59 protein-coding genes and 1 pseudogene are annotated in these 54,561 nt (G+C 70.9%); 20 read left to right on the plus strand and 40 right to left on the minus strand.

Features of this window, described 5'->3' with window-relative positions; translation table 11 throughout:
* A pseudogene (locus ACWKZU_RS16480) lies at positions 1–300 on the plus strand (alcohol dehydrogenase); the annotation flags it as partial.
* 136 nt (positions 301–436) lie between these two features.
* Positions 437–1,243 (plus strand): siderophore-interacting protein, encoded by an 807-nt coding sequence (locus ACWKZU_RS16485; RefSeq protein ID WP_449283423.1) that lies wholly within the window; start codon positions 437–439, stop codon positions 1,241–1,243.
* Between the two features lie 546 nt (positions 1,244–1,789).
* Here the strand turns inward: ACWKZU_RS16485 and ACWKZU_RS16490 are convergent.
* From ACWKZU_RS16490 to ACWKZU_RS16505, 4 genes are all read right to left on the minus strand, one after another.
* Positions 1,790–2,476 (minus strand): response regulator, encoded by a 687-nt coding sequence (locus tag ACWKZU_RS16490; protein ID WP_449283424.1) that lies wholly within the window; start codon positions 2,474–2,476, stop codon positions 1,790–1,792.
* Positions 2,473–3,813, minus strand: coding sequence for a sensor histidine kinase (locus tag ACWKZU_RS16495; RefSeq protein ID WP_449283425.1), 1,341 nt, complete (start codon positions 3,811–3,813; stop codon positions 2,473–2,475). Before ACWKZU_RS16495 ends, ACWKZU_RS16490 begins: the two co-directional genes overlap by 4 nt.
* Before the next feature lie 250 nt (positions 3,814–4,063).
* The gene (locus ACWKZU_RS16500) at positions 4,064–4,864 is read right to left on the minus strand and encodes an ABC transporter permease (RefSeq protein ID WP_449283479.1); all 801 of its coding nucleotides are present in this window, start codon (positions 4,862–4,864) and stop codon (positions 4,064–4,066) included.
* 161 nt (positions 4,865–5,025) lie between these two features.
* Positions 5,026–5,898, minus strand: a complete 873-nt coding sequence (locus tag ACWKZU_RS16505) for an ABC transporter ATP-binding protein (RefSeq protein WP_449283426.1) — start codon at positions 5,896–5,898, stop codon at positions 5,026–5,028.
* A 237-nt stretch (positions 5,899–6,135) separates the two neighbouring features.
* On the opposite strand from ACWKZU_RS16505, the gene ACWKZU_RS16510 reads away from it, so the two are divergent.
* A complete protein-coding gene (locus ACWKZU_RS16510; protein WP_449283480.1) occupies positions 6,136–7,182 on the plus strand; it encodes a threonine aldolase family protein in 1,047 nt (348 codons plus the stop codon).
* Between the two features lie 12 nt (positions 7,183–7,194).
* On the opposite strand, the gene ACWKZU_RS16515 is transcribed toward ACWKZU_RS16510, so the two are convergent.
* The gene (locus tag ACWKZU_RS16515) at positions 7,195–7,845 is read right to left on the minus strand and encodes a TetR/AcrR family transcriptional regulator C-terminal domain-containing protein (RefSeq protein ID WP_449283427.1); all 651 of its coding nucleotides are present in this window, start codon (positions 7,843–7,845) and stop codon (positions 7,195–7,197) included.
* Between the two features lie 109 nt (positions 7,846–7,954).
* Here ACWKZU_RS16515 and ACWKZU_RS16520 point away from each other — a divergent pair, with 109 nt between their 5' ends.
* Positions 7,955–8,908 carry an NAD(P)-dependent alcohol dehydrogenase gene (locus ACWKZU_RS16520; RefSeq protein ID WP_449283428.1) on the plus strand — a complete coding sequence of 318 codons (954 nt, stop codon included), beginning with the start codon at positions 7,955–7,957 and terminating at the stop codon, positions 8,906–8,908.
* 188 nt (positions 8,909–9,096) lie between these two features.
* Here the strand turns inward: ACWKZU_RS16520 and ACWKZU_RS16525 are convergent, their stop codons facing one another.
* Genes ACWKZU_RS16525 through ACWKZU_RS16575 form a run of 11 tightly spaced genes read right to left on the minus strand, consistent with a single transcriptional unit; the run spans position 9,097 to position 18,380 of the window.
* Positions 9,097–9,813 carry an MBL fold metallo-hydrolase gene (locus tag ACWKZU_RS16525; protein WP_449283429.1) on the minus strand — a complete coding sequence of 239 codons (717 nt, stop codon included), beginning with the start codon at positions 9,811–9,813 and terminating at the stop codon, positions 9,097–9,099.
* Positions 9,814–9,863: 50 nt separating this feature from the next.
* On the minus strand, positions 9,864–10,877 hold the full coding sequence (dmpG, locus tag ACWKZU_RS16530) for a 4-hydroxy-2-oxovalerate aldolase (RefSeq protein ID WP_449283430.1): 1,014 nt from the start codon (positions 10,875–10,877) through the stop codon (positions 9,864–9,866).
* Complete coding sequence (locus ACWKZU_RS16535) at positions 10,874–11,836, minus strand: acetaldehyde dehydrogenase (acetylating) (protein ID WP_449283431.1); 963 nt, start codon at positions 11,834–11,836, stop codon at positions 10,874–10,876. The genes dmpG and ACWKZU_RS16535 overlap by 4 nt, the downstream gene beginning before the upstream one ends.
* Positions 11,833–12,255, minus strand: a complete 423-nt coding sequence (locus tag ACWKZU_RS16540) for a hypothetical protein (RefSeq protein ID WP_449283432.1) — start codon at positions 12,253–12,255, stop codon at positions 11,833–11,835. The genes ACWKZU_RS16535 and ACWKZU_RS16540 overlap by 4 nt, the downstream gene beginning before the upstream one ends.
* A complete protein-coding gene (locus ACWKZU_RS16545; RefSeq protein WP_449283433.1) occupies positions 12,252–13,103 on the minus strand; it encodes an SDR family NAD(P)-dependent oxidoreductase in 852 nt (283 codons plus the stop codon). Before ACWKZU_RS16545 ends, ACWKZU_RS16540 begins: the two co-directional genes overlap by 4 nt.
* A complete protein-coding gene (locus tag ACWKZU_RS16550) occupies positions 13,103–13,954 on the minus strand; it encodes an alpha/beta fold hydrolase (RefSeq protein ID WP_449283434.1) in 852 nt (283 codons plus the stop codon). Before ACWKZU_RS16550 ends, ACWKZU_RS16545 begins: the two co-directional genes overlap by 1 nt.
* 11 nt (positions 13,955–13,965) lie before the next feature.
* Positions 13,966–14,565: an aromatic-ring-hydroxylating dioxygenase subunit beta gene (locus ACWKZU_RS16555; RefSeq protein ID WP_449283435.1), complete on the minus strand. Its 600-nt coding sequence runs from the start codon at positions 14,563–14,565 to the stop codon at positions 13,966–13,968.
* 37 nt (positions 14,566–14,602) lie between these two features.
* On the minus strand, positions 14,603–15,826 hold the full coding sequence (locus tag ACWKZU_RS16560; RefSeq protein ID WP_449283436.1) for an NAD(P)/FAD-dependent oxidoreductase: 1,224 nt from the start codon (positions 15,824–15,826) through the stop codon (positions 14,603–14,605).
* 1 nt (position 15,827) lies between these two features.
* Complete coding sequence (locus ACWKZU_RS16565; protein WP_449283437.1) at positions 15,828–16,169, minus strand: non-heme iron oxygenase ferredoxin subunit; 342 nt, start codon at positions 16,167–16,169, stop codon at positions 15,828–15,830.
* Positions 16,166–17,536, minus strand: a complete 1,371-nt coding sequence (locus ACWKZU_RS16570; protein WP_449283438.1) for an aromatic ring-hydroxylating oxygenase subunit alpha — start codon at positions 17,534–17,536, stop codon at positions 16,166–16,168. The genes ACWKZU_RS16565 and ACWKZU_RS16570 overlap by 4 nt, the downstream gene beginning before the upstream one ends.
* Before the next feature lie 19 nt (positions 17,537–17,555).
* On the minus strand, positions 17,556–18,380 hold the full coding sequence (locus ACWKZU_RS16575; RefSeq protein ID WP_449283439.1) for a 2-keto-4-pentenoate hydratase: 825 nt from the start codon (positions 18,378–18,380) through the stop codon (positions 17,556–17,558).
* A gap of 154 nt (positions 18,381–18,534) precedes the next feature.
* On the opposite strand from ACWKZU_RS16575, the gene ACWKZU_RS16580 reads away from it, so the two are divergent.
* Positions 18,535–19,500: a zinc-binding dehydrogenase gene (locus ACWKZU_RS16580; protein WP_449283440.1), complete on the plus strand. Its 966-nt coding sequence runs from the start codon at positions 18,535–18,537 to the stop codon at positions 19,498–19,500.
* On the opposite strand, the gene ACWKZU_RS16585 is transcribed toward ACWKZU_RS16580, so the two are convergent.
* Positions 19,497–20,072, minus strand: a complete 576-nt coding sequence (locus ACWKZU_RS16585; RefSeq protein WP_449283441.1) for a helix-turn-helix domain-containing protein — start codon at positions 20,070–20,072, stop codon at positions 19,497–19,499. The genes ACWKZU_RS16580 and ACWKZU_RS16585 overlap by 4 nt on opposite strands.
* Positions 20,073–20,238: 166 nt before the next feature.
* On the opposite strand from ACWKZU_RS16585, the gene ACWKZU_RS16590 reads away from it, so the two are divergent.
* Positions 20,239–21,054: an IclR family transcriptional regulator gene (locus ACWKZU_RS16590; RefSeq protein WP_449283442.1), complete on the plus strand. Its 816-nt coding sequence runs from the start codon at positions 20,239–20,241 to the stop codon at positions 21,052–21,054.
* Positions 21,055–21,169: 115 nt separating this feature from the next.
* Here ACWKZU_RS16590 and ACWKZU_RS16595 read toward each other — a convergent pair whose 3' ends face one another.
* From ACWKZU_RS16595 to ACWKZU_RS16615, 5 genes are read right to left on the minus strand one after another with little or no spacing between them, the layout of a single operon-like run.
* Complete coding sequence (locus tag ACWKZU_RS16595) at positions 21,170–22,420, minus strand: ABC transporter substrate-binding protein (protein ID WP_449283481.1); 1,251 nt, start codon at positions 22,418–22,420, stop codon at positions 21,170–21,172.
* A gap of 53 nt (positions 22,421–22,473) precedes the next feature.
* Positions 22,474–23,562, minus strand: a complete 1,089-nt coding sequence (locus tag ACWKZU_RS16600) for a branched-chain amino acid ABC transporter permease (protein ID WP_449283443.1) — start codon at positions 23,560–23,562, stop codon at positions 22,474–22,476.
* Positions 23,555–24,439 (minus strand): branched-chain amino acid ABC transporter permease, encoded by an 885-nt coding sequence (locus tag ACWKZU_RS16605; protein ID WP_449283444.1) that lies wholly within the window; start codon positions 24,437–24,439, stop codon positions 23,555–23,557. Before ACWKZU_RS16605 ends, ACWKZU_RS16600 begins: the two co-directional genes overlap by 8 nt.
* The gene (locus tag ACWKZU_RS16610; RefSeq protein WP_449283445.1) at positions 24,436–25,260 is read right to left on the minus strand and encodes an ABC transporter ATP-binding protein; all 825 of its coding nucleotides are present in this window, start codon (positions 25,258–25,260) and stop codon (positions 24,436–24,438) included. The genes ACWKZU_RS16605 and ACWKZU_RS16610 overlap by 4 nt, the downstream gene beginning before the upstream one ends.
* Positions 25,257–26,042 (minus strand): ABC transporter ATP-binding protein, encoded by a 786-nt coding sequence (locus tag ACWKZU_RS16615; protein WP_449283446.1) that lies wholly within the window; start codon positions 26,040–26,042, stop codon positions 25,257–25,259. Before ACWKZU_RS16615 ends, ACWKZU_RS16610 begins: the two co-directional genes overlap by 4 nt.
* A 267-nt stretch (positions 26,043–26,309) precedes the next feature.
* Between ACWKZU_RS16615 and ACWKZU_RS16620 the strand changes: the two genes are divergently transcribed.
* Positions 26,310–27,923, plus strand: a complete 1,614-nt coding sequence (locus ACWKZU_RS16620; protein ID WP_449283447.1) for an acyl-CoA synthetase — start codon at positions 26,310–26,312, stop codon at positions 27,921–27,923.
* Between the two features lie 32 nt (positions 27,924–27,955).
* Complete coding sequence (locus tag ACWKZU_RS16625; protein WP_449283448.1) at positions 27,956–28,963, plus strand: VOC family protein; 1,008 nt, start codon at positions 27,956–27,958, stop codon at positions 28,961–28,963.
* A gap of 87 nt (positions 28,964–29,050) precedes the next feature.
* Here the strand turns inward: ACWKZU_RS16625 and ACWKZU_RS16630 are convergent, their stop codons facing one another.
* The 3 genes from ACWKZU_RS16630 to ACWKZU_RS16640 all read right to left on the minus strand — a co-directional run bounded on the left by ACWKZU_RS16630 (position 29,051) and on the right by ACWKZU_RS16640 (position 30,663).
* A complete protein-coding gene (locus ACWKZU_RS16630) occupies positions 29,051–29,524 on the minus strand; it encodes a PaaI family thioesterase (RefSeq protein ID WP_449283449.1) in 474 nt (157 codons plus the stop codon).
* Positions 29,521–29,940, minus strand: coding sequence for an ASCH domain-containing protein (locus tag ACWKZU_RS16635; RefSeq protein WP_449283482.1), 420 nt, complete (start codon positions 29,938–29,940; stop codon positions 29,521–29,523). The genes ACWKZU_RS16630 and ACWKZU_RS16635 overlap by 4 nt, the downstream gene beginning before the upstream one ends.
* 108 nt (positions 29,941–30,048) lie before the next feature.
* Positions 30,049–30,663 (minus strand): LysE/ArgO family amino acid transporter, encoded by a 615-nt coding sequence (locus tag ACWKZU_RS16640; protein WP_449283450.1) that lies wholly within the window; start codon positions 30,661–30,663, stop codon positions 30,049–30,051.
* A 106-nt stretch (positions 30,664–30,769) separates the two neighbouring features.
* On the opposite strand from ACWKZU_RS16640, the gene ACWKZU_RS16645 reads away from it, so the two are divergent.
* The 3 genes from ACWKZU_RS16645 to ACWKZU_RS16655 all read left to right on the plus strand — a co-directional run bounded on the left by ACWKZU_RS16645 (position 30,770) and on the right by ACWKZU_RS16655 (position 33,419).
* Positions 30,770–31,654, plus strand: a complete 885-nt coding sequence (locus ACWKZU_RS16645) for a LysR family transcriptional regulator ArgP (protein ID WP_449283451.1) — start codon at positions 30,770–30,772, stop codon at positions 31,652–31,654.
* A gap of 103 nt (positions 31,655–31,757) precedes the next feature.
* Entirely contained in the window at positions 31,758–32,741 is a 984-nt protein-coding gene (locus ACWKZU_RS16650) for an AEC family transporter (RefSeq protein WP_449283452.1), read from the plus strand.
* 102 nt (positions 32,742–32,843) lie between these two features.
* Complete coding sequence (locus ACWKZU_RS16655; protein ID WP_449283453.1) at positions 32,844–33,419, plus strand: nitroreductase family protein; 576 nt, start codon at positions 32,844–32,846, stop codon at positions 33,417–33,419.
* Positions 33,420–33,555: 136 nt separating this feature from the next.
* On the opposite strand, the gene ACWKZU_RS16660 is transcribed toward ACWKZU_RS16655, so the two are convergent.
* The 7 genes from ACWKZU_RS16660 to ACWKZU_RS16690 all read right to left on the minus strand — a co-directional run bounded on the left by ACWKZU_RS16660 (position 33,556) and on the right by ACWKZU_RS16690 (position 39,979).
* Complete coding sequence (locus ACWKZU_RS16660) at positions 33,556–34,305, minus strand: uroporphyrinogen-III synthase (protein WP_449283454.1); 750 nt, start codon at positions 34,303–34,305, stop codon at positions 33,556–33,558.
* 239 nt (positions 34,306–34,544) lie between these two features.
* A complete protein-coding gene (locus tag ACWKZU_RS16665) occupies positions 34,545–34,805 on the minus strand; it encodes a DUF3618 domain-containing protein (RefSeq protein ID WP_449283455.1) in 261 nt (86 codons plus the stop codon).
* Positions 34,802–35,260, minus strand: a complete 459-nt coding sequence (locus ACWKZU_RS16670; RefSeq protein ID WP_449283456.1) for a phage holin family protein — start codon at positions 35,258–35,260, stop codon at positions 34,802–34,804. The genes ACWKZU_RS16665 and ACWKZU_RS16670 overlap by 4 nt, the downstream gene beginning before the upstream one ends.
* On the minus strand, positions 35,257–35,646 hold the full coding sequence (locus ACWKZU_RS16675) for a YtxH domain-containing protein (protein WP_449283457.1): 390 nt from the start codon (positions 35,644–35,646) through the stop codon (positions 35,257–35,259). The genes ACWKZU_RS16670 and ACWKZU_RS16675 overlap by 4 nt, the downstream gene beginning before the upstream one ends.
* A 100-nt stretch (positions 35,647–35,746) precedes the next feature.
* Complete coding sequence (locus ACWKZU_RS16680; protein WP_449283458.1) at positions 35,747–37,135, minus strand: hypothetical protein; 1,389 nt, start codon at positions 37,133–37,135, stop codon at positions 35,747–35,749.
* Positions 37,128–38,492, minus strand: coding sequence for a CPBP family glutamic-type intramembrane protease (locus ACWKZU_RS16685; RefSeq protein ID WP_449283459.1), 1,365 nt, complete (start codon positions 38,490–38,492; stop codon positions 37,128–37,130). Before ACWKZU_RS16685 ends, ACWKZU_RS16680 begins: the two co-directional genes overlap by 8 nt.
* 101 nt (positions 38,493–38,593) lie before the next feature.
* Positions 38,594–39,979, minus strand: coding sequence for a glycine--tRNA ligase (locus ACWKZU_RS16690; RefSeq protein WP_449283460.1), 1,386 nt, complete (start codon positions 39,977–39,979; stop codon positions 38,594–38,596).
* Positions 39,980–40,158: 179 nt separating this feature from the next.
* Between ACWKZU_RS16690 and ACWKZU_RS16695 the strand changes: the two genes are divergently transcribed.
* Positions 40,159–40,926 (plus strand): NADPH-dependent oxidoreductase, encoded by a 768-nt coding sequence (locus tag ACWKZU_RS16695; protein WP_449283461.1) that lies wholly within the window; start codon positions 40,159–40,161, stop codon positions 40,924–40,926.
* An 80-nt stretch (positions 40,927–41,006) separates the two neighbouring features.
* Here the strand turns inward: ACWKZU_RS16695 and ACWKZU_RS16700 are convergent, their stop codons facing one another.
* The 6 genes from ACWKZU_RS16700 to ACWKZU_RS16725 all read right to left on the minus strand — a co-directional run bounded on the left by ACWKZU_RS16700 (position 41,007) and on the right by ACWKZU_RS16725 (position 47,509).
* Entirely contained in the window at positions 41,007–42,431 is a 1,425-nt protein-coding gene (locus ACWKZU_RS16700; protein ID WP_449283462.1) for a carbohydrate-binding domain-containing protein, read from the minus strand.
* Positions 42,428–43,228 (minus strand): polyphosphate polymerase domain-containing protein, encoded by an 801-nt coding sequence (locus ACWKZU_RS16705; protein ID WP_449283463.1) that lies wholly within the window; start codon positions 43,226–43,228, stop codon positions 42,428–42,430. The genes ACWKZU_RS16700 and ACWKZU_RS16705 overlap by 4 nt, the downstream gene beginning before the upstream one ends.
* 102 nt (positions 43,229–43,330) lie before the next feature.
* Entirely contained in the window at positions 43,331–44,143 is an 813-nt protein-coding gene (locus ACWKZU_RS16710; RefSeq protein WP_449283464.1) for a DUF4956 domain-containing protein, read from the minus strand.
* 99 nt (positions 44,144–44,242) lie between these two features.
* Entirely contained in the window at positions 44,243–45,379 is a 1,137-nt protein-coding gene (locus tag ACWKZU_RS16715; RefSeq protein WP_449283465.1) for a glycosyltransferase, read from the minus strand.
* A 3-nt stretch (positions 45,380–45,382) separates the two neighbouring features.
* Positions 45,383–46,321 carry a phosphodiester glycosidase family protein gene (locus ACWKZU_RS16720; RefSeq protein WP_449283466.1) on the minus strand — a complete coding sequence of 313 codons (939 nt, stop codon included), beginning with the start codon at positions 46,319–46,321 and terminating at the stop codon, positions 45,383–45,385.
* 252 nt (positions 46,322–46,573) lie between these two features.
* The gene (locus ACWKZU_RS16725) at positions 46,574–47,509 is read right to left on the minus strand and encodes a 2-hydroxyacid dehydrogenase (protein WP_449283467.1); all 936 of its coding nucleotides are present in this window, start codon (positions 47,507–47,509) and stop codon (positions 46,574–46,576) included.
* Positions 47,510–47,595: 86 nt separating this feature from the next.
* Here ACWKZU_RS16725 and ACWKZU_RS16730 point away from each other — a divergent pair, with 86 nt between their 5' ends.
* A complete protein-coding gene (locus ACWKZU_RS16730) occupies positions 47,596–47,796 on the plus strand; it encodes a hypothetical protein (RefSeq protein WP_449283468.1) in 201 nt (66 codons plus the stop codon).
* A 270-nt stretch (positions 47,797–48,066) separates the two neighbouring features.
* Positions 48,067–48,705 (plus strand): excalibur calcium-binding domain-containing protein, encoded by a 639-nt coding sequence (locus tag ACWKZU_RS16735; protein WP_449283469.1) that lies wholly within the window; start codon positions 48,067–48,069, stop codon positions 48,703–48,705.
* Between the two features lie 27 nt (positions 48,706–48,732).
* Here the strand turns inward: ACWKZU_RS16735 and ACWKZU_RS16740 are convergent, their stop codons facing one another.
* Positions 48,733–49,074 carry a DUF1801 domain-containing protein gene (locus ACWKZU_RS16740; protein ID WP_449283470.1) on the minus strand — a complete coding sequence of 114 codons (342 nt, stop codon included), beginning with the start codon at positions 49,072–49,074 and terminating at the stop codon, positions 48,733–48,735.
* 178 nt (positions 49,075–49,252) lie between these two features.
* On the minus strand, positions 49,253–49,495 hold the full coding sequence (locus ACWKZU_RS16745; RefSeq protein ID WP_449283471.1) for a hypothetical protein: 243 nt from the start codon (positions 49,493–49,495) through the stop codon (positions 49,253–49,255).
* Between the two features lie 422 nt (positions 49,496–49,917).
* Here ACWKZU_RS16745 and ACWKZU_RS16750 point away from each other — a divergent pair, with 422 nt between their 5' ends.
* The 6 genes from ACWKZU_RS16750 to ACWKZU_RS16775 all read left to right on the plus strand — a co-directional run bounded on the left by ACWKZU_RS16750 (position 49,918) and on the right by ACWKZU_RS16775 (position 54,189).
* A complete protein-coding gene (locus tag ACWKZU_RS16750; RefSeq protein WP_449283472.1) occupies positions 49,918–50,139 on the plus strand; it encodes a hypothetical protein in 222 nt (73 codons plus the stop codon).
* A gap of 88 nt (positions 50,140–50,227) precedes the next feature.
* Positions 50,228–50,425, plus strand: coding sequence for a hypothetical protein (locus tag ACWKZU_RS16755; RefSeq protein ID WP_449283473.1), 198 nt, complete (start codon positions 50,228–50,230; stop codon positions 50,423–50,425).
* A 455-nt stretch (positions 50,426–50,880) separates the two neighbouring features.
* Complete coding sequence (locus tag ACWKZU_RS16760) at positions 50,881–51,090, plus strand: hypothetical protein (RefSeq protein ID WP_449283474.1); 210 nt, start codon at positions 50,881–50,883, stop codon at positions 51,088–51,090.
* Between the two features lie 414 nt (positions 51,091–51,504).
* The gene (locus ACWKZU_RS16765) at positions 51,505–52,875 is read left to right on the plus strand and encodes a replication initiator (RefSeq protein ID WP_449283475.1); all 1,371 of its coding nucleotides are present in this window, start codon (positions 51,505–51,507) and stop codon (positions 52,873–52,875) included.
* 364 nt (positions 52,876–53,239) lie between these two features.
* Positions 53,240–53,584 carry a PadR family transcriptional regulator gene (locus tag ACWKZU_RS16770; RefSeq protein WP_449283476.1) on the plus strand — a complete coding sequence of 115 codons (345 nt, stop codon included), beginning with the start codon at positions 53,240–53,242 and terminating at the stop codon, positions 53,582–53,584.
* On the plus strand, positions 53,581–54,189 hold the full coding sequence (locus tag ACWKZU_RS16775) for a DUF2314 domain-containing protein (RefSeq protein WP_449283477.1): 609 nt from the start codon (positions 53,581–53,583) through the stop codon (positions 54,187–54,189). Before ACWKZU_RS16770 ends, ACWKZU_RS16775 begins: the two co-directional genes overlap by 4 nt.
* Positions 54,190–54,561 lie beyond the last annotated feature (372 nt).

Genomic DNA, 54,561 nt, shown 5'->3' on the forward strand with positions numbered 1-54,561 from the left:
ACGCGCGAGTTCCACGAGGATCTTCTCGCATCCGCGAACCCGCGCGTGATCACCGTGAGCTCGCCCCTCGCAGTGCGCCCCACTCCCGGCAGCGCGAATTATGCGGCGGTGAAGGCGGCGACGGAAGCGTGGACCCTCGCGCTCGACGCCTCGCTCCGAGCGGGCTCGGAGGAGGGCTGCGCGACCATCCTCGTCACGGATTCCCTCGCCGGACGCGAGGTCTCCTTCGCCCGCCTCGTGGGAGACGTGCTCGCCTCCCCGGCCGCTCGAGTGGCGGGGGCGCGCATCCTGCACGTGTGACGGCGCCGCCCGGCCCCCGCCCTCGCACGGCGACGAGCGATCGCGGCCTCGGCGGGAACCCCTTGCGAGCATTCATCAGATGAACTAGCTTGGGGGTGCTCCGCGGGTGGACGCGCGAGCGGTCGAGAGGAACCCGATGCCCAGCAGCAACATCGCCGTCACGCACACCGATGCCGGCTTCGTCACCGCCGAGGTCGCTCGCGCCGAGCGCATCTCTCCGAGCTTCGTGCGGGTCACGATCGCCGGGGAGGAGCTGGCCGGCTGGCGGCACCTCGGCTTCGACCAGTGGTTCCGCCTCGCGCTGCCGGTGGCGGGCGAGGCCACTCAGTTCGAGCGGCTCGCGAAGCGCTTCGACATGCGGGGATACCTGCGCTACCTCACGCTGCCCAAGGCCACGCGTCCGGCCATCCGCAACTACACCGTGCGCGAGTACCGACCCGAGACTGGGGAACTCGACATCGACTTCGTCGTGCACACCTCGGACGACCCCGCCCACTCCGGCATCGCCGGGCCCTGGGCCGAGTCGCTGCCGGTGGGCGAGCGCGTCGCGCTCATCGACCAGGGCTGCGGCTACCGCCCCGTCGAGGGTGCGAGGCGGGTGGTGCTCGCCGGGGACGAGAGCGCGCTGCCCGCGGTGCTCGGGATCCTGCGCGACCTCCCCCGAGACGCAGTCGGCGACGCGATCATCGAGGTGCCCGACGCGGCCGATCGCCAGCCCGACGCCGCCCCCGACGGCGTGCGCGTCGAGTGGGTGGTGCGCGCGGGCGACATCGGCGAGGCGGCGCTCGCAGCGCTGCGCGCCCTGCCGGAGTGGGACGAGCCCGTGTCGGCGTTCGTCGCAGGCGAGCAGAAGCTCGCGACCGGCGGTCGCAGGCACCTCGTCGCCGATCGCGACGTCGCGAAGTCCGCGATCGACTTCTGCGGCTACTGGCGAGCCGGCTGAGCGCCGCCCGAGCTCGCCGGCGGCTCGCCGCGCGCGAATTACACCGGTGTAATTTATCCACAGCATCGAGCGGGTCCTGTGGGGAAACGCGGGTTCGGGATCGCCGCAGCGTGCCTCAGCACCCGGCCCGGCGGCGGATTCACGCGGATCCCCCGGGCTCCACGGACGAATGACACCGATGTCATTCATCCACAGGTGTGCAGAGCGCCCGTGTGGAAACTGTGGTGGAGGATCGCCGCCCGCTCGGGACGGGCCCGCGGTGCGCGGCGGACTCACGCCGGTTCCGGGCCCTTCTCCCCGGAATTACACCCGTGTAATTTATCCACAGGGGCGACCCCGGGCTGTGCAGAAACGCCCTCCGGGGATCGCGGCGATCGCCCCCGCAGCCCCTTCGAACCGCGATTTCACGGCGATCCCGCGCACACGATCATCGAATTACACCGTTGTCATTCATCCACAGGTCCGTGGTCGGGCTGTGAACTCCATCGCGATGCTCCCCGGGGGGGTCCGCGCCGCCCGGGCGCCTCAGGCGTCTCCACCGCACGCTCAGATGAGCCCCAGCTCCATCGCACGGATCACCGCTCGGGTGCGGTCCGAGACGCCCAGCTTCTCGAAGACGTGCAGCAGGTGCGTCTTCACCGTCGAGTCTCCGATGAAGAGCCGGCCCGCGATCTCGGGATTGCTCAGCCCCTCGGCCACGAGGGCGAGGATCTCCCGCTCGCGCGGGGTCAGCTTCGGCGCGGGACCGGTCCCCGGCCCTTCGGCCCCGGCGTCGTCGCCCGCGCTGCCGGCCCCGCGCGCCGCCTGGGCCAGCGCCGCGGCGACCGACGGCGCGAGCACCATCTGCCCGGCTGCGACGGCCCGGATGCCGGCCGCCAGCTCCTCGGCCGGCGCCGCCTTCACCAGATACCCGCTCGCTCCCGCCTCGATCGCGGTCAGGATCTGGTCGTCGTCCTCGTAGGTGGTGAAGACGAGCACGCGCGGGGTCGCACCGGACCCGGACCCGGTCCCCGCGTCCGCCTGCACGATGCGCCGGGTCGCCTCGACCCCGCCGATGCCGGGCATGCGCAGATCCATGAGCACGACGTGCGGCCTCGCCTGCACCGCGAGCGCGACGGCGTCCTCACCCGATGCGGCCTCGGCGACCACCTCGAAGTCCGGCTCCGTGTCGAGCAGGCCCACGATCCCGGCGCGCACGATGGGGTGATCGTCGGCCACCAGTACTCGGATCACGGCTCCACCGCCCCTGCTCCCGGCCCCGCCGTATCCGGCTCGGCCCCGCCCTCCTCGCCCGCCCGCGAACCCGGCAGCCGCACCTCGAGGCGGGCACCGCCCTCGGGGCCCCTCCCGAAGCTCACCGCGCCACCCACCGTGCGCACCCGCTCGGCCAGCCCGCTCAACCCGAATCCCCCGATGCGCATGCGCTCCGGATCGGGTCCCGCGCCGTCGTCCTCGACGAGCAGCACGGCCCCGCCCTCGGCGGACGCCGTGAGCGTGAGCCGCACCCGAGAGGCGCGCGCGTGCTTGCGGGCGTTCGCCAGCCCTTCCTGCGCCGCGCGCAGCAGCACGACCTGGTGCTCCCGCTCCAGCGACACGACATCGAGCGCGCACTCCACGCGCAGCCCGGCATCCGCGCTCAGGCGGGCCGCGACCCGCTCGATCGCCGCCTCGAGTCCTCCGTCGCCGAGCGGCTGCGTGGTCGCGACGAGCGCCCGCGCCTCGCCGACGGCCTCGCGAGCGGCCGCCCCGACGCGGGCGAGGCGATCCCGCGCCCGCTCCGCGTCACCGCTGTCGAGCGCCCGCTCCGCCTGCTCGCTCAGCATGACGAGCCCCGCGAGCGTCTGCGTGAGCGTGTCGTGCAGCTCGCGCGACAGCCGCTCCCGCTCGCGTCCGGCGCCCGCCTGCTCGGAGAGCGCCGCCACCTCGGCCTGCGAGGCGCGCAGCTGCTCCGCGAGCGCGCGGTACCGCTCACCCTGCGCGAAGATGCGCGTGATCCACGTGCCCATCACCACGGCGAAGGTGAAGGAGAGCACCACGATCGCCGAGGCCTCGCCGAACCCGCTGAGCACGCCGTGGTGGGCGAGCGCCAGGAGGAACCCGCCCCCGACGGCGAGCGCCAGTACGGCGCTCCAGATCACGGCGTCGCGGTAGCGGGCGACGACCGTCCAGATCATCGGGTAGGCGAGCGCCTGCAGCGTGGCATAGCTCGGCACGATCGCCGTGGCCGCGCCGACGATCAGCACGAGCACCCCCAGGTACACGAGGTCGATCGCACGGGCGGGGTCATCGCACACCGCGCGCCGCAGCGCCGCCCGCCCCAGGCAGAGGTACCAGAGCACCAGCAGCACGAGCACCCCGAGCACTCTCGCCAGGCCGAGCGGCGACACCGGCGCATCGACGGCCTGGGCGTCGACCACGACGTCCGTGACGCCGATCACACCCATCACGGCGACGGTCGCGGCGACACCCAGGTCCCACCACAGCAGCGGGCGGCGCCGCGCCGCCGCGCCGCCGATGTGCGGCAGCGGCTGCGCGGCCGATCCCGCACTGCCCGAGGTTGCTGCGTTCATGCTCTCACCCTCTCACGGACCGCTGACACCCGTGGCTGCTCCGGCCCCGCGACGGCCGCACCGCCTCCGGTGCCGGGTCCGGTGCCGCAACGGGACGCGGCGGGAAGAGGGAGAAGGCGGCGCGTTCGCCCGATGCGCGCTGCGGCAGTGGCCGCACCAGCGTCGCGCGGCAAACGCTGACGCGTTCGCCCGATGCGCGCTGCGGCAGTGGCCGCACCAGCGTCGCGCGGCAAACGCTGACGCGTTTGCTCTATGCGCGACGCTGCCATCTGAACGTGAGGCGGCTCGCCACGAGGCCGACCACCAGCCAGACGCCGAGGTTCAGCGCCACGAGTCCCAGATCCCACGCGCCCGACTGCTCGAGCTCCGCGAAGTGCTCGGGCAGGAACACCGAGCGCATGCCCTGGGCCAGCCACTTCAGCGGGAACGCCGAGGCCACGTTCTGCAGCCACTCCGGCAGCATCGTGAACTGGAGATAGACACCCGAGATGAATTGCAGCAGCAGCACGACCGGCAGCACCACGGCGGTCGCGCTGCGCGACGAGCGCGGCACGGCGGCGAGGGCCACGCCCAGCAGCGTCATGGTGGCGATCCCGAGCACGAACAGCCAGGCGAAGCGCAGCCACAGCGCGGGATCGCTCGGCAGCTCCACCCGCAGCACGAGCGCCGCGAAGGCCAGCAGCAGGGCCGTCTGCACGAGCGAGGTGATGAGCACCATGCCCGCCTTGCCGAGGAAGTACGACACGGGAGACATCGGGGTGCCGCCGAGCCGGCGCAGCCAGCCCTCGCTGCGCTCCCGGGCGATGTCGACCGCCAGGTTCTGCACGCCGCCGAGCAGCAGGCCCGCCGCCACCATGCCGGGCAGGTAGTACCCCGCCATGGTGATGCCGCCGGTACCGTCGGGCTGCGCCCCGATCTCGCCCATCGAGTCGAAGGCGACGCCGAAGATGCCGAGCATGAGGATCGGGAACAGGAAGGTGAAGAACACCGTGTCCGGAGTGCGGTAGTACGCGCGCAGCTCGAGCAGCACCGTGCTCCAGCCCGCGCGCATGATGCCGGGGGCGCGGTGCGGGGCGCTGCTGCTGACGCCGGACGCATCGGGCCGAGCGGGCCTCGGGAGCGGGCCGGGCCGGGGATCGGCGACGACGCGCGCCGCGCCGACGGTTGCAGCCGTCGCGGCCGCTCGCGCCTCGGGGGTCTCGGGTGCCGTGCTCATGAGTCCGCTCCGATCAGTTCCAGGTAGATGTCCTCGAGCGAGGGTCGCCGCACCTCGAGCTCGGCGGGCTCGCCGCCCGGCAGCCCGGCCGCCCCCGCGTCCTCGCACAGGCGCGCCACCAGCCGGCCGGGGGACGCCGTGCGCTCCTCGCGCAGCTCCCGCGCGGCGTCGCGCCATCGCACCACGGGCACGCGGGCGTCGGCGCCGCCGAGCTCTCCGGGCGGCGCCTCCGCCACGATCCTGCCGTCCGACAGCACCCCGACGCGGTCGGCGAGGTGCGCCGCCTCGTCCAGATAGTGGGTGGTGAGCAGGATCGCGACGCCCTCCCCGGTCAGCCCCTCGAGCATGTCCCAGAACTGCCGCCTGGCCTCGGGATCGAAGCCGGTGGTCGGCTCGTCGAGGAACAGCAGCTCGGGTCGTCCCACGATGCCGAGCGCCACGTCGAGGCGGCGCTGCTGGCCGCCCGACGGCTTGGTCGCCCGCTGGCCGGCGTGCTCGGTGAGTCCGACCAGTTCGAGCACCTCGTCGGCTCCGCGGGGATTCGGGTAGAGCGAGCCGAAGTGCGCGAGCAGCTCGCGCGCCGTATACGGCCCGAGGTCTCCGGTGCTCTGGGCGACGATGCCGATGCGAGATCGCCACGCGCGGCGCGCGGCCAGCGGATCCTCGCCGAGCACGCTCACCGATCCGGCGCCGGGGCGCCGGATCCCCTCGAGGATCTCGATCGTGGTGCTCTTGCCCGCGCCGTTCGGCCCGAGCAGCGCGTAGGTCTCGCCCGGGGCGATGTCGAGGTCGATGCCGTCGAGGATCGTGCGATCGCCGTACCGTTTGCCGAGGCCGCGCACCCGCACGGCCGCTTCACTCCGATTCATGGTTCCAGCCTGCACCCGCGGCGCGCGGCGCGGCAGCGACCGATCGTGCGATTTCGGCATCCACCGGTCGGTGGATGCCGCGCCGCCGGGCACCGAGATCACTCCCCCCTTCGCGCGTCAGTAGCTGTCGGTAAAACCCCGGTTCTCCAGCAACTACTGGCGCGCGAAGAGAGGGGCCGGGGCCGAACCGGGGCGCGGGCCGCCGGCGCTACGGCGGCGTAGGCTGGGCGGGTGAGCATCGAGACACCGCACGACACCCCCCGCTCCTTCGCCTCGGACAACTACGCCGGCGCGCACCCCGAGGTGCTCGAGGCCGTCGCGGCCGCGAACGCCGGCCACACGCCGGCGTACGGCTCCGACCCCTGGACCGCCCGCTTCGGCGAGCTCGTGAGACGCCTCTTCGGCGAGCAGGCCGAGGCGTTCCCCGTCTTCAACGGCACCGGCGCCAACGTGCTCTCGCTGCAGGCATCGCTGCCCCGCTGGGGGGCGGTGGTGTGCGCGCAGACCGCGCACATCAACGTCGACGAGGGCGGGGCGCCCGAGCGGGTCGCCGCGCTCAAGCTGCTCGCCGTGCCCGCCGAGCACGGCAAGCTCACCCCCGAGCTCGTGGATCGCGAGGCCTGGGGCTGGGGCGATGAGCACCGCGCGCAGCCCCTCGCCGTCTCGATCTCGCAGAGCACCGAGCTGGGCACCTGCTACAGCCCGGCCGAGGTGCGGGCGCTCGCCGATCACGCCCACGAGCGCGGCATGGTGCTGCACATGGACGGCTCGCGCCTGGGCAACGCGGCGGCGCACCTCGGCTGCTCGCTCGCCGCGATCACGAGCGATGCCGGGGTCGACGTGCTCAGCCTGGGCGGCACCAAGAACGGCCTGCTCGGAGCCGAGGCGGTGGTGGTGCTGAACCCGGCCGCCGCGACGGGCCTCCCCTTCCTGCGCAAACTCGACATGCAGCTGGGGTCGAAGATGCGCTTCGTCTCGGCGCAGCTGCTCGCCCTCTACGAGGGGGATCTCTGGCTGCGCTCGGCGAGCCGCTCCAACGCCATGGCCGCGCGAGTGCGCGCCGGGCTCGAGGCGCTCGTCGCCGATGGCGCCGACATCGGGCTGCCCCACCCCACCCAGTCGAACGCGGTCTTCGCCGGGCTGCCGCCCGAGGCCAAGGCCCGGGCGCACGCGCGCTTCCACTTCTACGACTGGCCGGGCGACGACTCGCTCGTGCGCCTCATGTGCGCCTTCGATACGACGCCCGATGATGTCGACGCGCTGCTCGCCGCGATCGCGGGCTGAACGACCACGGCCTCAGGCCGAGGCGAGCCGGTGCTCGAGCTGGTCGAGGATCATGCCGAGCCCCACCTCGAACTCGTCGGCGAAGACGTAGTCCCGATCGGCGGTGAGCTCGCCGACGAGCGCGGCGAGGTGGGGGTACTCCGCGAGCAGGGGCCCCACTCCCTGGGCGAAGTCGCCGGCGTTCCCGGCGACCGCCGGGTCGAACGGCAGCGTCTGCTCGGTGAGCACGAAGCCGTAGACGTAGGCGTCGATCACGGAGAAGGCCTGGGCGGCGAGCAGCAGGGGGAAGCCGCCGCGGCGCAGGCAGCCGATGACCGCGTCGTGGTGCCGCAGCAGCGCCGGCCCCGGGGCGGTGCGCGACTCGATGAGCCCGAGCGCCCAGGGGTGGGCCGCCAGCACCTCTCGCGCCGAGCGCGCGCGGTGCTCCATGCCCGCGCGCCAGGGGTCCTCGTCGAGCGGGGGCCGGACCTGCGCGAACACCCAGTCGGCGAGGCCGTCGAGCAGCGCCTCCTTGCCGGCGACGTGGTGGTAGAGCGACATCGCCTCGACCGAGAGTTCGCGGCCCACGTTCCGCATGCTCACCGCGGTCAGCCCGCCGCCGTCGGCGACGCGCGCCGCGGCCGCGATGATCCGCTCCGGGCTCAGGGGTTCGCGAGTGACCACACCGCCTCCGTTCCGCATCGTTCGTGCAGCGGGATCGCGCGATCCCTTGCGAACTTACGGACGTAAGGGTATCGTACCCCGCACAGGCTTACATGCGTAAGGAGCAATCATGCAGGCAGCGCTCGCCGGGCGATACGGATCACCCGAGTCGGTCCGCATCGCGGAGATCCCCCGTCCCGAGCCCCGGGCGGAAGAGGTGCTGCTGCGCGTCGTCGCCACCCCGGTGACCGCCGGCGACGCGCGTATCCGGGCGGGACGGTTTCCGCGCGGCTTCGGCGCACCCGCCCGGCTGGGCATCGGCGTGCGGGGCCCGCGCCGCCCGGTGCTGGGCGTCGTCTGCTCGGGTGTCGTCGAGCGGATCGGGCGGCGCGTCGAGGGCCTCTCCCTCGGCGACGCGGTCGCCGGCATGACCGGCGCGCGCATGGGCGCGCACGCCGAGTACGCCGCGATCGCGGCGACCCGGCTCGTGCCGAAGCCGGCCGCGCTCTCGCACGCGGCTGCGGCCGGCGCGCTCTTCGGCGGCACCACCGCACTCCACTTCCTGCGGGATCGCGCCGCCGTGCAGCCCGGACAGCGGGTGCTCGTCAACGGCGCATCCGGCTCGGTGGGCAGCGCGGCCGTGCAGCTGGCCCGCTTCCTGGGCGCCGAGGTCACCGCCGTCACGAGCGGCCGCAACCGCGAGCTCGTGTCGAGGCTCGGCGCCGCGCGCGTCATCGACTACACGAGCCAGCCGATCGCGGAGCTGCGCGGCGACTACGACGTGGTCTTCGACGCCGTCGGCAACGTCACCCGCGCCGACGGGCCGCGGCTGCTCGCCCCGGGCGGCGCGCTCGTGCTCGCGGTGGCCGGACTCGGCGACACGTTGCGCGCGCGGGGACGCGTCCACGCGGGCGCGGCCCCCGAGCGCCCCGCCGACTTCACCCTGCTGCTCGACCTCGCGGCCCAGGGCCGGTTCGACCCGCTCGTGCGCACCCTCGACGGGCTGGAGGCGATCCCCGAGGCCCATCGCATCGCGGACAGCGGCCGCAAGGTCGGCAATCTCGTCGTACTGCTCGAGGGCTGAACGCGCCGAGGAACGGATGGCGTGCGGGGGTCGGCTCCGCTCAGCCGGCGGGCGGGGGTCTCGGAATGGATCCTGCGACTCGCAAGCTCGCGCAGGATGACGGCGGAGCAAGCTCGCGCAGGATGACGGCGGAGCAAGCTCGCGCAGGATGACGGCGGAGCAAACGGGCGCAGGATGATGGGAAGGGCTCAACCGGCGGGGAGGGCGAGGTGGCGCAGCTCCTGCTCGATCATGGCGGCGGCGGGCTTCCGCCGCTCCGGGCGGTCCGGGTGGCGGGCCAGCGCGATCGCCGCGGGGTCTCTGGAGCCACCGGCAGCGAGGTGCGCCCGCAGCGCGTCGAGCCGGGACCGCCGGTGCTCGAGCGCCGAGCGCGCGTGCGCCACGACGTCGGCGATCGTCGGCCCGTGACCGGGCATGCCCCGGCACCCCTCCGGGAAGCCCGGCACGGTGAGCGACCCGAGCCTCGCGAGCGACGCGAGGTAGGCGTCCAGCGCGCCGTCGAGGCTCGAGAGCGCGCTCGTCCGTCGCCCGCCGAGCAGCGTGTCGCCGGTGAAGAGGATCGGCCCGCGCGCCGCCTCGTCGTAGGCGAAGCAGACGGAGTCCGCGGTGTGGCCGGGGGTGCGCAGCACGCGCAGCGCGATCCCGCCGGCCGCGATCCGCTGCCCGTCGCGCACCGGATCGACGACGCGGGCGAAGCGCGCCGAGGCGGCGTGGACCGGGATGCGCTCCGAGAGCCGCCCGAGCGCCGCGCTGTGGTCGGCGTGCCGGTGCGTGAGCAGCACGGCCGCGATCGGCCCGTGACCGCCGATCGCGGCGAGGTGCCGCGGATCGGCGGGCCCGGGATCGACGACCACCGCACCGCGCGGGCCCGGGATGATCCAGGTGTTCGTCCCGTCGATCGTCATCGGGCCCGGGTTCGGAGCGCGGACGAGGATCGGCTCGGGCGCGGATCCCACTACGCCCGGGCGCCGGCGAGGTCGAGGGCGATGTCGACGATCATGTCCTCCTGCCCGCCGATGAGCCTGCGGCGGCCGACCTCGACGAGGATGTCGCGGGCGTCGAGCCCGTAGGTCTCCGCGGCCCGCTCGGCGTGCCGCAGGAAGCTCGAGTAGGCGCCCGCGAAGCCCACCGAGAGGGTCTCGCGGTCGACCTGCACCGGGCGATCCTGCAGCGGCCGCACGAGGTCGTCGGCGGCGTCCTGCAGCGCGAAGAGGTCGGCGTCGACGTCCCACCCCTGCAGCTGCGCGACGGCCACGAACGGCTCGATCGGGGTGTTCCCGGCGCCGGCGCCGTGCCCCGCGAGCGAGGCGTCGACCCGGTAGGCCCCCTCCTCGACGGCGACGATCGAGTTCGCCACCGCGAGCGACAGGTTCTGGTGCGCGTGGATGCCGATCTCGGTACCCGCGTCGAGCACGTCGCGGTAGGCGCGGATGCGTTCCCGCACGCCGTCCATCGTGAGCCGGCCGGCCGAATCGGTCACGTACACGCAGTGGGCGCCGTACGACTCCATGAGCTTCGCCTGCTGCGCCAACGACGCCGGGTCGTTCAGGTGCGCCATCATGAGGAAGCCGGAGACGTCCATGCCGAGCTCGCGGGCGGCGGCGATCTGCTGCGCCGAGACGTCGGCCTCGGTGCTGTGCGTCGCGACGCGCACCGAGCGCACGCCGAGATCGTAGGCCCGCTTCAGCGAGTCGATCGTGCCGATGCCGGGCAGCAGCAGGGTCGTGAGGCGGGCGCGCTCGACGACGCTCGCCGCGGCCTCGATCCACTCCCAGTCGGTGTGGGAGCCGGGGCCGTAGGTGAGCGAGGATCCGGCGAGCCCGTCGCCGTGCGTCACCTCGATCGCATCGACCCCGGCCGCGTCGAGGGCGCGGGCGATCTCGGCGACCTTCGCGGGGGTGATCCGGTGCCGGATCGCGTGCATGCCGTCGCGCAGGGTGACGTCCTGCAGAAAGACCCGGTGGCTCATGCGGCCGCCTCCTTCTTCTCGTGAGCGCTCTGCACGAGGCGCTCCGCCGCGCGAACGGCGGCGCTGGTCATGATGTCGAGGTTGCCGGCGTAGCCCGGCAGGTACATGGCGGCGCCCTCCACCTCGAGGAACACGGTGACGTGCGTGTAGCCCGCAGCCTGGCGGCGCTCGGCCGGCACGAGGTCGTCGACCTCGGCGTCGACGTCGCGGAACTGCAGCTGCTGCTTCAGCCGGTAGCCGGGCACGTAGCGGCGCACCTCCTCGACGCGGCGCTCGACGGCCTCCGCGATCGCGGCGCGCCCGGCGTCGTCCTGCCGGCTCACGAGCAGCTGCACGGTGTCGCGCATGATCATGGGCGGCTCGGCCGGATTCAGCACGATGATGGCCTTGCCGCGCGCGGCGCCGCCCACCCGCTCGAGCCCCTCGGCGGTGGTCTCGGTGAACTCGTCGATGTTGGCGCGCGTGCCGGGGCCGGCCGACTTCGAGGCGATCGAGGCGACGATCTCGGCGTAGTGCACGGGCACGACGTCGTTCGCGGCCGCGACGATCGGGATCGTGGCCTGGCCGCCGCAGGTGACCATGTTGATGTTGTCCGCCGCGAGGTGCTCGTCGAGGTTGACGGCGGGCACGACGTACGGGCCGATCGCGGCCGGCGTGAGGTCGACGAGCCGCTTGCCGTAGGGGGCGAGCTTCTCGGCGTTGCGGCGGTGGGCGCCGGCGCTCGTCGCGTCGAATACCACCCCGATCTCGTCGAACTGCGGGCTCGCGATGAGGCCCTCGACCCCGTCGGAGGTGGTCTCGAAGCCGAGCCGGGCGGCGCGGGCGAGGCCGTCGGAGTCGGGGTCGATGCCGACCATGACCCCCATCTCGAGCACCTCCGAGAGCCGGAGCACCTTGAACATGAGGTCGGAGCCGATGTTGCCCGAGCCGATGATGGCGATTGTCGTCTTGGCTGTCACGCCTGCTCCTTCAGGGGGATCTCTTCGAGGATGGCCGGTTGGTCGAGCACCCATTGGGGTTCCGTGACGAGCAGCGAGTAGCCGCCCGAGATCGTCTCGACGTCGATCACGTACCGGAAGCCCGCGTCCTCGGCCCAGCCGATCGCGTCGAGGTCGAGCTCCGGCACCGGGAGCACCACGCGGCGGCACCGGGGGTCGGCCCGCAGCAGCGCCGCCGTGTACTCGGCGACCGCGTCGGGTCTCGGAGCGCCGGTGTAGCCGAGCTCGAGGTCGTGGGTGCCGGACGGATACGCCTCGCGCAGCTCGCCGCTGCGGGCGCGTCGATGCCCGAGGCCCGAGCGCGCCCCGTCGACACCGGGCACCTCCTCGATGCCGACGAAGCCGCCTTCGAGCGGTCGTCTCGAGATGGTCGCGCTCATAGATCGTCACCTCCTGCTGCCGTGGCGAAACCGCGCACGCCGATGCCTCCGTCGGCGTTCACGATCGCGCCCGTGATCACCCCGGCGTTCCTGCGCGACGCGAGGAGCACATAGGGGCCGGTCGAATCCGCCGGGTCGACGCTGGCGTCGTGCAGCGGCAGCCACTGGTTCCCGGCGGTGCTCTCGCCGCGCGCCTCGCGCTTGGCGAAGCCGCCCTCGATCGAGCGGTCCTGCAGGCCCGCCGCCTCCGGGCCGCGCAGATCGGTGCGCAGGCCGCCGATCGCGACGCCGTTGACGCGCACCTTCGGCGCGAGCTCGTAGGCGAGCTGGGTCACGAGGCCGCGCGCGGCGTACTTGGCCGCGGTGTAGACGGGGCCGCCGCCGGCGGGGTAGAAGGAGGCGTTCGAGAGCGTCATGACGATGCAGCCGCGGGTCTGCACGAGTTCGGGCCAGGCGACCGAGCAGGCGAGCAGGTAGCCCTTGACGTTGATGTCGAAGAGCTCGTCGTAGATCGCCTCGATCTCCTCGGGCGTGGTCTTCGCGAGCGCGCGGTTGAAGTCCCAGATGCCGGCGTTCGGCACGAGCACGTCGAGCCGGCCGAAGCGCTCCACGGTCGCGGCGACCGCACCGCGCAGATCGTCGGCCGAGCGCACGTCGCCGGCGAGCGGCAGCACCCGATCCGCGTGCGCCCCCGCCGCCTCGACCGTGCCCTGCAGCCGGTCGAGCGATCGGCCGAGCACCGCGACGCCGGCCGCGCCCTCCTCCAGGAAGCGCAGTGCGACGGCCTGACCGATGCCGGATCCGCCACCCGTGATGAGGACGACGTCGCCATCGAGCCAGCCCGCCATTACTCGCCCCCGATGAAGTCGGAGACGAGCCGCTCGAACTCGGCCTTGCGCTCCACCTGCACCCAGTGGCCGCAGTCGCCGAAGACGTGCAGCTGCACGCGGCGGATGTGCTTCAGCATGAGCGATGCGCCGTCGAGCGTGATCGTGCGGTCGTCGCGCCCCCAGAGCAGCAGGGTGTCGGCGGTGATGCGGCCGAGATCCTTCCACAGCGGGTCCATGCCGCCCCGCGCCGCGAAGGCCGCGTTGTAGCGGTGGTAGAACTCGATGTGGCTCGGGTCGAGCGAGGCCTCGTAGCGCGCCTGCACCTCGGCGTCGTCGAACTGCCTCGGGTTCGCGACCATGACGCGGATGAAGTTCTTCATCTTCTTCACCGTCGGGCCCTCGCCGTTGTAGTAGCGGAACATCTCCTTCTGCCCCTCGGTGGGGAGGGGCGTGGAGACGGGCAGCCAGCCGCCGCCCGGCGCCATGAGCACGAGCTTCTGCACGCGCTCAGGCTGGGCGATCGCGAGGCCCAGGGCCGCGGCACCGCCGAGCGAGTTGCCGAGCAGGAAGTAGTCGTCGACCTGCAGCGCGTCGAGCGTCTGCGTGAGCGCGTCGACCGTGATCTCGGTGATCGAGCGCTCGGCGAGATCCTGCTCGGTGGGGCGGTAGCTGCCGCCGAAGCCGGGCTGATCGGGGAGGATCAGCCGGAAGCCCGCGAACGCCGGCAGGTTGGCGCGGTAGTTCGCGAGTGCGCTCGCGCCCGGCCCGCCGCCGTGGAGCAGCACGAGGGGCCGCCCCTCCCCCGCCTCGGTGACGCGGATCGGGCCCAGGGTGGTCTCGACGGTGCGGCTGGTGAGTTCGATTGCCATGATGGCCCTTTCTAGAAGAAGGTGCTGATGTTCTTCATGAGCAGCACGTTCTGCTCGAACAGCAGGGTGCGCTTCACGACCTCGAAGCCGTGCGGCCCCGAGCGCCGGATCACGTCGTTGCGGCCGCCGGCGTAGATGTCGACCTCGGTCTGCAGGCGGTTGCGGTAGACGATGAAGGCGCTGCGCACCTGCAGCAGTCCGTCCTCGCGCTCGCGCGCGGAGATGTTCGAGACGAGGTGCCGCGTGCGGCTGGGCGGGTCCTCGGCCCAGGCCATGCCGGAGTCGAAGCGCCGGATGCGCCACGCCAGGGAGTCCTTGGTCTCGTCGTAGAACGCGGCCTCGCCGGGCGCCGAGATCGACAGCGCCTGCTGCCGGCGCAGCCGGTTGCTGCGCGTGGGCGCCCAGTAGTGCAGCTCGTCGGCGAGCATCTCCAGCCAGTCGGCGAAGCGCCCGTCGTCGAGGAACTCGGCCTCGAGGAAGTAGAACTGGTTGAGCTCGAAGTGCGTCTGCGCGTCCGCGAGACGCATCCCGTCGATCTCGTCCTCGAGGATGCTCGTCGACGCCGAGGTGGCGCCGTTCAAGGTGTACGGGTTCAGGAAGTCCTCTGCCATGATCTCTTCTCTCGTATCGTGGAGGGTGCGGGCCCCGTCAGCGCCTCGCCTTGAGCAGCGAGCGGAGCGGGACGCCCGGGTCCGCGAGCTCGGCGGCGGCCACGGGGATGCGCTGGTCGATGATGCGGCGCGCGGCGCGCACCAGCTGGGTGTCGTCGATGGCCGCGGCGCCCTGGAGCAGCCCGTCCTCGACGAGGAAGACGGCCGGGTGCGCCCCGCCCTCGCGCACGACCAGATCGCCGTCACCCGTGAGCCGGCCCGTGGCCTCGAGGTGGCAGCCGTGGCGATCGGACCAGAACCAGGACGCGCCGCTCTCGGGGATCTCGAGCCCGAGCATGCCGTAGGCGGCGTGCCGGCCGCTCAGCTGGGCGGCCTCCCAGTGCTCCTCGCGGCGGTGCAGTTCGCCGTCTTCGCCGCGCGTGCGCGCGACGTCGCCCGCGGCGAAGACGCGCTCGGCACTGGTGCGGTGATCGGCGCCGACGATGATGCCGTTGTCGACCTCGAGCCCGGCCTCGCGGGCGAGGGCGTCGTTGGGCACGAGACCGACGCCCACGACGACGCGGTCGACGGGGATCGCGGGGCCGCCGTCGATGCGTACCTCGAGCGCGCCGTCGACCTCGGCGAACGAGCTCGTGAGGCCCGTCACGACGCGCACGCCGCGGGGTTCGTGCATCTCGTGGAGGCGGCGCGCGAGGAGCTCCCCCACCGCCGGCACGAGCGGGGTCTCGACCGGGTCGATGAGGGTGACCTCGGCGCCCGCCTCGCGCAGCGCCGAGGCGAGCTCGGCGCCGATGAGGCCGGCGCCGACCACCGCGACGCGGGTGCCGGCCCGCACGGAGTCGCGCAGCGCGATCGCGTCGGAGAAGGTGCGCAGCACGCTGACTCCGGGGAGGTCGGCTCCCGGGATGGGCAGCCTCCGGGCGCTGCCGCCGGTGGCGATGAGCACCGTGTCGGCGGCGAGCGCAGTGCCGTCGGCGAGGAGGACCTCGCCGGTCTGCGCGTTCAGCGACGCGACCGGCGAGCCGAAGCGGGTCTCGACGCCGTTCCCCGCGAGATCCGCGGCGCTCGCGAAGGCCAGGCGCTCCAGTGAGAAGTCCTCCTCGAAGAGGCTCTTGCTGAGCGGCGGCCGGTCGTAGCTGGCGGGTTCGGCGTCGACGATCGTGATGGGTCCCGCGTGCCCGAGGGCCCGCAGCTGCACGGCCGCGGTGAAGCCCGCGAGCCCCGCGCCGATGATGACGACTGCTCCTGCGTCGCGTGCCATGTCAATCAGCCAGCCTTTCGGGGTTCGGGATGACGCGGATCTCGTCGCCGTCGACGACGACCTCGTGGGTGTAGGCGTCGACGGTGGCGGGCATGGACTGCACCTTGCCGTCGCCGAGGCAGAACTTCGCCGCGTGCAGCGGGCACTCGACGCAGCCGTCCTCGACCCAGCCGTCGGCGAGGGAGGCCGTCTCGTGGGTGCAGGTGTCGTCGAGGGCGAAGTACTCCTCGCCGTCGTTGAACACGGCGACGCTGTCGACCGTGCCGAGCACCGACGCGTCGATCTGGATGCCCTCGCCGTCCTCGATGTCGCCCACCCGGGCGACGACGATCCCGTCGCTCACTGCCCGTCCTCCCGCTCGTGCCAGGCCGGGGTGTTCATGAGCTCCGCCCAGCGGCTGTAGAACTTGCGCCCGGCGGAGTCGCTGTAGAGCTCGCTCGTCTCGCCGGGGTAGACCCCGTCGTGGCGCTCGCTGCGGAGTCCCATCTGGTAGTTGAGCGGCACCGTGTTGGTGCGCCAGCCGTGCGAGATCGACTGCACCTCGCTCCAGTTCTCCCCGTCGTCCTGCTCGAAGATGCCGGAGGGGCCGAAGGTGCGCAGGTTGTAGAGGCGCTGCGCCTCGCGCACGTCCTCGGGCATGCCCTTGTCGAGCACGGTCCACGACCAGATCTCCATCTCGTCGACGCCCTTCGGGTGCCAGACGCGGATGCTGCCGTTGACCGGCAGGTACGAGAAGTTGGGGAAGACGGTGGCGTGCCCGGTGGTCATGGGTCCCTCGACCGCGGCCTTGCCGAGCCGCTCGCGCAGCTCGTCGTAGTCGTAGTACTCGTGCACGGGCTGCGCGTCGAAGCGGCTCTTGGGATGCGTCGGGAAGCCGGTGCCGTTGCCGTGCTCGTCGGAGTACTGGCGGCCCGGCGTGTTCGCGATGCTCTCCTTCGGCCCCTTGCCCGTGGGCGAGAGCACCATGAGCGCCGACGCGTGCGACATGTTCACGTGGTACCAGTCGGTGCCGAACTGCTCGGCCGCCAGCTTCCAGTTGCCCTTCAGCACCCACTTCGTGATGCCGCCGACCACGGTGGTGCCCTCGGGATCGCGCCCCAGGAACGCCTCCATGTAGTACCTCATGTCGCCGAGCTGATCGTCGAGGCTCGGCGCCTCGGGGTTCCAGGTGGCGAAGATGAGCCCCAGCACGGTGTCGAGCTGGGCGACCTCGACGAGGCCCCACTGCTCGCGGTCCCAGATGTCCTCCGGGTACCCCTGCTCGTTCGGCACGCTGATGAGCTTGCCCTCGAGGTCGAACGACCAGCCGTGGTAGGTGCAGGTGAAGGCGCGGGTCGTGCCGTAGTCGGCGCGCAGCACGCGCGCCCCACGGTGCCGGCAGGAGTTGAGGAAGGCCCGGATCCGCCCCTTCTTGTCCTTGGTCACGATGACGGGATCCTCGCCCATGTACGTGGTGAAGAAGTCGCCGGCCTTCTTCAGCTGCTCCACGTGGCCGAGGAACAGCCAGCTCGTCGCGAAGACGCGGGCGAGCTCCTGCTCGTAGAGCTTGCGGTCGGTGAAGATCGCGCGATCCACGAGCCCGCTCCTGGCGTCGACCAGACCGGAGACGTCGACGTTGCGGGAGAGCTCCGCCGGGCGGCAGATGTCGCCGCACTCGAAGCCGGGGTGGCGTTCGCCCACCTCGGTGCTCGGAAGCTGCGTGATTGCCATCGTTTCGTCCTTTCCCTTGCTACGCCTGGGCGGGAGATGCTGCGGTCGAGGTGAGCGACGCGGCCGGCAGGCCCTCCGCGTGCACCGTCCAGTGCGCGCCCGGGGTGAAGTCGACCGCGGCCGCGACGGCGCCCGCGAGTACGCGATCGCCCGCCCGGAAGCGGTCGCCCTGCGCACCGAGCGCGCCGGCGAGCCAGTGCAGCGAGACGAGCGGGTCGCCCAGCACCGCGGACCCCGGCCCGGAGCAGACCTCCTCGTCGTCGCGCAGGAGCGTGATCACGGAGTCGGGCAGCTCCGCGAGGAGCGCCGGCGTCGCGGGCACGAACTCGCCCCACACGACCCGGGCCATCGACGCGTTGTCGGCCACGGTGTCGAGGAGCGTGATCCGCCAGTCCGCGATGCGCGAGTCGATGATCTCCATCGCCACGGCCATGCCGCGCACGGCCGCCACCAGTTCGTCGTAGCTCGGGGAGGCCGGCAGGTCGCTGCCGATCTCGAACGCGAACTCCGCCTCGATCCGCGGCTGGATCAGGTGCGCGGGATCGAACTCGCCGCCGCCCGCGACCTCCATCGCGTCGGTGATCGCCCCGTAGTCGGGCGAGTCGACGCCGAGCTGCTGCTGGATCGCGAGCGAGGTCAGCCCGATCTTGCGACCGACCAGGCGCTCGCCCCGCGAGAGCCGCCGCCCGAGGTTGACGCGCTGGATCCCGTAGGCGCCCTCCAGCGTCAGGCCCGGGTACCGGCCGGTCAGCGGGTCGATGCCGAGCCGGGAGGACTCCGCCAGGCGGAGCGCCGCGGCCGCGGCCTCGATGTCGACCGTCTCCGACGTGACTGCAGTATTCATACCGGATATGGTGCGCCAGGAGCGGGGCCTCCGGGAGCCGTCGTGCCGAACCTTGGAACGGGGGCTCCTGTCAAGTCGGAGAGCCGGAAGAATGAGAGCGGCCGCTCGGGCCGCGGATGCGCCCGAGCCTGAACCGGAACCCGTGAGGAGTGCCATGCGCGCAGCCGTCGCCATCGACCAGAACCCCGACGCTCCGCTCGACTGCGTCGAGCTGAGGGAGTGGCCTACGCCGGAATCCCGGCCGGGCTGGGTCCGCGTCGAGCTGCGCGCCGCCTCGCTCAACCCGCACGATCTGTGGACGCTCCGCGGCATCGGGCACCCGGAGGAGCGCATCCCGATCGTGCTCGGCTGCGACGGGGCCGGGGTCACGGAGGACGGTCGCGAGGTCGTGATCCACCCGGTACTCGGCGACGCGAACCGCGGCGGCGGCGATCTGACGCTGGATCCGCAGCGCGCGCTCATGTCGGAGACGCTCGACGGCACGCTCGCCGAGTACGTGCTCGTGCCCGAGCAGATGCTCGTCGACAAGCCGGCGTCGCTGAGCTTCGCCGAGGCCGCCTGCCTCGGCGTGGCCTGGGGCACCGCCTACCGCATGCTGTTCACCCGCGCGGGTGTGCGGGCCGGATCGCGCGTGCTCGTGCAGGGCGGCAACGGCGGGGTGGCGAGCGCCGCGATCGCGCTCGCCTCGGCGGCCGGGGCGCGGGTCTACGCGACGGCGCGCACGGAGGAGAAGCGCGCCTTCGCGCTCGCGTGCGGCGCGGCGGAGGTCTTCGAGTCGGGCGCCCGGCTGCCGGAACGCGTCGACGCCGTCGTCGAGACCATCGGGCAGGCCACCTGGTCGCACTCGCTGAAGTCGCTGCGCCCCGGCGGAACCGTCGTGATCGCGGGCGCGACGAGCGGCGCGATGCCGCCCGCCGACCTCGCGCGGATCTTCTACCAGCAGCTGAGCGTCGTCGGCTCGACCGGCTGCACCCTCGCCGAGTTCGAGGCGCTGCTGCGCACCGTCGACGCGACCGGGGTGCGCCCCAGCATCGAGACGATCGGCTTCGACGAGATCCCCGACGGCTTCGCGCGCATGCTCGCGGGCGACGTCGCCGGCAAGATCGTCGTGGAGTTCTAGAAGGTCGTCACGGCACCGCGCATCGACTGCTGCGGAGTGGTCGTGACCACGAACACCAGCGCCGCCGAGGTGATCGACTGGAACAGGTGGGGCCCTTCACCGGGGAACCGCACGAAGTCTCCCTCATTCGCCTCGACCGTGCGACCCTCCGGCCCGAGTTCCACGCGCCCCTCGAGCACGTAGCAGTGCCGCAGCATGCCCTGGGTGCCCGAGCGCGAGCGCGCGGCGCCCCGGCCGGCCTCGAGGCGGATCACGGCGTTGTAGACGTAGCCGGAGCCGTAGACCTGATCGAGGTTGCGCACGGCGAGCGCGCCCTGCTCCTGCCAGTGCACGAGCTCTCCGGATTGGAAGAGCACCTCGTTGCCCATCTCCGAGATCAGCGCGCGGGTGCTCACCCCCAGCGCCTCGGCCAGCACCTCGAGCGTTTCCACCGTCGGGTTGGCGCGGCCGGCTTCGATGTCGACGATGGTCTGCTTCGATAGACCGGCCCGTTTGGCGAGCACACTCTGCGAGAAGCCTCGATCGTCCCGGAATCTTCGAGAATTCTTGGCGATGACGGTGGCCAGCACCATGTCGTCCTCCGCTCGTGGGGTGGTGTGGAGTAACAGGATAATCGACCGTCTCGACTTGGTGAACGTCGACGGATGAGTTGAACTGGAAACACTGCCGCAACACAACCAGGAAACACCCCGCAAGGCTCAATGGCGAGATTCGATTACGGAGTATCACGTGGAAATCATGGAACGCAGGACCGCCCCTTCCGTCTCCGCTGCGAAGCACGAGACGCCGGGCAAGGACCATCGCACCTCGGTCGACAAGTCCGTCGCGGTGCTCAAGGCCTTCGGCGACGAGGCCAACATCGGCGTGGGGGTGAGCGAGCTCAGCCGTCGCGCAGGTCTCAGCAAGTCGACCACCTTCCGGCTGCTGGCGATGCTGGAGCGCAACGGCATGGTCGAGCGCATCGGCACCGCCTACCGCTTCGGCCGCACGATCCAGATGCTCGGCGCCCAGAGCGGCGACTCGCGCAAGCACGATCAGGTACGGGATCTCCTGACCCCGTTCCTCGCGGATCTCTTCGTGGCCACGCACCTGACCGTGCAGCTGGCGGTCATCGAGGGCCGCCACGTCGTCTACCTCAACAAGCTCGAGGGTCATCAACGGCTCCGCAGCCCGAGCCGGATCGGCGGCCACATGCCGGCCTACTGCACCGCGGTGGGCAAGGTGTTCATGGCCCTGGATCCCGCCGCAGCGGAACAGGCCTTCGCCGCCGAACGACATCCCTGGACCGCCAACACGATCGTGGAGGAGCACGCCCTCCGGATCGAACTCGCACGTGTGCGCAAAGAGGGCATCGCCCACGATCGGGGCGAGTCGCTCGAGACGCTGAGCTGCGTCGCCGCCCCGGTGCTCAGCCGGCGCGGCACCCCCGTGGCGGCGCTCTCGATCTCGGGTCCGTCCGACACCTTCCGGGCGCACGAGCACGAGCACACCCTGCGCCAGGTCGCCTTCGCCGCTTCGCGCACGCTGTCGCGCATCGAGGAGCGCGCCGCCTAGAGCATGTCGACGGATCCGGCCCGGACCCCGATCCGCAGCCGGTCTCCCGAGACGCCGAGAAGGCGCCGCCCCGCTGCGGGGCGGCGCCTTCTCGATGCGGTTCGACCGGCCCGGATCACTCCGAGAACTGCGCGACGAGGGGATCCTCGAAGAAGTCCCGCTCGACGACGAGGCCGCCGGCGACCTCGGGATCGATCGCGAGCACCACGCTCTGCGTGGACGCCGAGCGCTCGGGATCGCCGAAGCTCTGCGTCGCGAAGATGCCCGTGGTGACCTCGGGCAGGCCGCGCAGCGCGTCGATGACCCCCTGGCGGGTGAGATCGCCCGCCTCGCAGGCGGCGTCGAGCGCCTCGCCGAAGACGTTCGCGGTGGCGTAGCCGTAGTTCACGAAGATGGTGGGGTCGCCGTCGGGGAACGCCGCATCGTACGCCTCGGAGATGGTCTGCGCCTCGACGGATCCCTCGGCCCCGTAGGGGAGGTAGGAGAGCACGACCCGCACCCGTTCGGCGAGCGCCTCGCCCGCCGCGGTCTCGAGTAGAGCCGGGCCGAACGACGGCCCCTGGGTGATCACCGGCACGGTCAGGCCGAGCGCGGAGGTGCCGGCGACGATGCCGGCGAGCTGCGGCGGCGTGCCGGAGACGATGATGGCGTCGACATCGGCGTCGACGAGCTGCTGCACCTGGGCGCTGTAGTCGGTGGCCGTCGGCTCGACCATGATGTCGACGACCTCGAGACCCTCCTGCTCGGCGTAGAACTCCGATCCCTTCAGCGCGTTCTCGCCGAAGTCGCCCGGCAGGTGCACGTGCCCGATGACACCGCCCTCGGCGATCGTGCCCTCCTCGGCGAGCACGCTCAGGCCGTTGATGATGTCGTAGGGGTAGATCGTGCCGGTGATGGGGATCGCCTCCTGGCCGAGGAAGTCGCTCGACCACGAGGCGACGAAGCTCGGGATGGCCTTCGCGTCGATCTCGTCCTTGAGCGCGTTCACCTGCGGAGAGCCGAGCAGCTGCGTGAAGCCGAGCACATCGGGCTCGAGCTCGCTGAACTGCGACACGGCGGTCTGCACGTCGTTGCCGTGGTCGCGCACCTCGACCTCGACCTGGAAACCGCAGATGCCGCCGTCGGCGTTGCGCTGGTCGAAGTAGAGCTGGTTCCCCTGCGCGAGGGTGCTGCCGAGCGCGGCGTACGGGCCGCTCTGGTCGGTCAGCGCGGCCACGGTGAGCGTGTCGCCGCTGACGCCGAAATCGGTCTGCACGTCGCTCGCCGGCGCGCCGCCGTTCGACCCCTCGGCGCTCTTCGCCGAGCAGCCGGCGAGGAGCGCGGTGGTGGCGAGCAGGCCGAGCCCCGCCGCCGCGGTCTTCTTCATTGCATTCACTGGTGTGCTTCCTTTCGTTGGGGGGAGGAGAGATCGGGGCGCGCTCAGGCGGAGCGAACGGTCCGGAGCCGCGACCAGAGGCGCTGGCCGAGCCGCGCGAGGCCGCCGGGCTCGAGGATGATGAGCACGACGACGAGGGCTCCGAAGACGATCGACGAGACCGTCGCCGCGTCATAGCCGCCGGAACCGCCCGCGGCGAGCAGTCCGGATCCGGCCGCATAGCTGGCGAGCAGCAGCGGCATCGCCGTGACGATGACCGCGCCCAGCACCGCGCCGCCGACCGATCCGAGCCCGCCGATGAGCACCATGGCGAGGAAGTTGATCGACAGCATCAGTCCGAAGTTCTGCGGGGTGACGTAGCCGTACGCCAGCCCGGTCAGCACCCCGGCGCCGCCCGCGAAGGCGGATGAGATGACGAACGCGGAGGCCCGGTAGTGCTGCACGTTGATGCCGAGCGCCGAGGCCGCCGCCGGGTTGTCCCGCACCATCGTGAACGCGCGTCCCGGCCTGCGGCGGATGATCCCGTTGGCGAGGAGGATCGCGACGCAGAGCGAGAACAGCGCGAGATACCACATGCGCTCCTGTCCCCCGAAGGGCACCCCGAGCACGGAGAAGGCCGGGTCTGATCCCGTCAGCTGGAACCCGAGCACCTCGAACGGGGCGACGCTGCGCCCGTTGACGCCGCCCGTGATGGCGGTGAGGTTCTTCAGCAGGTGCTGGCCGATGAACACGAGGCCGAGCGATGCGACGCCGAGATAGAGCCCCCGTACTCGAGCCGCGACCGGGCTGAAGAGCAGGCCGGCGAAGGCGGCCAGAGCGATCCCTCCCAGTGCGGCGAGCGCGGGCGGCCATCCCGCGCCGTCCTCCGGAGCGGCCAGAAAGGCGTATCCGTAGGCCCCGACCGCCGCGAAGAACGCGTGGGCGAGCGAGAGCTGCCCCGCGGTGCCGACGAGCAGCGTGAGCCCGATCGCCCCGACGGCCGCTGCCATCGACCACGAGCCGATCTTCAGCATCTGGGCGTCGAGGTAGAGCGGCAGCGCGGCGAGTACCAGGAGTGCCGACGCGACGAGCGCCGGTCGCAGGAGCCTCCGACGATCGAGGCGGGGTCGCGCAGGCGTGCGGATATCAGACACGGACGAGCTCCTTCGTTCCGAAGATGCCGCTCGGACGCACGAGCAGGAAGACGATCATGAGGATGTAGGGCGAGATGTCGCCGATGCCCTCGCCGAGGAAGTGGAGCGAGGAGGCGTAGCTCGTGACGACGGTCTGGGTGACGCCGACGATGAGCCCGCCGAGGATCGCTCCGCCGGAGGAGTCGAGCCCGCCGATGATGACCGCCGGAATCGCGTGGAAGGCGAGCAGGTGGCCGCTCGAGTCGAGCCCCGGGTTGGGGAACATCGCGAGGAAGATGCCCGCGATCGCGGCCATGCCGCCGCCGATCGCCCAGGCGCTGATCGACACGGCCCGCTGGCTGATCCCCATGAGCGCCGCGGTCTCCGGATCGGCGGAGGAGGCGCGCATGCGGATCCCGAACCTGGTCTTCTGGAAGACCAGGAAGAAGATGCCGATGAGCACGATTCCCACGAGCAGTGCGATGACGCGGGTGAGCGGGACCGTCGCGCCGAGCAGCGAGATGGTCCGGGATCCCCACGGGTCGCCCACCGTGATGAACCGGGTGCCGATGAGGCGGCTGGTTTCGGCGACGAGGATGATGTCGAGGCCGACGGTCAGGATCGTGAGCACCAGGTGGTCACCCCTCGGGGCGAGCGCGACGATGCGTTCGAGCACCGCGCCGAGCGCCGCAGCCGCGAGGACGCCCGCGGCTGCGGCGCCGAAGAATCCGATGGGGCCGGTGAGGAGCGAGGTCACGTAGACGCCCGCGATCAGCACGGTGCCCTGCGCCAGGTTGAACACCCGCGTGCCCTTGAAGATGGTGACGAAGCTGAGGGCGATGAGCCCGTAGATGGCCCCGAGCGAGAGCCCGAGGATGAGGACCTGGACGAGTTTCATGCGCGATGCTCCTTGTCGATGCCGATCCGGTTGAGGACCTCGGTGTCGATCTCGCTCTCGTCCTCGCCGAGATAGGCCGCGATCACGGCCGGATCCTGCTGCACGGACGCGGGGGCGTCATCGGCGATGACCCGGCCGAAATCGAGCACGGTGATGCGATCCGCCAACGACATGACGAGCGGCATGTCGTGCTCGACGATCAGCACGGTGGTGCCGAGCGAGTCGCGGATCGAACGCACGATGCCCGCGATCTCCCGCTTCTCGTGCGCGGGCATACCCGCCACGGGCTCGTCCAGCAGCAGCGCCTTCGGTTCCGATGCGAGCGCGCGGGCGAGCTCGATCTTCTTGCGCCCGCCGTAGGAGAGCGATCCGGCCGGCGCGTGCAGGTGGTCGCCGAGGCCCACGAACTCCGCGATCCGGATCACGCGCTCCCGATGCCGCTCCTCCTCCCGGCGCACCCGGGGCAGACCGAGCGCGGACCCCGCGAATCCCGCGCGCATGAGGCGATGGCGCCCCACCATGATGTTGTCGATCACCGGGGCGTGAGCCACGAGCGCGATGTTCTGGAAGGCCCGGCCGAGCCCGAGCTCGGCGATCTGGTAGGGGTGGCGCTGCGTGACCTCCCGGCCGTCCACGACCACCGAGCCGCTGTTCGGCCGGTACAGACCCGAGATCACGTTGAACGTCGACGACTTGCCCGCTCCGTTCGGCCCGATCACCGCGTGGATCGCACCCGGCTCCACGGCGAACGACACCCGGTCGAGCACTTGCACCCCGCCGAAGCGGAGGTTCACATCCCTGACTTCGATCGATACGCTCACGATTCCCACCTCTCGAGCACCGCGTGCCGCGCCACGACCGCGTTCTCCTCCTCATCCGCCGAGCCCCCGAGATACATGCGGCGGATCTCGTCCGACTCCCGCATCTCCGCGGCCGGACCGTGCATCGAGATCGCACCGCGCTCGATCACGATGCCCTGGTCGGCGATGCCGAGCGCCATCGCGGCGTTCTGCTCCACCAGCACCACCGTGGTGCCGTCCTCGTTGATCCGCTGCAGCGTGCGGCCGATGTAGTGCACGACCTTCGGCGCGATCCCGAGCGACGGCTCGTCGAGGAGGAGCACCTCGGGGCCGCTCATGAGTCCGCGGGCGATCGCGAGCATCTGCTGCTCGCCCCCGGACAGCAGTGACGCCGGCTGCGTGCGGCGGTGGCCCAGCACGCCGAACATGTCGTAGGCCCGCTCGATGCGCTGCTGGCGCAGCCTGCCGCTGCGCACGGTCGAGGCGCCGGCCAGCAGGTTCTCCTCGATGGTCAGCTCGGAGAAGACGTGACGGCCCTCGGGGACGAGGGCGAGACCCCGCTGCACGATGCGGTGCGGGCTCAGCCGGTCGATCCGCTCCTCGCCGAGGCGGATCCCGCCCGATACGATGCGCCCGCCGTGGTATCCGAGCGTGGCAGAGACCGCGCGCATCAGCGTCGTCTTCCCGGCGCCGTTGCCTCCGATGATGGCGCACACGGTCCCGGGCTCCACCGCGAAGCTCACGTCTTCGATGGCTTGGACGCCCGCGCCGTAGCGCACAGAGAGGCTGTCGAATGTCAGCACGCGGTCTCCTCGTTGAGTTCGTCGAATCGGCGGTCGGCGGGACCGCGGTGCCGAGCGGCGCGCGTATCCTCCGCTGTACTATCGCGAGCAGAGCCGGATTCGAACAAGCGGATGTGCCAACAGGCGAAACGCTCGGGTGCGGGATCCGCCCGCCGGGGCGAAACGATGCGAGACGTGCCATGTGCCGGAACGCGGCGATGACAGTCGCGGCGAATCACTGCATCCTCATGGGTGGACGACGAAGTCTCCGGAGAGGAGTGACGCAAGATGAGTGTGGACATCAGCCCGATCAGGCAGATCGCGCGGCACGCACGCGAGCACGGCGAGATGATCGCGATCGTCTACGAGGATCGCGAGGTGCCCTACGCGGAGTTCCACGAAGAGGTGGGGCGATTCGCGGATCGCCTGCGCGCCGACGGCGTCGGCCCGGGCGATCGTGTGGCCTACGCGGGCCACAACAGCCTCGGCTTCCTCGTCGCCTACTTCGCCACGGTGTGGGTGGGGGCCGCGTTCCTGCCCGTCAACTTCCGCCTCGCGGGGCCCGAGGTGCGCCTGGTGCTCCTCGACGCCCGGCCCGACGTGCTGGTGTCGGAGCCCGCGCAGGCCGCGACGATCGACGGATTCCTCGACGAACTCGCGGTGCGACGCGCCCTGCTCATCGACGACGATCCGAACATCGCCGAGGCGCCCGGGGTGTCGGCCGCCTGGACCTCGTTCAGCGCGTTCCGCTCGACGCGCGCCGAACTCCCGCCCCACGTGCCGCAGCACGACGAGGACCTCGCCGCACTGCTCTACACGTCGGGCACCACCGGTCGCCCCAAGGGCGTGATGCTCACGCACGGCAACCTGTGGTGGGGGCAGATGAACGTCGACTCCGTCATCGACACCCGGTTCGGCGATGTCTCGCTCGCGATCGCCCCGCTCTTCCACATCGGCGGCTTCAACGCCTTCACCCTGCGCACGGTCACGCGCGGCGGCACGCTCATCATCCGCCGCCAGTTCGATCCGGCGCAGGCGCTCGCCGATCTCGTGGAGTTCCGGGTGAACAGCATGTTCCTCGTGCCCGCGATGCTCGCCGCGATCCAGCGGCAGGAGGGATTCGACGAGGCCGATCTGAGCGAGCTGCGCTCCACCACCGTCGCCGGTTCACCCGTCCCGCCCGCGCTCATCGAGCTCTACGCGCAGAAGGGGGTGCTGCTGCAGCAGGCCTGGGGCCTCACCGAGACCGCGCCGTTCGCCACTCAGCTCGAATCCGCCATGACCACCCGGAAGCTGGGCTCCTGCGGCGTCCCGATGCCGTACGGCAGCGTCAAGATCGTCGATCCCGACTCGCTCCGGGATGTGACCGAGCCGGGGAGGACCGGCGAGATGTGGGTGCAGGGCCCGAACGTGTCCGTCGGCTACTGGAACAATCCGGAGGCCACGGCCGCCGCGTTCACACCCGACGGCTGGTTCCGCACCGGCGACATCGGGTACGTCGACGAGGACGGCTACTTCTTCATCGTCGACCGCCTGAAGGACATGATCATCTCCGGCGGCGAGAACATCTATCCCGCCGAGATCGAGAACGCGCTCAATGCCCACCCCTCCATCACCGACGTGGCCGTCGTGGGGGTACCGCACGAGAAGTGGGGCGAGACCGTGTGCGTGGTCGCCTCCTTCGCCCCGTCCGCCCTCCACCTGGAGGAGATCCGGGAGTACCTCGCGACGCGCATCGCTCGATACAAGCTGCCCTCCCGGCTCGTCGCCGTCGACTCCGTTCCGCGCAACGCGGCGGGCAAGCTCGACAAACTGCTGATCCGGAAGCAGATCGCCGACCTCGACGAGGGCGAGCGCGCACCCGCCGAGCCTCCGTACACCGAGGCCGTCCGACTCCCCTGACCCATCCGCAGCTACGAAAGGACCCCCCTCACATGTCACGTCTGCTCGACAACTACGACCCCGGCCCCCAGGTCGCCCAGTGCGGCGCCATCAACGTCGGCACCCGGGATCTCGAGAAGTCGCTGCACTTCTTCAGCGACCTGCTGGGCATGGAGGTCGTGGCGCGCGTGGGCGACACCGCCTACCTGCGCGGCTACATGGAGCTCACCCACCACTCCCTCGTGCTCACTCAGCAGGACGAGAACATCGTCAACTCGTACAGCTTCCGCATGCGACGCCCCCAGGACGTCGAGATCATGCACGAGGAGCTGCAGCGGCAGGAGATCGAGGCCGTCGAGGTCGCCGCCGGCACCGAGCTCGGCCGCGGCACCGCCGTCCGCTTCCTCGTGCCCGGCAGCGAGCACCCCTTCGAGCTCTACTACGACATCGAGAAGCCGCTCGCGCCCGAGGAGCTGCGCTCCAAGCTGCCGAGCAACAGCTCCAAGCGCCGCGGCCTGGGCGTGCGCCGCGTCGACCACTTCAACGTGCAGACCTCGCGCGAGACCATCAACCAGGCCGAGCAGTGGGTGCGCGACAACCTCGGCTTCAACCGCCGCGAGTACCAGCTGCACCGCGACGACGAGACCGTGCTCGCCTCGTGGATGTCGGTGACCCCGCAGGTGCACGACCTCGCGATGGTCGCGAACACCGAGGGCAAGAAGGCCCAGCTGCACCACATGGCCTTCAACCTCGAGAACATGTCCGACGTGCTCACCGCCGCCGACATCCTCGCCGACTACGACGTGCACTTCGATCTCGGCCCGGGCAAGCACGGCATCGGCCAGGCCATGTACCTCTACGTGATGGATCCCGGGTCGGGGCACCGCGTCGAGATCTACGCGGGCGGCTACCTCATCTTCGATCCCGACTGGGTGCCGATCAAGTGGGAGCGCGAGAAGTTCAAGGACGGCCTCACCTGGTACGGCGACCCGTTCGTCGTCGAGGGCGCGATGCGCAGCCTCGCGACGACGCCGTCGGCCGGGCTCGACATCGGCCGCTGACACCCTTGCGCGCGACGATCGGCCCCCGGAGCACTCCTCCGGGGGCCGATCCGTTCCGTGCAGCGCCGCGAGGGCGGCGGATCGCGCTCAGCGGGTCTCGGGGGCCTGATAGGCGCTCGCCTGCTCGATCACCGCGAGCGTGCAGCGGGAGACGCACACGAGCTTGCCCGCCTCGTCGGCGATCCTGATCTCCCAGACGTGCGCGCGACGCCCGACGTGCAGCGGAGACGCCGCCCCGTAGACCCAGGTGCCCCACCGGCCCGGGCGCAGATGGTTGGCGTTGATCTCCTGCCCGACCACGTGGAAGCGCTCGCGATCGATCGCGAGATATCCGGCCCAGGAGGCGAGCGTCTCGGCGAACGCCATCGAGGCGCCGCCGTGCAGGACCCCGGCGGGCTGCGCGGTGCGGCGGTCGACCGGCATGCGACCGCGCAACTCGGTATCCGTGATCTCGAGGAACTCCATGCCGAGATGCTCGTTGAGGGTCTCCCGCGACCGATCGGCGAGCTCCTCGACGGTGATGCGGCCCACCCACGGGCTCTGCTGCGGTTTCGCGTTCACTGATGATCCTCCCGGACGTGACGGAAGAAGCGCACGACCACGGGCGCCTCCTCGGTGATGCGCCACCCGTCGTCCGACAGGTGGGCGCGGATCTCGGGGAGCCGGGAGCCCCAGTAGCGCAGGTGGGCCGCGCGCCACTCCTCGACGCCGGCCAGCCACTCCCCCTCCGCCGCGGACACGTCGGCCCCGACCTCGCCGAACGGCAGCACGCGCACGCGCACGATCTCGATGATCCCCGCGGTGCGCTGCCGCGAGTCGAGCAGACGCATCCGGGTGCCCGCAGGCTCCGCGGGCGTGCCGGCCATCTCGTCCATCACGGCGAGCCGGCTCGTCGCCGTCTTGGCGCCGCGCAGCACGGCGTCGTTGAGCCGGTCCCGCAGCGTCCCCGGGGGAACGAGCTCGAATGCGGGCAGCATCTCCACGGGGCACTCCTTCGACGGGGGCGGACGGCCGGCAGCACCCGCGATCCTTCCAGCTTCCCGCGCGCGGCCGCCCCCTCCGTGCCGCCCCTCGGCACGGAGGGGCTACACCCCCACGCCGCCGAAGGCGAGGCGCGCCGCGATCACCAGCATGACGACCGCCACGATCCAGTCGAGCACCTGCCAGGAGCGGGGCGTCGCGAAGAAGCGCGTCAGCGCCCGGGCCCCGTAGCCGAGCAGGAAGAACCAGGCGATGCTCGCGAGCGCGCCTCCGAGCACGAACCACCAGCGGGCCGGGTCGCCCTGCGCATTGCCTATCGAGCCCATGAGCACCATCGTGTCGAGGTAGACGTGCGGGTTGAGATAGGTGATGGCGAGGCAGGCGAGGATCGTGCGCTTCAGCGAGCCCTCCGAGCCCTCGCCGGCGACGAGCACCTCGGGTTTCATCGCCCGCCGCGCCGCCGACCACGCGTACCAGAGCAGGAAGGCGACGCCGCCCCAGCGCACGATCTCGAGCACGATCGGCGCCCGCTGCACCACGAAGCCGATGCCGGCCACGCCGAGCACCTCGAGCAGCGCGTCGGTGAGCCCGCAGATCAGCACCACCGGCAGCACGTGCTCGCGGCGGATCCCCTGGCGCAGCACGAACGCGTTCTGCGCGCCGATGGCGACGATGAGGGAGAGGCCGCTGCCGGCTCCGATGAGAAGGGGAATGATCACGCAGTCGACGTTACGGTCTGCGCCGCCCGCATCTCTACTTCAGCTTGCCTATAGATTCTGAAGTAACATAAGATTTACTTCATTTCATCGCGAGGAGGGGACGCGCATGGATCTGCCGGTCGAGCACCTGGCCACCTTCGCCACGATCGTGGAGGAGGGCAGCTTCGAGGGCGCCGCGCGGCGGCTCCACGTCACGCCGTCGGCCGTGAGCCAGCGGGTGCGCGCCATGGAGCAGCGCGTCGGGGCGGTGCTGCTGCGCCGCAGCCGGCCCGTCGAGGTGACCGATGCCGGCGCGGCGGTGCTGCGCGCGGCGCGGCAGGTGGAGCGGATCGCCGGCGACGTCGCGGCCGAGCTCGGCCAGGGTCCGGCGGGCGGATCGCTGATCCCGATCGTGGTCAACGCCGACTCGCTGGCCACCTGGTTCGTGCCGGCCCTCGCCCGCGCGGCGCGCGAGACCGGGGCGCGATTCGAGGTGATCCGGGCCGACGAGACGCTGTCGACGGATCATCTGCGCCGCGGGGAGGCGATGGCGGCGGTCACCGCGACCCGCGAGCCGGTGCCCGGCTGCACCGCCACCCGCCTGGGCGTCGACCGCTACCGCGCGGTGGCGAGCCCGGCCTTCGCGGAGCGCCACTTCGCCGGCGGTCTGAGCGCGGAGACGCTGCGCGGGGCCCCGATGATCGAGTTCGACCGGCAGGACATCTTCCAGCAGCGCTTCCTGCGCCGCGTCAGCCGCGCCGACGTCGCCCCGCCGCGCCACTACGTGCCGTCGTCGTCCGAGTTCGCGCTCGCGGTCGAGCTCGGCATGGGGTGGGGCATGCTGCCGGCGCTGCAGTGCGCCGACGCCATCGCCGACGGGCGGCTGGTCGAGCTCTCGGCGGGGTCCGTCATCGAACTGCCGCTCTACTGGCAGCGCTGGAACCTGCGCTCCCCCGTACTCGACGCGCTCTCGGCCGTCGTGGTCGAGGAGGCGGGCGCGGCGCTCGGGTGATTCGACGGCGGCCGGCGGGGCGGGGCGCGACCGCGGCCGTAGCGGCCGGCACGGTCGGCCGACCCGAAGACGGCGCGGCAGCGGCCGGCACGGCGCTACGCTGGTGGGGGCGACCCCGAGGAGGATCCATGACGCACGCCGCAGCGCCCGGCACCACCGGGTCCCGCTGATGCTCGGCGTGCTGCAGGGCTTCGCGCTGATCCTCGGCATCATCGGGGCGGGCTACCTGGCCGCGCTCTTCCGCGTGGCCGAGGGCGAGCAGCGCCGCGTGCTCAACAACGTCGCCTTCTACGTCGCCACGCCGGCGCTGCTGTTCTCGGTGCTGCGGCAGAGCGACCCGGGCGTGATCCTCTCCCCCGTCATCCTGGTGACGAGCGCGGCCGCGATCATCGTGGCGACCGTGTTCGTGGTCGCTTCGCGCCTGTGGTTCGCGCGCGATCTGGCCGGCACGACCCTGGGCGCCACCTGCTCGGGCTACGTCAACTCGAACAATCTCGGGCTGCCCGTCGCGGTCTACATCCTCGGCGACGCGGCCTACGTGGCCCCGCTGCTCCTCGTGCAGCTCGTCATCTTCGCTCCGGTGATCCTGGCGATCCTGGAGTCCACCCGCGGCAACCAGCGGGGCGCGGTCGTCGCGCTCGGCCGCGCGGCCTCGAACCCGATCATCATCGCGTCGGTGCTCGGCCTGATCGTCGCGCTCATCGGGCTGCCGATGCCGCAGCTGCTGATGGGGCCGATCGACATGCTCGGGGCGGCGGCGATCCCGATGGTGCTGCTGAGCTTCGGGATGTCGCTGCGCGGCCAGCGGGCGCTGCAGCCGGGAACGGGGCGCGCGGCGGTGTTCGCGGCCACCGCGCTCAAGGTACTGGTCATGCCGCTCGTGGCCTGGGGGCTCGCCACCGCGTTCGGCTTCGGCCCGCACGAGACCTTCGTCGCCACCACCATCGCGGCCCTGCCGACCGCGCAGAACGTCTACAACTACGCGGCCACGTACCGCCGCTCCGAGACCATGGTGCGCGACACGGTGTTCGTCACGACCTTCGCGTCGCTGCCGGTCATCGCGGTGATCGCCTGGCTGCTCGGGTGAGTCCGGCCGCGGAACCGCTCGAAGCCCTCTCACAGGAATAGCCCGGGCGCGGCGCGCGTTGGAAGTCTGCGGAACACCCCAGCAGACGACCCGAGGAGTACCGTGACCCCGCGCACCGCACAGACCAGCGCCCCCGTTCTCGACACGCTCGCCGAGCGTTGGAGCCCGCGCTCCTTCGACTCCGAGCACACCTTCCCGGAGGGTGCCCTGCGCGGGGTGCTGGAGGCGGCGCGATGGGCGCCGAGCGCCAACAACTCGCAGCCCTGGCGCTTCATCGTCGCCCGTCGCGGCGGCGAGAGCTTCGCCCGCATCGAGGATGCGCTGATGGGCTTCAACCAGCAGTGGGCGGGCCGGGCCGCGGCGCTCATCGTCAACGTCGCCGAGGTCGAGGACGCCGAGGGCAATCCCCGCCCCTGGGCCGAGTACGACCTGGGGCAGGCCGTCGCCCACCTCAGCGTGCAGGCGCATGCCGAGGGCTTCTTCACCCATCAGATGGGCGGCTTCGACCGCGAGGCGATCCAGGCCGCCTTCGGCCTGGACGAGCGGCTGCGCCCCGTCTCGATCACCGCGATCGGCGCGCTGGGCGACCTCGCGCAGCTCCCCGAGCCGCTGCGCGAGCGCGAGGCCGCTCCCCGCACCCGGATGGCGCTCGAGGACCTCGTGCTCGTGCGCGACTGATCCGCGCGTCCGCGCACCCGGCCTGAGCTCGACGGGAGATGCACCGGATCTCGACCCTCAGGGCATCTGCTGTCGAGCGGGGGCCGGCACCGGAGCGCGGCTCGGGGCCGGCGCCCGGACCGGATCCGGGATCGGCTCAGTCGAGCATGTCGCTCTGATCGATGACCGATTCGACGGTCTCGACGAGCGCGCGCTTCGAGGCGTACAGCGGGTGCGTGGGATCGTCCGCCTCGGATGGCAGGCCGAGTGCCGCGGCGGCCTCGAGCGTGTTGACCCCGGCGCAGGCGACGATGGTGTTCTCCGAGAGCTCCGGGAACTGCTCGGCGACCTGTTCGGCGATCTTGGCCGACGCCACCAGCAGGGCGTTGATGCGGCCCGACTCGATGTCCTCGCGGATGTGCACCGAGACCGGTACGCCGACGGTGCGGAAGGCGAGCACCTGGGTCACGTCGTGACCGCGGCTCATGAGCCCCTGGGTGAGCACGGGGATCGCGACGTCGGAGCGCAGTGTGAGCACCCGCAGCTTCTCGTCGGTGTCGATCTCGGACCACTCCTCGAGCAGCGCGTGCGTGCTGTTCTCGCGGATGGGCGTGCGGGTGATGTGATAGCCGGCGTCCCGGAACGCCACCGCGGTGGCCTCTCCGACGATCGCCACCTTGGTCTCGGGCGGGATCACGGCGTTGTGATGGGCGAGGACATCGGCGACGGTGGAGCTGGTCGCCGTCATCCAGTCGAAGCGGCCCGCTTCGAGCTCTTTCAGCGCCTCGACGAGCTTGTCCTCCTCGCTCGTGTGCGCGAAGTCCACAAGTGGAGCGATGACCGTGTGGGCCCCCTGCTCACGCAGCGCCTTCGAGACCAGGTCTCCCCAGGTTCCTCCCCGGGGCACCAGGACACGCAGGCCACTGAGCGGTTTCGCCTCAGTCGACATACACCCCACTCACTCGACACCAACACAAAAGGCCATACGATCAGTCATTCGTGGACCCACGGTATGGCCGCTCACGGTTTTCCGCTGGTCCCTATTCTGACCCTGCGGCACGCCGAAGGCAAAACGAGCGCTTTCGGGCACGTGAACGCAACCGAAATGTGACCTACGGATCCGGTCGCGAAACCGTCGGCGAACCGTCAGCGCAGCCGCTTCGCGATGGCGTTCGCCGCGCCCCACACCACGAGGCCGGCGACGGCCGCCGCGCCGACGACCCCGGCCGCGAAGCCGAGGGGGTTGCGGCGCTTCTGCTCGGCGATGCGGAGCTTCGCGTCGGCGACGGCGTCGTCGACGCGCTGCGCGTAGTTGAGCCGGTCCTTCAGCTGCGACAGCGTCTCGTACAGTTCGGCGCGGGCCACGGCGGCGTCCGCGACGCCCTGCTGCTTCTCGTGAGCGGTCATCGCCAGTTCCCCTCCTCGCCGACCCGCGGCATCTGCGTTCCCCGCGGCTCCGAGGGCTCGGCGTTCACGCGCACCTCGCCCATCGCCGCGATGTCCCCGCCCACCCGGTCGAGCGTCTCCTCCGGCACGGGATTGCCGCGCTTGATCAGGGCGATCCCCGCGAGGATCGCCGCGGCCGCGAGCAGCAGCAGCCCCGCGGCGACGACCAGCGCGGCGAGCCACCACGGCCACACCAGCGCGAGCGCGGCGATGGCCGCGATCACGAGCGCTTCGAGCATGAAGAAGAGGAAGAAGAGGGCGATGACGATCGCGCCGGCGCCGATGCCGGCCTTCTTGGCCTTCGAGACGATCTCGCGCTTCGCGTTCTCGTACTCGATCTTCGCGAGCGCGACGATCTGCTGCGGAAGGCGCGACAGCAGTTCGAACGTGCCGGCCTGGTCCTTCCTGCGGCTCATGCGGCACCGTCCCCGCTCCGCGAGGAGCCGTTCTCGGAGGCTCCGTCAACGGGTTCGACGCCCGCGGTCTTCGGGGTGTCGGCGGTGCCGGCGGGTCGCGTCCCGGCCGGCCGGGCCCCGGCCGCCGTCGGCCGCGAGGCGCCGTCGCCCGAATCGTTCAGGAAGGCGTTGACCGCCCCCTTGCCCGCCCGCACCATCACGGCCTTGACCTCGTCGACGCGGCTCTGCGCGACATCGCGCACCAGACCGACGCCCTTCTGGACGGGTTCGGTGCTCCACACCTTCTGGGCTCCGCGCTTGATCTGCTCGTAGCGCTCGCGACCCGCCCGGGTGCCCAGCACGTACCCGACCGCCGCGCCGAGAACGAATGCGATCTTGCCCTTCATCATTGCCTCCCGCCGATGGCGTCTCGTGGTCTTCCGCTAGCCTACTCCGCCGGACTCCGGGATTGCATACCCCGACGGTTATATAGGGGACCCGTTGCGATTATTCGGAAATTCCGGTAAGCCTGCGTCGCAGCAGCACCGCGGCCCGCCGCGCATCGGCGACCGCCGGCGCGAGCTCGCCCCCGTGCAGCGCGGCGCCCAGGGGCAACAGCCCGGGCTCCTCGGCACGGGCGAGCTCCAGCCGTTCCGCCACCGCGTCGCGCTGCTCGATCGACGCGTACGGAGCCACCGCCACCCTCGCGACCGGCCCGCCCTCCAGGCGCAGGCCGGCGGCCTCGATCGCCTCGCGCACGCGATTCCGGGCTTCTTCCCCGCCCGCGCGACCGCTCGTGAGCACCGGTCCGGCGGCACGAGAGACCGGCGTCCCGCCGGATCCCCCGATGCGCACCGACCAGGCCTCGCCGTCGGCGAGCGTCACGGTCCGCACGGCGGGGAGCCCGGCGTGGTCGACCGGCAGGCCAGGATCCGCGATTCTCGCAATGCCCTCGATCCGCCACCGCTGCGGGACCAGCTCAGCCGGCGCACCGGCGGACTCCGACACGAGCGCGGCCGCGTGCGCGCCCTCGACGCCCACGACCAGCGCGCGGGCGGCGATCTGCTCGCCGCCCTCGTCGATCACCCATCCCTCGGACCTCCGGTCGTCGTCGCGGTCGTCGGTCACCCGGCCGTCGCCCTCCGCGCCTCCTCGACGCACCGCGGTCGCCGGCTCCTCGCCGAAGGTCGCGCCGTAGAGCGAGAGCCGGGCCAGCAGCGCATCCCGCAGCGCCGGCCACCCGCCGCGCGGAGCGATCCGGGTTTCACGTGCAACATCCCGTTCGGAGGAGGCGAGTGCTGCGCCCGAGAGTGATCCGGCCACGGTGAGCGCCTCGTTGAGGCCGGGGGCGGCGATCGCCACGTCCACCTCGTCGGCCGGGACGCCGTAGCGCTCTCGCACCAGCGGCTCGACGAGTCGCTCCAGCACGGCCCCGCCGAGGCGGGAGCGCACGAGCGCGCCCAGCGCGTGCGTCTTGCCGATGGTGAGCACGGGCCGGATCCGGTCGAGATAGGCGCGCATCGCGGCGCCGCCGCCCAGCAGCGCGAGCGCGCTCGAGGAGAGGGGCACGGCGGGGATGCCGAGCACGGCGGGCGTCGGCTGGGGCGCCCAGTCGCCCTTCGCGCCCCGCAGCAGCACCGGCGCGGGCGGCACGGCCACCGGCATCGCGGCCTCGGTGGGCCGCTCGCCCTCGCTCAGCGGTGCCGCGACGTGGTCGAGCAGGCCGCGCAGCGCCCCCTCGGGGTCGCGCACGCCCCGGTCGTCGAGGCCGCCCCAGGTATCGTCGTGTTCCTCTCGATCCGGGATGCCCACGCGCACCGCGAGCCCCACCTCCGCGAGTTCGAGCGCCGCCGCGAGCTCGGGCAACCCGTCCCCGAGCACGTAGACGTCAGCCATGCCGCGGCCCCTCCTCGCCGGAGCCCGGTGCGGCGGGAGGCGCGCCCTCGCCGCCCGGCGATCCCGCGCTCGGCGACCCGGCGCCCGGCGCACCGCCGTTCGTTGCACCGCCGTTCGTTGCACCGCCGTTCGTTGCACCGCCGTTCGACGGCTCGGCATCCCGCTCGCCGCCCGGCTCGGCGCTCGGCGCACCATCGCTCGACGGCTCGACGGCGACCGGAGCCGCGAAGGCCTGGCCGCCCGGGAACTGCGCCGCGCCGGGCGCCTCGCCGGGCGCCGCGGCGGGAATCACGGGCGCGGGCACCTGGATGAGGTCGATGCGCTCCCGGCCGTGACCGCCGCGCGCGAAGACGCGCAGCGTGAGCCACACGAACAGCGCCAGCCCCGCGACCTCGCCGACGACGCTGCCGAGCCCGCCTCCGTCGGCGGTCTGCGCGGTCTCCCCGAAGACCCCCGACGTCATGATGGTGAAGACGATGAGGTTGTTGACGATGTGGATCGCGATCGCCGCCTCGAGGCCGCCCGTGCGCCAGGTCAGCCACCCGGCGACGGCGCCCAGCAGGCCGACGGCGATGAGCCCCCAGACGTTGTAGATGTGCAGGAAGGCGAAGCCCACGGACGGGATGAGGATCGCGAACCACGGGTTCTTGAGCCACGAGCCGATCACCTGCATCAGCAGGCCGCGGAACACGACCTCCTCGGCCGTCGCCTGCAGGGGCACGAGCAGCACGACGAGCAGCAGCGAGAGCAGCGCCGCGTTCACGTCGAAGCCGCTGCCGGCCTGGGGCGGCGGCTCGGTCAGCGATGCCGGATCCAGCGCGATCTCCACCGCGATCCCGACCACGTTCATGACGACGACGGCCAGCACCGCGACGCCGCAGAGCCGCCCGAGCAGCCCCCAGCGGATCCGCGTCGCCACCGACCAGATCCGCCCCACGGGCCGCATGCCCATGGCCAGCATCGCGAGAATCACCGACGGGATCATGATGATGATCGACAGCAGGCTGAGCAGCACCGACACCGGCCGCTGCGTGTCGAGGATCTCGGCGGCGCCCGTCGTGACGTCCATCGCGTAGTCGGGGTCGGCGAACATGAGCACGGGCACGAACGCCAGGCTCAGCATCACGGTGAAGACGCCGAAGAACACCCCCGAGAGCAGCAGCAGGAGCAGCGGCTTCCACCACCGGTAGGCGGCCACGCCGCGGAGCAGGCGGTGGTACTCGAGCGGCTCCGTCTCGATCGTCTGCAGGGGCTGCGGGGCCTGCGCCCAGGCCCACTGCTGAGGCGCGGCGGGCGGGGCGGGGGCTGCAGACGGCGGCACCGCCTGATGGGGCTGCTCGGGTCCGGCGCTGGTCATCTCGGTCCTTCCGCGTGGTTCGCGTGCATACGGCAGGGGCAGGATCCCCGTACGAAGATCCTGCCCCAAGCCTCTGACAATTCAGTGGTGAAGAACGACCCCTACGCGCCGCGGAGACGCGAGGCGAGGTAGGCGTGCAGCTCGGCCCGCGGCACGCGCTCCTGCTGCATGGTGTCGCGCTCGCGCACGGTCACCGCGTCGTCGTCGAGCGAGTCGAAGTCGATCGTGACGCAGAACGGGGTGCCGATCTCGTCCTGGCGGCGGTAGCGGCGGCCGATCGCGCCGGAGTCGTCGAAGTCGACGTTCCAGTCCTCGCGCAGCTCCTGCGCGATCTCGCGGGCCAGCGGCGAGAGCCGCTCGTTGCGGCTCAGCGGCAGCACTGCGGCCTTGACCGGGGCGAGGCGCGGATCGAGCGCGAGCAGCGTGCGCGTGTCGGTGCCGCCCTTCGCGTTCGACACCTCCTCCTCGCGATAGGCGTCGACGAGGAAGGCCATCAACGAGCGGGTGAGGCCGGCCGCGGGCTCGATCACGTACGGGGTGTAGCGCTCGTTCTTCGCCTGGTCGAAGAAGCTGAGGTCCTTGCCCGAGTGCGTCGAGTGCGTCGACAGGTCGAAGTCGGTGCGGTTGGCGATGCCCTCGAGCTCGCCCCACTCGCCGCCGGTGAAGCCGAAGCGGTACTCGATGTCGGCCGTGCGCTTGGAGTAGTGCGACAGCTTCTCCTGCGGGTGCTCGTAGAAGCGCAGGTTCTCGGGATCGATGCCGAGGCCGACGTACCACGCCATGCGCTCGTTCATCCAGTACTCCTGCCACTCCTCGTCGGTGCCGGGCTCGACGAAGAACTCCATCTCCATCTGCTCGAACTCGCGGGTGCGGAAGATGAAGTTGCCGGGGGTGATCTCGTTGCGGAAGCTCTTGCCGATCTGGCCGATGCCGAACGGGGGCTTCACGCGCGCCGACTGCAGCACGTTCGCGAAGTTCACGAAGATGCCCTGCGCGGTCTCGGGGCGCAGGTAGTGCATGCCGGCCTCGTCGTCGACGGGGCCGAGGAAGGTCTTGAGCAGGCCCGAGAAGGCGCGCGGCTCGGTCCACTGGCCGCGGGTGCCGCAGTTGGTGCACACGATCTCGGCGAGGCCGTCCTTCGGTGCGCGGCCCTTCTTCTCCTCGAACTCCTCGATGAGATGGTCCTCGCGGTAGCGCTTGTGGCACTGCAGGCACTCGACGAGCGGGTCGCTGAAGACCTCGACGTGGCCCGAGGCCTCCCACACCTGCTTCGGCAGGATCACACTCGAGTCGATGCCGACGACGTCATCGCGCTTCTGCACCATCGACTTCCACCACTGGCGCTTGATGTTCTCCTTCAGCGCGGTGCCGAGGGGGCCGTAGTCCCACGCGGAGCGCGATCCGCCGTAGATCTCACCCGCCTGGTAGACGAAGCCGCGATGGCGGGCGAGGGCGATGACCTTGTCGAGGCGGGACTGCTCAGCCATGTTCTGTTTCACTCCAAGGGGCAAGCGGGGATCTTGGGAAGGGGCGCGGCGAGGGATCGCAGGCGCAGTTCCCTCCATCCTATCCTCGCGGCCCCGGCGCTCCGTCGCCGCTCCGAATCGATCCCGAGCGGCGATAGGCTCGATGCGGTGCCGGAGCCGGCAGCAGAGAGGCGGGAACGATGACGGATCGCACGACCTCCGAGGTGATCGAGCAGCAGCTGCGCCACCGCTCGGTGCGCAGGTTCCTCGCCGCACCGGTCTCGGACGCGCAGCTCGAGGCGATCATCGGAGCGGCGCAGCGCGCCTCCACCTCGTCGAACCTCCAGGCCTGGTCGGTGGTCGCCGTGCGCGACGCGGAGCGCAAGCGGCGCATCTCGGAGGCGATCGGCGGCCACGCCTACGTCGAGACGGCCCCCGTCTTCCTGGTCTGGGTCGCCGACTTCGCCCGCAACGCCGAGCTGATCCGCTCCCACGGCGTCGATCCCGAGACCCTCGGCCTCATCGAGAACACGCTGCTCGGCGGCATCGACGTCGGCATCGCCGCCCAGAACGCACTGCTCGCGGCGGAGTCGCTCGGGCTCGGCGGGCTCTTCGTGGGCGGCATCCGCAACGATCCCGAGGCGGTGAGCGCCGAGCTCGGCCTCCCGAAGCACGCGTTCCCCGTCGTCGGCATGGCGATCGGCGTTCCCGACCCCGCCGAGGCCGCCGGGCTGAAGCCCCGCCTGCCGCTGAGCGGCGTGCTGCACCGCGAGACCTACGACGCCGAGAAGTGGCGCGCCGCCACGGCCGAGTACGAGCAGAGCTACCGCGACTACTTCGAGACCCAGGGTGCGCCCGGGCGCAGCTGGGCGCGCACCGTGACCGGCCGCCTCGGCCCCGTCGCGGGGCTGCACGGCCGGCACCGGATGCGCGACTCGCTGCGCGCCCAGGGCTTCGACTCGGAGTAGCGCCCAGGCGCCGGCGCGGCACGGGGCCGCGATCCTCGCCGCCCGCCCGGGAGGCGCCCCCGCGTCGAGACCCGCCCGCGCTAGGCGCTAGGCGCCTGACCGCCGCCCGGCATCTGGCCCTCCGGCATCTCGCCGCCGGGTGCCCCGCCGGGGCCGCCGGATCCGCCGGGCATTCCACCGAGACCCTGCGCCGCCGTCGCGGGATCGTACTCCGAGCCGTTCGCCGTGATGGTGCCGCCCGTCACCGTGATCTCGCCGTTCGCGTCGAGGGGGCCGTCGCCGCCGTTGTCGGCGCTCGTGATCGTGATATCGCCTCCGGAGACGGTGATCGTGCCGTTGGAGTCGAGGCCGTCGAATCCGGCGTTCACGGTGATCGTGCCGCCGGAGACCTCCAGCCGCTCGCCGCTGTCGGCCTCCCGGTTCTGCGAGCCGTCGTTCAGCCCAGAGGCGTTGATGCCGTCGTCCGACGCGGTCAGGTCGACGGTCCCGGCGAAGATCGCGATGTTCGCGGCCTCGACGGCCTCGTACGACTCGGTCACGGCGACCTCGCCGCCGCCGATCGAGACGACGTCCTCGGCCTTCACCCCGTCGTCCGCGACGGCGGCGGTGATCGATCCGCCGGTGATCACTGTGTCGGTCTGCGCCTGCAGTCCGTCGTCGCCGGCGGTGATATCGATCGTGCCGCCGCTCACCAGGATGTAGCCCTGCGTCTCGTCGTCCTCCTGATCGCTCTTCATGCCGTCCCCGCCCGTCGCGGTCAGCGCGAGCGAACCGCCCTCGACCACGAGCGCGTCCTTGCCGCGCAGCGCGTCGTCGGCGGCGGTCACGGAGATGTCGCCCGAGAGGATCACGAGGTCGTCCGTGCTCGTGATGCCGTCGTTCCCGTTGCCCTGCACCGCGAGGGATCCGGATCCGCTGATCGTGAGGTCGGCGTCGGCGTGGATCGCCGCGTTCGCCTCGGCGTCGTCCGCGTAGGAGGACGCGTCGGACACGCTGTTCTCGGTGCCCTCCGCGAGGTGGATCGCCACGTCGTCGGCGCTCTGCACGTCGATGGCGGCGCCCTCCGAGTGCGCGATGTCGGCGCCGTCGAGGATCAGCACGACGAGCGCGTCGTCCGGCGCCGCGACGACCACCTGCCCCTCGAGCGAGCCGCTCAGCCGGTAGACGCCCGCCTCCGTGATCGTGACGGTGGATCCGTCGATGCTCACGCCCGATGATCCGGATCCGGACGAGCCGTCCGATCCCGAGACCGTCGCCGAGGATCCCGAGAGCGCGATGTCGACGGCGTCGGCCTCGGACCACTCGTCGGTGTTGACGGTGGTGTAGTCGGCGTTGGCCGCGAGCACCTCGTCGGGGCTGAGGTCTCCCGTGAAGGCGGTGCTGACCGCGGAGAGCTGCGCCGAGTCGGTCGCGGCGGCGCCTCCGGAGGTCGTCGCGACCGCGGTGCAGCCGGCGAGCAGCGCTCCGGCGAGGGCGAGCGAGGTGATGAGGATCGGGCGTTTCATGATGACTCCTTCGGGGTGTGCGCGGAGAGCGCGAACGGGTCGCGCAGGGTGCGCGCCCACTTGTTGCTGGGCAGTTCGGGGTGCAGCGCGGCGGTGCCGGTGCCGAACTTGCTGATGCCGCTGGGGCGATGACCCGCGCGCCAGAGCGCACGGTCGAGGCGGCTCGGGGGCCCCGGCGACTTCGACTCGATGATCACGTGGCCCGGCAGCGCGATCGCCCGGCCTCCGTCGACGCCTCCGTCGCTCCAGCGCAGCTGGGTGTCGACGGTCGCTCGGCTGCCGTCCGGCAGCAGCAGCGTGGCCCGGCGGTAGCGGCTCACGAGCGACGGGTGCAGCTGGTCGACGAGCGCGGGATCGTGCCCGTGCCCCTCGAGCAGCCCGCGCAGGTAGGCGCGGCCCTCGGCCGTGAGCCGTGCGCGGTCGGCGGGGTCGTAGTCCATGCGGTCCTTGACGGTGCTGCCGCGCCCGCTCTTGGTCTTCAGCTCGAGGTAGGCCGCACCCGTGTCGAGGTAGCTGCGGGTGCGCAGCTTGAACCGGCGGCGGCGGCGCTGCGCGGTGAGGCGGTAGCTCAGGTGGTCGGCGGTGTCGAAGTAGACCGAGTCGTAGGCGAACTCGCGCCGTCCCGCGATCTCGAGCACGCGCACGTCGGGGTCGGTGCGGGAGAGGATCGCGTCCGCCGCGTCGCGCGGCACGAGGTACTTGCGGTCGACCCGGGTGAGCAGGGCGGCCTCGGACACGATCTCGTCGAGCGAGACCGGGGCGAAGCGCTCCAGGGGAATCGGGGGTGCGGTCTGCATGGTGAGCCTCTCAGGACAGGGGGTTCGGGGGCCGGCGTCGGGATGCTGCGCGCGGATGCCGGAGTTCTGCCGGTACCGCGACGATCTGCGCGCAGGAGGCCGTCAACGGGCCGCTGCGGAGGACGCCGTGCGGGCGGGGGCGGGGTGGACGGTTCCGGGGATGCGGGCGGGCGAGGGGGATGCGGGGCCCGGCCCGGACGCCTGAGCCGGCGCGGACTCGCGCACCGAGGAGTCTCTGCGCTCCGATCCGTCGAGGGCTCCCCGCGGGGCCGGGTGCGGCCGCGGGCCGGTCTCGCCCGTCGCACGCCGGGGGCCCGCGATGCGGGCGCGGTGCTCGGCGCGGGCGTCGCCCGCCCGCGTCCAGGCCGGGTCGACCCGGTACCGCACGTCGACGAGGGTGGAGTCGTTCACCAGGTCGAGCTGCTGCACCGTGACCGCGGTGACCGTCGCGCCGAGCCGCTGCGAGAGCTCGGCGCGCAGCTCCGACTCGTCGGCGATGGCCCGGTCGAGGCGCACCACCTGATGGCGGCTGCGCGCGAGCAGCGCCGGGTGATCCGCGGCCCACATCACGACCAGGATCAGTGCGATCAGCAGCGACGGGATGAGCACCGAGGATGTCGCGAGGCCGCCGATGAGGCCCATGGCGAGCGCGGAGAAGTAGTAGGCGACCTCGCGCTGCGAGATCTCGGAGGAGCGCAGGCGGATGATCGAGAGCACGCCGAAGAGGCCCAGGCCGAGGCCCGCAGCGATCTCGGCCCCGCCGAGCACCGAGGTCACGGCGAGCACGCCGATGTTCACCCCGAGGAAGGCGACCACGAGATCCCGTCGCCGATGGCGCGGGTAGTAGAGGCCGAGGGCGAGGACCAGGGCGCCGACGAGGTCGACGGCGATGAGGATGAGGCTGTTGATGGTCACGAGGGGCTCCTGAGGTCGGGGAGTCGGATCGGGATCGGCTGTGCGATCCGCATGACACCCATTCGATCGCGAAAAGTTATGCGAAAGTTATGATTCGGCTCAACGGGAGGTAGGGGATTCGAGAACCGTCGAGGGAGGCGGCACGCGGTCGGCGACCCGGGAGGAGCCGTCGACGGCGCCGGATCCGGCGCCGGTCGCCGCGAACACGCTCGTCCGCTGCACGCGGTAGGCGGTGCAGAAGAGCACGAGCTCGGTGACGGCCTTGGCGCACCAGAGCGGCACGCCGATCCCCGTGAGATAGGACATCCAGACGATGTTCGACGCGAGCAGGATCCCCGCCAGCACCGCGTACGAGACGGCCTGCCGCAGCAGCCCCTCGCGCCCGCGCTGCATGAACACGACCCGCCGGTTCACCCAGAAGTTGACGCTCGCGCTGAGCAGCCGGGCTGCGACGATCGACGGCACGAGCGCCCCCGTGACGGCCTCGAACAGGAACAGCGCGATCGTGTCGACGGCGAAACCCAGCAGGGAGGACGCGGCGAACGCGACCACCGGCAGGAGCACGCGCACGGAGTCGAGCACGGGCCGGAAGTGACTCGACTCGTTCCCCGCGAGGTAGACCGTCTCGATGCGCCGCTCGCGGGCCGAGAACCCCGCGCGCCGCAGGCCCAGCAGCACCCGCTGCTCGTATTCGAAGCGCTCCCCCGGCACATCGAGCGCCCAGGGGAGCATGGCGGCGGGGATCCCGCGCAGCCCCGTCTGGGTGTCGGAGAGCCGCCAGCCGGCCGCGATCCGGAACAGGCTCCGCGAGACCGCGTTGCCGAGGCGGCTGCGCAGCGGCACCTCGCCGTCGAAGCCGCGGCAGCCGAGCACCATCGCGCGGCCGTCGCTCTCGCCGCCGCGGCGCACGTCCCCGGCAACCGCGAGGATGTCGCTCACGGTGTGCTGCCCGTCGGCGTCGGCGGTGACCACCCCCTCGCCGGGATAGGAGTCCAGGACCCTCCGGAGACCCGTCTTGAGCGCCGCGCCCTTGCCGAGGTTCCGCTCGTGCCGCAAGACCTCGGCACCCGCGGCGACGCTCCGCGCGAAGACGCGGGCATGGGCCGGACCGGATCCGTCGTCGACCACCAGCACCCGCAGTCCGCCCGAGGCGCGCGCGACGGTGTCCGACAGCAGCGACTCCACCAGCCGCGGCAGGTGCTCGCCGGGTTCGTAGGCGGGGATCAGCACGATCACGGCTCAGCCCGCCACGTAGAGGATGTCGCTGGTGCCCCGCTCGCCGCCGTTCGAGGGCCGGTTGAGCACCTCGCCGGCGAACACCATGGTCGAGGATCCGCCGCCGTCGAGGTTGTAGGCCGTCTCGGCGCCGAGGCCGCGCATGATCTCCGCGAGTTCGGTCAGAGTGACCCCGCGGCTGTACCCCTCGCTGCGCCCGTCGACGACCACGAACACCAGGTGGTCGTCGTCGATCACGCCGACGGCCGTGCGCGGCTGCTCGCCCTGGATCGAGTGATTGCCGAAGTTCGTGTCGACCTCCACGTCATCGATGCCGGCGACGACCTCGCCGCCCTCGAGCAGGGCGGGGCCGAAGCTCAGGGTGTTCCACACCCCGGCGGCGAGCAGCTCGTCCGCGTCGGTGCTCGTCTCGTCGTAGACCTGCACCGAGCCGTCGGCGTAGAAGGCCAGGCCGGTGCGGGCCGGCTCATCGCGGTACACCACGCCGTTGCGGATCACGATGCCCGTGTCCCGGAACCCGTAGTAGTCGCCGTTGATCGCGAACACCGCGCCGTTGTCGGCCGCGATGTCGCTCGTCTTCTCGATGATGTTCTCGCCGAACTGGTTGTTGGCGAAGGCCGAGCGCAGCTCGGTCGCGTCGCCGAGCACCACATCGGCCACGTAGTAGGTGACCGTGTCGTCGCCGCTGCCGGTGGTCACCCGGTCGACCTCGATCGAGGTGTCGCCGTCCGAGTAGGAGGTCTCGGTGAGGGTTGCGGCGCCGGCCGTTTCAGAGCCCGCGGCGGACTCCTCGTCGCCCGCGGCCCCGTTCGCCGCCTCGTAGCTCGCGACATCGGCGATCTCGACCTTGGGGATCAGGAAGCGGTCGGCCGCCCAGGCTGCGCTCCCCCCGGCGGCCAGCACGACGGCGAGCGCGGCGGCGAGCAGCGCACGGCGGCGCACGCGTCGTCGCCTCCGCGCTCGGGCGGGCGGGCGCTCCGGCGGGCCGCCGGGGACCGCGGGGCCTTCCGCGGCGCCTCCGGCGGCGCTCGCGGGACCCTCTGCGGCGCCTTCCGCGGCGCGCGGGATCGGGGCGGGCGGGGTGTGCTGGGGTGAGTGCTGCGCGTCCATGCTCCATGGATACGCAGCCGCGCTATGCGCCGGTTATGACGAGCCTGTGCCGCTGGTGGACGTCAGGGCCCATGGGGGCGCCGTTCAGCCCCCGAGCACCAGGTTCTCGGGAGCCTCGCCCGCTCGCAGGTGCGCGATCTGCCGGCGGATCAGCGCGACCATGCGCGGCAGCATCGCACTCGAGTCGCCGCCGACGTGCGGCGAGATCAGGGTGTTGGGGCAGTCCCAGAGCGGGTGATCCTCGGGCAGCGGCTCGGGATCCGTGACGTCGAGCGCGGCGCGCAGACGACCCGCCTGCAGCTCGGCGATCAGGGCGTCGGTGTCGACGACCGGGCCGCGGGCCACGTTCACCAGCAGCGCGCCGTCGGGCATCGCCGCCAGCGCCCCCGCGTCGATGAGCCCCTTCGTCTCGTCGGTGAGCGGCACGGCGAGGATCACGATCTCAGCCTCGGCCAGGCACGCGTGCAGATCCTCGAAGCCGCGCACCGCCACCGGGTCGCCCGCCTGGTTCCGCTCCTCGCGGGCCGAGCGCGCCAGGCGCGTGATCCGGGTCTCGAAACCCGCCAGCCGGGCCTCGATCGCCTGGGACACCCCGCCGTATCCCACCAGCAGCACCCGCCGATCGGCGAGACTGGGGAAGGACCGCAGGTGCCAGCGATGCGCCTCGCCGTCGCGCACGAACTCGGGGATGCCGCGCTGCGCCGCGAGCGCGAGGGCGAGGGCGAGCTCGGCCGTCGAGGCCTCGTGCACGGTCGCCGCGTTCGCGAGCGGCATGCCCTGGGGCAGGTGCTTCGTCACGCCGTTGTACCCGATCGACTGCCACTGTACGAGCGTCACCTCGAGGCCGGCCAGCGCGGCGAGCAGCCGGTTGCCTCCCCAATAGGGCGGCACGACGATGTCGAAGCGGTCGCGCGGCGCAGCCGTGTCGAGATCCCACGTGACGAACTCGACCCCCTCGACCTCCCCGAGCGCTTCGCGCAGGCCTGGATCGGTGGGCAGGGAGACGACGAGGTCATTCATGCCCCCGAGTGTATCGGGGTGCCCGGATGAGCCGCGGCAGTGCGCCGGGTGGGCATCTTCGCCGGGTCGGGTGTAGCGTTTTCATCATGGATACCTCGAGCTTTCAGCGACTCCCCCAGAGCATTCAGCAGCTCGTGCTCGACGGACTCGACAACGAAGTGCAGTCCGGACTCGAGCGACTCGACGAGACGAAGAAGTCGGGATCGCTCAATCCCGAGCAGACCGCTTCGATCGAGGGCGACATCCGCCGCGCCGCAGAACTGCGCAACCGCTTCTCGCCGGCGTAGGCCCCGATCCGTGCGCGGGGCGATCCGCGCCTCTGCGACTCGATCGGAACGTGGAGGCCCCTCCCCGCAAGCGCCACGGCGATCACCGGTGGGACCACGAGCCCCTCGCCACACCCCTTCCGGCCGCACGAGAGTCGGCCTGATCCGACTTCATGGATTCGTCGAACCGTGGATGCAACGGCATTTCTCACGGTCATGCCGCATAACTACTTGATCACAGAAGATCTCTGAAGCCCCTGGATCCTCACCGATCCTGCCAAGATCACTCATATGGTGAACGCTCCAGCCGGCTGGTACTCGAATCCTGACGATGAATCGGAGATCCGGTATTGGGACGGCTCGCAGTGGACCGATCGGATCGGCCCCAAACCCCATGCACAGATGCATGAGTCGAGTCCGGTTGCGGTGAAGCAGAAGCGCCGGGTGCCGCTCTGGGTCGCGATCACTGCGGGCGTTGTGGGGCTGCTGCTCGGCAGTTCGGGGTCGATCGCCAGCAGTGACAAGCAGCGGATCGGAGAACTCGAGGATCAACTCGCTACCGCGCAGACCGAGTCGGAGAAGGCCTTGCAGGCCCTCGAGCAGACCGAAGACGACTTCAGCGAAGAACGAGCCGCCCTGATTCTGGAAGCCGCGGAAGCTACGGAAGAGGTCGAGAAGGCGCAGAAGACCGTCGAAGAGGCCGAGCAGGCGGCCGAAGAAGCGAACCAACGAGCACTCGCCGCAGAAGCCGCCGCTGAAGAACCTCCGCTCTCGCTCGTGGACACGCCCACTGAGACTTCCGGGACAGCCTCCGCGTACTACAAGAACTGCAGCGAGGCGCGCGCCGCCGGTGCCGCCCCGCTCTACTCGGGACAGCCCGGATATGGCTCGCATCTCGATCGTGACGGCGACGGGGTCGCCTGCGAGTAGGCCTCTTCTCGTCTCCGAGCAGAGCCCCTACGAGCGGTTGGCGGCCACCGCTTTGCGCACCAGCGCGATGAAGGCCTCCTCGTCGAGCGCGTCGGCCTCGTGCAGATCGATCGCGCGCCGCGTGCCCGCCGTGAGGCTCGCGTTGAAGAGCCCCGCGGGATCCGGCAGGGACGCCCCCTGCGCGAACGTGAGTTTGACCTTGTCGCGATAGGTCTCGAGCGTGCAGACGAGCCCGTCGAGGGAGAACGTGGGCACCCCATCGGGATTCGAGGGCTTGCGCCACTTCCGCTCCTCGACGATCTCGGGCGCTGCCCGCGAGATCAGAGCGCGCACCTGTTCGGCCCGTCGGGCCCGCCAATCATCCGCCATACCGGGATGCTACTCCGCTTCCCGGCTCTCGTCACCGGATCCCGGCTGGATCCCGGCACGGGGATCCCGGTGTCTGACCCTCACCGGATCCCAGCGCGGACATACCGGGCCGGAGTCTCGGGGCCGGATCCCGACCCCGGATCCCGGCGCCTGCCGCTGAGACCGGCGCCGAGGCCCCTCAGGCCTCCTCGTCCGGGATGGGCGTCTTCTCACCCGTCTCCGGGTGCCGGATCAGACCGGGATCCGACATCCCGTACCGGGGGTTCTGCTGCTTGCCGTCGTGCCCGAGGTCCTCGGTCGAGCCGTCGAGCACGGGATGGTCCAGCGTCTCCCCCTCGGACGGCGAGGACACCGTGCCCTCGCCGTTGCTCGCCTCGGTCTCGGTCGCCTCGTGCGGCTCGTTCTTCTCGTGATGGGACATGACAGCCTCCTGCTCGGTTCGGTGCTCTCACGCTACGCGAGTGCGGAGCGGGGCTGGAGGCCGTTGACGAAGCGGACCGGGGCCGGTAATGAGCGGCGGGAGCGATTCAGTCGGCCGCGCGGCCGCGCGCCCCAGCCGCATGGGGGATCCGTGAAACCGGTGCGCGGGGAGCCCGGCGGTGATTGCAGGTTGCCCACAGACCTGCGCGCAAGGGTGGACGTTCGCCCCGTCCGGGCGCACACTAGACGGATGGAAATCGAGAGCGCTTCCTCCAGCGAACTCCCGATATGCCCGAGTTGCAGGATCATGCTCATGTGGCCCGTCCGCGACGGGTGGAAATGCGAGGGGTGCGGTCTGGTGCGACCCGACTCCGACGAGTGAGTGTCGGTGGTCTCGTGTGTACTGGGTACCGAGGAGGAACCATGGCGATTCGTGAGATCGGCGGCTTGGACGCCGGCGCGTCGCGCTACGACGCTGCGCACACGACCGCGGTGCTCGCCGAACTCGAGGCGCAGTTCTCGGCGGGTGAGATCGGGCGGCACGCCTATCTCGAGAAGAAGCGCGGCCTCGTCCGGCTGTTCCTGAAGGCGACCACTCAACCGCGGCGGCGACGGCGCGGCGCCGAGAACTACGACGGCGACTGAGTCATTGCCGGGGATCACCCCACCGGGGTTGACCGGCCGCCTCGCTTCGTGAAAGCCTGTTCATCCACTCGATCGGGGGAGGTACTCAATGGGTTTCCTGGAAGATGCGAAAGAAACCGCGGAAGCGGCTGCGAAGAAGGTCGGCCGCGCCGTCGAGGACGGCGTCGACCGCGCCAAGGACAAGGTCGACGAGCTGAAGGCCGAGGCCGAGGTGAAGAAGGCGGAAGCCGAGCGCGACGCGACGAAGGCCCGAAACGAGGCCAAGGAAGAACTCCGCGACAACTAGACGACGAGACGGCCCCGTCGCGGCGATCCGCCACGACTGGGCGACGAGAGCCCCCGTGTCCCCGCTCGCTCGAGCGGGGACACGGGGGCTCTCCGCCTGCACGGCCTCTAGCACGGAGGCTCGGCCGTCGCCCAGTCGTATCCGAAGGCGTCACCGAGAACGGCATCGACCGCCCACCCGGGGGTCGACTTCGTCCCGCCCATCGCACACGCGTGCACTGTCATGGTGTCCTCCTTCCGAACCGATTCCGTTCAGGAACCGCGGCGTCCCGCTGCGCCGCGATTCTCTCCGCGTCAGGAAAAACACCTGATCGGGATCGCGTATTCCCGAGACACGACGCCGCTGCGGCGCGCGATCGCGGCGGAGGATACTGCGCGATCTCCCGCACCGCCACCCCGTGTCCGCGCCGCCTCCGACCATGCATCCTGATGGTCCACCGCATCAGAGAGGCACGCATGTCGACGAACCTGCAGAACCCGGACCCCGAGGACCTCGGAGCCTCCGGCAACGACCCGCTGATCGATCCCGCACCCTCGCCCGAGCAGCCTCGCATCGACGAGCACGATGGCGACGAGGCTCTCGACCACCCCGCCGCGCCGGCCGCCCCCGACCAGGAGGACCCGGATGCCGTTGAGCCGCCGGACGAGGACGCCGCTTCCGTCTAGGCCATCGTGAACGCGAGCGCTCCTCCCCACCGGCGGAGGGCCGCTCGCGTGCGGGCGCGCGGCGCAATCTGCCGAGGGTTCGCAGATCGCCCTTTGAGCACGCGAATACAGGCGATCTGCGAACCATACAACGCAGCAGGGGCGCAGCAGGATCCTCGAACGGCGACTCCGCGCGGTGCGGCTGCCGAAACAGGAAAATCCCCCGACTCCCTAGTGTTTTCTAGGTGAGTCGAGGGATCTCGGTTGGTGGCGGGTGAGGGATTCGAAGCCTACTGGAGCCCGAATCACCACCTCGGCCACTGCCGCCTACGTTGAAACCATACCGTTCCCGAGCGCCTGGGGCGATCTTCAATTCCGGCGATTTCCGGCGAAGTGTTGTCAGTTTGTTGTCACGAAACGCGCGGTGCCAGCATCTTGAGCACAACGGCTGAACGCACAGTTCAAGACCCCGATGAACAGCATCGCAAGCAAGTCGCGGATGCGCTCGAAGCGCTCGGGGTGACTCTACCCTGTCAGCGTCCGGTGCACATGAACGGAGTGAACCCCGACACCGGCGAAGCGGTCGAGCTTGAGATGCGCTGCAACACGCGCAAAGCTCGCATCTGCCCGTCGTGTGCGGCTCTCTACCGTGGCGACATCAAAGCGATCATGCGCGAGGGCATCCATACCGCGCAATCTCAGGGCGATGCAGTCGTGTTCCTCACTCTCACGGCACCCTCGTTTGGGGCGACCCACTATGTAGCACCGACGCCACCGCCTCGGCTGTCGTCTCGGCGGCGTACGCAGTGGTCGCGGCGCTATCAACGTCGGTGCTCATGCGGCGTGCAGCACGCGCCCGGTGAACGGCGCTATCTCGGCGTGCCAGTCTCTACTGGCGGCTATGACTATGGCGCTCAGGTGCGGTGGAATTTGGCCGCTGGGCGGCTCTGGTCGCGCACTGCCGATGAACTCACCCGCATACTCGATGTGCGTGACTGCGAGGGCAAACTGCAACGCCTCCCCTATGCCGCTGTGGCCGAGTGGCAGTCTCGCGGTGCGATTCACCTACACGTCATTGCCCGTATCCCTCGTGACCGGCTGGCGATGTTGCAGCCTATGAACGCGAACGAGCGCGGCAGCGGCGCTCTGCGATTGAAGCGCCTCGAAGATGAGGCAACCGCCGTTACCACGACGGTAGACGGCGAAACTATCGGTTGGGGCACGCAATGCGTTGCCGAGGTGGTGAGCACTGAGCGGCAGATGCTCCGAACGGCTGGCTACTTCGCCAAGGCCGTGATGTACGCAGTCAAAGACTTGACCGCTGAGGCTGGCGAAGATGCCCCGCACTCCCCCGAGCTCGCCATGCACCACAAGCGTTTACACGCTGCCGCCGCCCGACTACGCTGTGGCACTCGGCCTACCTCGAATCCGAACGCTTCAACATTGGGTGACGATGAAGCCCGCTGGCTGCGGTGCTCGAACGATCAGCTGAACGGGAAGCCCGGCACTCGGCGTGGGTGCCGTTCGCAACGGCATTATCAGTGGGGGTGGCGCGGTCATGCGGTGAGACGTTCACGGTCATGGTCAGTGCTGACGATCACCGAGTGCCGCCGTCGCCGTCGCGAGCACCACGCTCCCGAAGGTCACGACACTGAGGCGTGGGTGTGGGAGCGCCCGAGCAATGGCGAGCCGATACAGGGCGAGCGGTATACATGGGAGCGGCTTCAAGAGACGATGAGCCAAGCAGTCCGAGAGCGTGCAAAGTCGAGAGCAGCGAGCGGGCAGCGCACAGTATCTGACAGGTGAACACCGGCGTAGCCTGGGCTTTGCGGCTCGGGCACTTTGGCGTGCCTGAAATCTGCGGGGTGTTCTCTGGGTGCGGTAGCGCGGTGCGGGGGTGAGGGCGCAGGCGGGGTGCGAGCACGCGCGAAGCGCGCGCGGAGTGCCCCAGCGAAGCTCGAAGCGACTGCACCGCCTCGACCCTGTATAGAGATTTTCCGGAGCGAATGCCGAATTACTCGAAATGGCTCGGTACTGATGACCTAAGCAGGACTGCAACAGTAACGTGATTCATTTCACAATTAGCATGCGTGCCAAACTCGCTAACGGCATGTAGCTCTGCTGGCGGCCCTGCTTGAGCATAGAGATCTACCTATGTAGAATTCTGCTTATGCAGATCACCCATTCACTTGTAGCCGTGGTGTCGGAGCTACTCAGTGCACCAGATGATCGCCATTGGGGGTACGAACTCAGCCGAAGCAGTGGCATCCGCTCGGGCGTTCTCTATCCGATCCTCGGGCGACTGCTTGATCACGGCTGGCTTGAAGATGGTTGGGAGGATGCCACGGAGGTTCAAGGGAAGAGGCCACCGCGCCGCTACTACAAAGTGACCGAAGAAGGTTTGGCAGAACTCGGGGCCATCACACAGAAGGCGTCCAACGATCCGCGATTTCAAAAGCAGCCTAAGCTCACTGTCCCTTCTCTCAGCCCGAAGTGGGGGGTGGCAACGGCTTGAACGAAATCCTACAAACCCTGCTCACCTGGCCGCTCGCCCTCGTAGCCCTCGGCGTATTCGGCTTCTTCCCGGGCCTCTTCGCCCGTCTCATCGCTCTCAGCTTCCACAAAGATGACCCCCGCCGGAAAGAACTCATTGCCGAGGTATATGCCGTTCCGCGGTGGGAGCGACCCTTCTGGGTTGCTGAGCAGTTCGAACGCGCGCTCTCGGAAGGGGTGTGGGAACGCCTCTATGACGCGGCTGACGGTCGGATCTTCAACCGCTGGACGCTGGGCGACGGACTGGCTCGCAACGCAGAGCACCCCGAGAGCTTCTGGGTGCCGTCAGCCGAAGAGGTGTCCATGCTGGAGCCAGGAGACAGCGTGAAGCTGATGTTTGAAGCCAAGGGCTGGACACATGGCCTGCACGGTTGCGGCGCTGAGCGCATGTGGGTAAAGATCACGAAGGTTCAGGGCGACAAGTTCGAGGGAACGTTGAGCAACGTTCCGGCCGTCTGGAACCATCTGGACTGGGGCGACAAGGTGACCTTCTCACGCAAGCACATCATTGATTTTGAGTACTGCGAAGACACCGAGCCTCCTGCTCTGCCCGAGGTCACGGCCTAGCCGAAGCCGTTTAGAAGCAGCTGAGCGTTCCGCCCATTCTGCAACAGCTCGGATCATCGTGGGTCGAGCTTTGATATTAGCCATGCAGCAGTTTCAAGCGCAGTGTCTGCCCACGCTAGTGCTTGACCACGATTCACACTGTGCCCGTCCCCATGCGCAATCTTCTTCCGCGCCTGAACCAGCGCCCCCAGCCGGTTTGACCTATCTGAGTCATCCTCTTTGAGCCACTCTTTCAGATCCGTTGCCCAAGAAGGCTCGAAGGAGTTGAGAAACTTCCCAAGTTGATCCGGGGCAACCCCTTCCCCTCGCCTCAGGCCAGAACGAACGCGACGGTGCGTTCGCGTAGAGCTAGCAAGCTTTGTGTGCTCGTCA

The organism is Leucobacter sp. (genome assembly GCF_053528595.1).

Bases quoted from the DNA above. Each gene is read 5' to 3' on its own strand.
- ACWKZU_RS16560 (WP_449283436.1), bottom strand. From the start codon at position 15,826: ATGGCACGCGACGCAGGAGCAGTCGTCATCATCGGCGCGGGGCTCGCG.
- ACWKZU_RS16590 (WP_449283442.1), top strand. From the start codon at position 20,239: ATGGAACGCAGGACCGCCCCTTCCGTCTCCGCTGCGAAGCACGAGACG.
- ACWKZU_RS16580 (WP_449283440.1), top strand. From the start codon at position 18,535: ATGCGCGCAGCCGTCGCCATCGACCAGAACCCCGACGCTCCGCTCGAC.
- ACWKZU_RS16730 (WP_449283468.1), top strand. From the start codon at position 47,596: ATGGATACCTCGAGCTTTCAGCGACTCCCCCAGAGCATTCAGCAGCTC.
- dmpG (WP_449283430.1), bottom strand. From the start codon at position 10,877: ATGAGCCACCGGGTCTTTCTGCAGGACGTCACCCTGCGCGACGGCATG.
- ACWKZU_RS16725 (WP_449283467.1), bottom strand. From the start codon at position 47,509: ATGAATGACCTCGTCGTCTCCCTGCCCACCGATCCAGGCCTGCGCGAA.
- ACWKZU_RS16620 (WP_449283447.1), top strand. From the start codon at position 26,310: ATGAGTGTGGACATCAGCCCGATCAGGCAGATCGCGCGGCACGCACGC.
- ACWKZU_RS16745 (WP_449283471.1), bottom strand. From the start codon at position 49,495: ATGTCCCATCACGAGAAGAACGAGCCGCACGAGGCGACCGAGACCGAG.
- ACWKZU_RS16500 (WP_449283479.1), bottom strand. From the start codon at position 4,864: ATGCGCGCGGGCTGGAGCACGGTGCTGCTCGAGCTGCGCGCGTACTAC.
- ACWKZU_RS16740 (WP_449283470.1), bottom strand. From the start codon at position 49,074: ATGGCGGATGATTGGCGGGCCCGACGGGCCGAACAGGTGCGCGCTCTG.
- ACWKZU_RS16685 (WP_449283459.1), bottom strand. From the start codon at position 38,492: ATGACCAGCGCCGGACCCGAGCAGCCCCATCAGGCGGTGCCGCCGTCT.
- ACWKZU_RS16675 (WP_449283457.1), bottom strand. From the start codon at position 35,646: ATGAAGGGCAAGATCGCATTCGTTCTCGGCGCGGCGGTCGGGTACGTG.
- ACWKZU_RS16520 (WP_449283428.1), top strand. From the start codon at position 7,955: ATGCAGGCAGCGCTCGCCGGGCGATACGGATCACCCGAGTCGGTCCGC.
- ACWKZU_RS16550 (WP_449283434.1), bottom strand. From the start codon at position 13,954: ATGGCAATCGAACTCACCAGCCGCACCGTCGAGACCACCCTGGGCCCG.
- ACWKZU_RS16700 (WP_449283462.1), bottom strand. From the start codon at position 42,431: ATGAAACGCCCGATCCTCATCACCTCGCTCGCCCTCGCCGGAGCGCTG.
- ACWKZU_RS16545 (WP_449283433.1), bottom strand. From the start codon at position 13,103: ATGGCGGGCTGGCTCGATGGCGACGTCGTCCTCATCACGGGTGGCGGA.
- ACWKZU_RS16540 (WP_449283432.1), bottom strand. From the start codon at position 12,255: ATGAGCGCGACCATCTCGAGACGACCGCTCGAAGGCGGCTTCGTCGGC.
- ACWKZU_RS16555 (WP_449283435.1), bottom strand. From the start codon at position 14,565: ATGGCAGAGGACTTCCTGAACCCGTACACCTTGAACGGCGCCACCTCG.
- ACWKZU_RS16525 (WP_449283429.1), bottom strand. From the start codon at position 9,813: ATGACGATCGACGGGACGAACACCTGGATCATCCCGGGCCCGCGCGGT.
- ACWKZU_RS16570 (WP_449283438.1), bottom strand. From the start codon at position 17,536: ATGGCAATCACGCAGCTTCCGAGCACCGAGGTGGGCGAACGCCACCCC.
- ACWKZU_RS16735 (WP_449283469.1), top strand. From the start codon at position 48,067: ATGGTGAACGCTCCAGCCGGCTGGTACTCGAATCCTGACGATGAATCG.
- ACWKZU_RS16755 (WP_449283473.1), top strand. From the start codon at position 50,228: ATGGGTTTCCTGGAAGATGCGAAAGAAACCGCGGAAGCGGCTGCGAAG.
- ACWKZU_RS16665 (WP_449283455.1), bottom strand. From the start codon at position 34,805: ATGACCGCTCACGAGAAGCAGCAGGGCGTCGCGGACGCCGCCGTGGCC.
- ACWKZU_RS16625 (WP_449283448.1), top strand. From the start codon at position 27,956: ATGTCACGTCTGCTCGACAACTACGACCCCGGCCCCCAGGTCGCCCAG.
- ACWKZU_RS16695 (WP_449283461.1), top strand. From the start codon at position 40,159: ATGACGGATCGCACGACCTCCGAGGTGATCGAGCAGCAGCTGCGCCAC.
- ACWKZU_RS16690 (WP_449283460.1), bottom strand. From the start codon at position 39,979: ATGGCTGAGCAGTCCCGCCTCGACAAGGTCATCGCCCTCGCCCGCCAT.
- ACWKZU_RS16705 (WP_449283463.1), bottom strand. From the start codon at position 43,228: ATGCAGACCGCACCCCCGATTCCCCTGGAGCGCTTCGCCCCGGTCTCG.
- ACWKZU_RS16505 (WP_449283426.1), bottom strand. From the start codon at position 5,898: ATGAATCGGAGTGAAGCGGCCGTGCGGGTGCGCGGCCTCGGCAAACGG.
- ACWKZU_RS16495 (WP_449283425.1), bottom strand. From the start codon at position 3,813: ATGAACGCAGCAACCTCGGGCAGTGCGGGATCGGCCGCGCAGCCGCTG.
- ACWKZU_RS16595 (WP_449283481.1), bottom strand. From the start codon at position 22,420: ATGAAGAAGACCGCGGCGGCGGGGCTCGGCCTGCTCGCCACCACCGCG.
- ACWKZU_RS16770 (WP_449283476.1), top strand. From the start codon at position 53,240: ATGCAGATCACCCATTCACTTGTAGCCGTGGTGTCGGAGCTACTCAGT.
- ACWKZU_RS16760 (WP_449283474.1), top strand. From the start codon at position 50,881: ATGTCGACGAACCTGCAGAACCCGGACCCCGAGGACCTCGGAGCCTCC.
- ACWKZU_RS16750 (WP_449283472.1), top strand. From the start codon at position 49,918: ATGGCGATTCGTGAGATCGGCGGCTTGGACGCCGGCGCGTCGCGCTAC.
- ACWKZU_RS16670 (WP_449283456.1), bottom strand. From the start codon at position 35,260: ATGAGCCGCAGGAAGGACCAGGCCGGCACGTTCGAACTGCTGTCGCGC.
- ACWKZU_RS16585 (WP_449283441.1), bottom strand. From the start codon at position 20,072: ATGGTGCTGGCCACCGTCATCGCCAAGAATTCTCGAAGATTCCGGGAC.
- ACWKZU_RS16645 (WP_449283451.1), top strand. From the start codon at position 30,770: ATGGATCTGCCGGTCGAGCACCTGGCCACCTTCGCCACGATCGTGGAG.
- ACWKZU_RS16635 (WP_449283482.1), bottom strand. From the start codon at position 29,940: ATGCTGCCCGCATTCGAGCTCGTTCCCCCGGGGACGCTGCGGGACCGG.
- ACWKZU_RS16485 (WP_449283423.1), top strand. From the start codon at position 437: ATGCCCAGCAGCAACATCGCCGTCACGCACACCGATGCCGGCTTCGTC.
- ACWKZU_RS16680 (WP_449283458.1), bottom strand. From the start codon at position 37,135: ATGGCTGACGTCTACGTGCTCGGGGACGGGTTGCCCGAGCTCGCGGCG.
- ACWKZU_RS16575 (WP_449283439.1), bottom strand. From the start codon at position 18,380: ATGAATACTGCAGTCACGTCGGAGACGGTCGACATCGAGGCCGCGGCC.
- ACWKZU_RS16605 (WP_449283444.1), bottom strand. From the start codon at position 24,439: ATGAAACTCGTCCAGGTCCTCATCCTCGGGCTCTCGCTCGGGGCCATC.